Raw genomic sequence first — 55266 nt, 5'->3', positions numbered from 1 at the left:
ATCTTCGGCCAGCGCGATATCGGCTGACTCCTTTCGAATCATGAAACCGATCGAACTCTCGTTTGAATTCTTCCCGCCGAAGACGGCGGACGGCGTCGAAAAGCTGCGCGCAACCCGTGCGCAGCTGCTGCCGCTGAAGCCGAAATTCGTCTCCGTGACGTTCGGCGCCGGCGGCTCGACGCAGCAGGGCACGCTCGATACCGTGCTCGACATGCAGAAGGACGGCCTCGAGGCCGCGCCGCACCTGTCGTGCATCGGCTCGTCGCGCGACAGCCTGCGCGCGATCCTCGACCAGTACCGCTCACACGGCATCCGGCATATCGTCGCGCTGCGCGGCGACCTGCCGTCGGGGATGGGCGCGGTGGGCGAGCTGCGCTATGCGTCCGAGCTCGTCAGCTTCATCCGCGCCGAGCATGGCGACTGGTTCCACATCGAGGTCGCAGGCTACCCCGAGTACCACCCGCAATCGCGCTCGCCGAAGGCCGATCTCGAGAATTTCGCGCGCAAGGTGAAAGCCGGCGCGAATTCCGCGATCACGCAGTACTTCTTCAACGCCGACGCGTATTTCCGCTTCGTCGACGATGTGCGCAAGCTGGGCGTGGACGTGCCGATCGTGCCGGGCATCATGCCGATCACGAACTTCTCGCAGCTGATGCGCTTCTCCGAGATGTGCGGCGCCGAAGTGCCGCGCTGGATCGCGCGCCGGCTCGAGAGCTTCGGCGACGATCGCGACGCGATCCGCGCGTTCGGCGCGGATGTCGTCACCGATCTGTGCCGGCGCCTGATCGACGCGGGCGTGCCGGGGCTGCATTTCTACACGCTGAACGCAGCGACCGCGACGCGGACGATCTGCGAACGGCTCGCCGTGTAAGCGCCGCCGCGCGTTTTGCATGCGCAAAAGCCCCGCCGGTCTTGCCGGCGGGGCTTTTTTTCGATGCTTGCGTCAGCGCTGCGCCTGCATCAGCGGCGGGCGGCGGTCGAACCACGGCCGCGCCTGTTCGAGCTGTCGCGCGAGCCTGAGCAGCAGCGCGTCGTCGGTGTGGCGCGCGGCAAACTGCACGCCGATCGGCAGCCCGCGCGCGTTCCAGTAGAGCGGCACCGACATCGCCGGCTGACCGGTCAGGTTGAACAGCTCGGTGCAGCCGGCCCACGCGAACGCCTTCTCCGACGACTTCGCGAGCATTTCCTTCAGCAGCGGCTTCACCGGCAGCGCGGCGAGCAGCTTCATCTGCGCCGATTCGAACGGCGTCGGCTGCAGTTCGCCGATCTTCACCGGCGGCCCCGCGAGCGATGCGCACAGGATCGCGTCGTAGCGCGACACGAGGCCGGCCACCTGCACGGTCAGCTGGCGCTGCCATTCGAGCACGTCTGGCAGGCGCGTGCGCGCGAGGCGCCGGCCGACCACGGCCATCGCCCACGTCGCCGCTTCGAATTCGCCGCGCCGCGGCGCGCGGCCGGTCAGCGCGCGCGCACCGAGCACCATCTCCTCGGCGATCGTCGCCCACAGCGTGAGAAAGGTTTCGGCCGCGCGCGCGTAGTCGACGTGCAGCGTCGCCGGCTCGACATGGTGGCCGAGCGATTCGAGCAGCGCGGCCGCGTCGTCGAGCGCCGCGCGCGTGTCGTCGGCGAGCGCCGGCGCGAGCATCGGATCGACGACGAGGCCGATCCGCAGCGCGCCGGGCGGCGTATCGAGTTCGCCGAGGAACGTGCCGGGCGCGCCGTGCGGCAGCGTCTGGCCGGTCGTCACGTCGAGCAGCAGCGCGCTGTCGCGCACGCTGCGCGAGACCGCATGCTGGACGACGAGCTCGCCGTTCGACGGCTGGTCGACGAGCATCGGGTTGCGGCTCGGCTTCAGGCCGAACAGCCCGCAGCACGATGCCGGAATGCGGATCGAGCCGCCGCCGTCGGACGCATGCGCGAGCGGCACGATGCCGGCCGCGACGGCCGCCGCCGCACCGCCGCTCGAGCCGCCGGGCGTATGGTCGAGATTCCACGGGTTGCGGCATGCGCCGAACAGTTCGGGTTCCGTGTACGGCATCTGGCCGATCTCCGACGTGTTGGTCTTGCCGAACACGTTGAGGCCCGCAGCGCGGCTGCGCGCGATCACCGGCGAATCGTCGCCGGGCACGTAGTACCGGTAGTGCCGGCTGCCCATCGACAGCGGCAGCCCGGCGACCGCCGCACCGAGATCCTTGACGAGATACGGAACGCCCGCGAACGGCGCGCCGGCGCCGGGTTCGGGCGCGGAGGCCGCACGCTGGCGCGCGGCTTCGTAGTCCTGCAGCACGATCGCGTTGATCGCGCCATTGACCGCTTCGGCCTGGCCGATCGCGGCATCGAGCAGTTCGCGCGGGCTGGCCTTGCGGTCGCGCACGAGCGCGGCGAGGCCGATCGCGTCATGCGCGAGATAGTCCGAGTGCATCGCTGTCACCCCCGTTGTGACTCGTGGCGATGAAGGGAGAATAACGCGGGCCCGGCGCGATGGGCCCGCGGCGGGGCGTTTTTACAGGTGCTCGGCGAGGAACGTCAGCGTACGGCCGTGCGCGAGCGCCGCCGCGCGCTGGTTGTACGACGCGCGATCGGTGCAATTGAAGCCGTGCTCGGCGCCCGGATACACGTGGAACGATGCGTGGCCGCGGCCGGCGAACGCGGCCTTGACTTGATCGACGGCCGCGAGCGGGATCCCGTGGTCGTTTTCCGCGTAGTGGAACAGGATCGGCTGCGTGACCTTGCCGGCCAGGTCGAGCGCGTTCTGGATGCCGCCGCCGTAATAGGCGACCGCCGCGTCGAGCTTGCCGGCCGCGGCCGCACGGTACGCGAGCTGGCCGCCGAAGCAGTAGCCGATCGCGGCGAGCTTGCCGGCCACTTCGGGGCGCGCGCGCAACGCGTCGGCCGCCGCGCCGATGTCCACGACTGCGAGACCGACGTCGGTCTTTTTCAACAATTCGATGCCCTTGTCGCGATCCGCGCCTTCGTAGGTCAGCTCGACACGCGGCTGCGTGCGCCAGAACACGTCCGGCGCGAGCGCGACGTAGCCGTCGGCCGCGTACTGGTCGGCGACCGCGCGGATGTGCGAGTTCACGCCGAAGATCTCCTGGATGATGATGACGGCAGGGCCCTTGCCGCGCTTGGGCAGCGCGAGATAGCCGCCGAAGCTGTCGTTACCGGTCGGGATGTCGATCCATTGGGCAGTCACGTTTTGAACTCCTGGCGAACGGGGTGCGCCGCGCGCGCCCCGGGTGGAATAGGGCGGCCTAGTGTGCCACCAATCGTCTGGTGTTGCAGGGCACGCGCAACGTGCGCGCCTGCTGCGCGCGCCCGCTTCTCGCGCAGCGATCGTTTCGATCTCGATTATTCATTTTTCGGCGGCGAGCCGCTTCGATAGAGTCGATATGCCGGCTTTTACAAAGCGCTTTCGCGCATCGTCATCGAAGGATTCGTCATGCCTGCCCGTCCGTATTCCACACCCTTTTCCGAACGCTTCGGCCTGCGCCTGCCGCTCGTGCAGGCGCCGATGGTCGGCGCGACCACGGCCGCGATGGTCGCCGCCGCATCGAACGCCGGCGCGCTCGGCAGCCTCGGCGCCGGCGCGTTCGAGCCGGATCGTCTCGCGACCGAAGTCGCGGCGATCCGCGCGGCGACCGATCGCCCGTTCGCGGTCAACCTGTTCGTGCTGCCGGACGCCGCGCCCGATGCGGCGACCGTCGCGCGCGCACTCGCGGCGATCGACCCGCTGAACGCGACGCTCGGGCTGCCGCCGGGCGCCGCGCCCGCGCACTACGCGCCCGACTTCCGCGCACAGCTCGATGCGCTCGTGTCGCTGCGCGTGCCGGTCGCGAGCTTCACGTTCGGCGTGCTCGACGCGGCCGACGTCGCACGCCTGAAGGCCGCCGGCACCTATGTGATCGGCACCGCGACGCACGTGGCCGAAGGGCTCGCGTGGCAGGCGGCCGGCGCCGACGCGCTGTCCGCGCAGGGCGCCGAGGCGGGCGGTCATCGCGGCACGTTCATCGGCGCCGCCGAAGACGCGCTGATCGGCACGTTCGCGCTCGTGCCGCAGCTCGTCGACGCGACGGGCCTGCCCGTACTCGCCGCAGGCGGCATCATGGACGGCCGCGGGATCGCGGCCGCGCTCGCGCTCGGCGCACAGGGCGCGCAACTCGGCACCGCGTTCCTCACCTGCACGGAAAGCGCGATCGCGGCGGACTGGAAGGCACGCTTGCTGGCGAGCGCGGATACGTCGACGCAGGTCACGCGCGCGATCACCGGCCGCCATGCGCGCGGGTTGCGCAATACGCTGATGGCGCGGCTCGGCGAACGCGTGGCCGACGCCGCGCCGTACCCGGTGCAGAACGCGCTGACGCAGCCGCTGCGCCAGGCCGCCGCGCGCGCGAACGACGGCGACTACCTGTCGCTGTGGGCCGGGCAGGGCGCGCCGCTCGCACGGCGGCGCGGCGATGCGCCGACGACGTCGCAGCTCGTCGCTGCGCTCGACGCAGAATGGCGCGCGTCGGCGGCCTGAACGGGGCGTTTCATCGACCGCCTGAACCGTTCGTATCGAACGACGAAACGCGCGTGTTGTCACGCGCGTTTCATTCAATGATCACGGGCACAAAATACCGAATCGAAATGCCCCGGGAATCCTTTGAAGCGACCTTTCGGCGAGCTGCCGAAAATTAGCGGAAACCCTTATCCGGCGGGGCTCGCGGCGACTTTCGAGTCATCATTCCGAAGTGCGCATATCGGTAGTGTTACCACTACCCCAAAAAAGTCCCACAAATTAATTTGATCACCTACACTTGCGCGCAAGTACGGACGGGCGGTTGCTAAAAGCGGCTGTTTACACGTGCTTGAGGCCAAGTGCATGAACGATGCAACCGGCGAATCGTCCAGTGATTGCAAACACAGGGATGGCAGCGGGGCACCGGGCGATGGCGTTTATTGGGACCGAAACTGGAGACTTACATGAATATCAAAATGCAGAAGCTGTTGCCGATCACCGCAGCGGCGATGCTGTGCGTTGCAGCTGCAAGCAACGCTGCCGCCGATCAAGTCGTCAAGATCGGCCACGTCGCGCCCTTGACGGGCGGCATTGCACACCTGGGCAAGGACAACGAAAACGGTGCGCGTCTCGCAGTCGAGGAGATCAACGCGAAGGGTCTCACGGTCGGCGGCCAGAAAATCACGCTGCAACTCGACCCGCAGGATGACGCGGCCGACCCGCGGCAGGCCACGCAGGTTGCGCAGAAGCTCGTCGACGACAAGGTCGTCGCCGTCATCGGCCACCTGAACTCGGGCACGTCGATCCCGGCCTCGAAGATCTACAGCGATGCGGGCATCGTGCAGATCTCGCCGTCGGCGACCAACCCGGCCTACACGCAGCAAGGCTTCAAGACCACGTACCGCGTGGTGGCGACCGACGCGCAGCAGGGCCCCGCACTCGCGAACTACGCGCACTCGAAGGGCATCAAGAGCGTGGCGGTGGTCGACGATTCGACCGCATACGGCCAGGGTCTCGCGAACGAGTTCGAGAAGAAGGCGAAGGCGCTCGGCCTGAAGGTGATGTCGCACGACGCGACGAACGACAAGGCGGTCGACTTCCGTGCGATTCTGACCAAGATCAAGGGTGAGAATCCGGACGCGATCATGTACGGCGGCATGGACGCCACCGGCGGCCCGTTCGCGAAACAGGCGAAGCAGCTCGGCCTGCGCGCGAAGATCCTCGCGGGCGACGGCGTGTGCACGGAAAAGCTGGCCGACCTGGCCGGCGACGCGACCGACAACGTCGTGTGCTCGGAAGCCGGCGCTTCGCTCGAGAAGATGCCGGGCGGCGGCGCGTTCAAGGCGAAGTACGAGAAGCGCTTCGGCCAGCCGATCCAGATCTACGCACCGTTCACGTATGACGCCGTGTACATCGTCGCCGACGCGATGAAGCGCGCGAACTCGGCGGACCCGGCGAAGATTCTCGCGGCGATGCCGGCGACGAACTACACGGGCGTGATCGGCACGACGACCTTCGACTCGAAGGGCGACCTGCAGCACGGCGTGATCTCGCTGTACAACTACAAGGGCGGCAAGAAGTCGCTGCTCGACGAAGTGAAGATGTAACGCAACAGGCGGTCGACAGTAGGGGTGAAAGCGCGCATGCGGCAACGCATGCGCGCTTTCTTTTTGGCCGACGGGCGCGATGCCGTCAGATCTTCAGGTGCGCGAGCACCTTCGGCGCGACGGCCGCGACGAGCGCCGCGCACAGCGCGACGACCGACAGGCCGATCGTCAGGTTCGCGGCCTGGGCGACCGCGCCGATCACGACCGGGCCGAACAGCAGTCCGAAATACGCAAGCCCGGCCACATGCGCGAGCCCTTCGGCCGCGTGGATGCCCTTCACGCGCGCGGCGGCCGCGAACAGGACGGGCATCATGTTCGCGAGGCCGAGGCCCATCAGCGTGAAGCCGGTCAGCACGGTGACCGGATAGGGCAGCAGCAGCGCGCCGATCATCCCCGCGCACGCGAGCGACGCGCTCGCGAACACGAGCTGCGGCGCGCCGAAGCGGGCGCGCACGGCGTCGCCCGCGAAGCGCGCGATGGCCATCCCGCCCGAGAACGCCGCGTACGCGGCGCTTGCGAGCGCGGGGCTCGCCGCGACGACGTCGCGCATGTAGACCGTCGCCCAGTCGTACATCGCGCCTTCGGCGATCAGCGCGACGAGCGCGATGCCGCCGAGCATCCACAGCGCGGGCGAGCGCCAGCGGTTGCCGCCGCCGTGCGCGTGTTCGTGGTGCGGCACATGCGGCAGCACGGCCGGGCTCGCGGCCACGAGCACCGCGGCGCTCGCCGCCGCCGCGAGCGAGAGATGCACGGCCGGCGCCATGCCGGCCGACAGCAGCGCGCCGCCGGCCGCCGCGCCCGACATCCCGCCGATGCTGAACATCCCGTGCAGCGACGACATGATCGGCTTGCCGAGCGCGATCTCGACCGCGCTGGCCTCGGCGTTCATCGCGACGTCGAGCGTCGCCATCGAGAAGCCGAACAGCGCGAGCACGCCGAGCAGCATCCAGTAGTCGGGCACGACGAGGATCAGCGCCGCGCACGCGGACATCACGAGCCCGTCCGCGAGGCACGCGGTGCGCGAGCCGACGCGCGCGATCCAGCGCGCGATGGTCAGCATCGCTGCGATCGAGCCGCCGGCGACCGCGAACAGCGCGATCGACAGCAGCCCGGGGCTCAGCGCGAACTTGTCGCGCACGGTCGGCACGTGTACGCCCCACGACGCGTACATCATGCCGGCGACGAAGAACAGCGCCATCGACGCCGTGCGCGCACGCTGGCGGGCCGGGAGCGACAGCACGCGATGCGCGTCGGGCGGCGCGGCGAACGGGGACGACGATTCGGGGGAGGCGGATTCGGACACGGAAGGCTCGTCAAAGGATGCGCGGACGCACGCGGCGTCCGTTGGAATCGTCCGATTCTATCGAACCGCTTACGATCCTGCCGGGCGCTGCCCGTTCGGTGGATGATCCGGCGAACCGGCGAACCGGCGAACCGGCGAACCGGTCACGTCGCGGAAGCGCGCCGTCCGTCCGGTGCCTGGCGCCGTATCGGCCGTTCGGCCGATACGCGGCGCGCGGCGCCCGCGAGTAACATCGAAGCGCACGCGGCGTGCCCGAAGCGCCGCCCATCGACCGCAGGAGTCCTCTTGAACATCGATCCCGCCTTCGCCCTGCATCTGCTGCACCGCTGCGCGCTCGGCACGCTTGCCACCCATGCGCGCGATCCGCAGGGCTTCCCGTATCCGACGGTCGTCCCGTTTGCACCCGATGCAAGCCATCGGCCCGTGATTCTCGTGAGCGGCCTCGCCGAACACACGCGCAATCTCGCCGCCGATCCCCGCGCGGGCTTCCTCGTCGTCGATGCGCCCGACGGCGACGTGCTGAACGCCGAACGCGCGACGCTGCTCGGCCGCTTCGTGCCGCTCGGCGACGATCCGCACGTCACCGCGCGATACCTGCGCTACGAGCCGGACGCCGCGCGTTATCTCGCGCTCGGCGATTTCACGTTCCGGGCGCTCGATATCGAGCGGCTGCGCTATATCGGCGGCTTCGGGCGCATGGGCTGGGTCGACGGCACGCATCTCGATGCGCTGCCGCCGCTCGGGTTCGACGAGGAGCAGGCACTGTGGGACGCATATGATGCCGGCGATGCGCGCCGCGACGGGCTCGACCTGCTCGGCGTCGATCGCCACGGCGCCGACTGGCGGTGCGACGGCCGCCGCGTACGCACGCTGTTCGACGCGCCGCTGGCCGATGCCGGCGCGCTGCGCGACCGGCTGATCGCATGCGCGCGGGATGTGGCGTGACGTCGCGGATTGACGGTTTGTCCATTTGGCAAGTCGCACCATCCGATTTTCACAAACCTGTCGTCCTATGAAAGCTTTGATTTTTTGTATGCAGGGTAATTGCGTATATTGATAGATCTAATCGGCAATCGCTAATGTCCTAATCTCTGTGTAGGAACGTAAAAATTTGAGAAAAGGCCGCGGCCGGTCAAAATGACATGTGCGAATTACAATTGATCTCGGGATTTTCATGAATCTCGCTTCTATCAAATCTTTTTTGTGCTAATCTCTGCCTTCGAAAATCCGAGGCACATATATTTCATGAATGGTGAGCTGGCTGCAGACCGGCGCCATTAGTCAGATAGAAAGGGAAACTATGTCTTCTTACAAGGACCTGCTGGCCCAGCGGGAGAAGCTGGAGAAGCAAATCGAAGAAGCGAAGTCGCGTGAATACGCTGAAGTGCTGAATGACGTGAAGCAGAAAATTGCCGACTACGGCTTTTCGCTCGCCGAACTCGGCCTCAACCGCGCGAAGGCAGGTAAGGTTGGCCGTCCGCGCGCTGGCGTGGCCGCGAAATACCGCGATCCGGAAACGGGCGCGACGTGGTCGGGCCGCGGCAAGCCGCCGCGCTGGATCGCCGGCAAGAACCGCGAACAGTTTGCGATTTAAACGTCCGTTTAAGTCGTCTGCCTCAAAAGAGCCTCGTGTCCGTTCAGGAGCGCGGCTTTTTTGTTTCCCGACACTCGTCGGTGCGCTGGGATTTGTCATGAAAATGTAACAATTCGGCGTGAATGAAAATGCGACACGTTCGTATAAGCGATTGATTTGAATGAGAAATTTGTTGATATTGGCGAGTCTCGCGGGGCGCTTTTGATAGAATTGCGTATCGCACACCGATATCTCATATTTCATGTCCACGTTTTCCGGCGACGCGCAAAGCGCAGATAAGCACGCAGTTGCGCGCAAGAGCACGCTCGTCAGTATTGTGCTGAATGTCGTGCTTGCGACATTTCAGATCGTCGTCGGCACGATTGCGCATTCGCAGGCGTTGATTGCCGACGGTGTGCATTCGATTTCCGATTTGATCTCGGATTTCGTCGTGTTGGTTGCGAATCGGCATAGCGGCGCATCGCCGGACGCCGACCACAATTACGGACACAGCCGCTACGAGACGGTCGCGTCGCTGTTTCTCGGCGCTATCCTGATTGCGGTCGGAATCGGCATGCTCTGGCGCGCCGGCGACCGCCTCGTTAATCTCGAAAACATCCCGGCCGTGCATTTTTCCGCACTGGTCGTCGCGCTGACGGTGCTTGTGTCGAAAGAAGCGCTGTTTCGCTACATGCTGCGCGAGGCGCGGCGCGTGCGCTCGGCGATGCTCGTCGCGAACGCATGGCATGCGCGTTCGGACGCCGCGTCGTCGCTCGTCGTCGCGATCGGCATCGTCGGCAGCCTGGCCGGCGTGCGGCTGCTCGACCCGATCGCGGCGGCGATCGTCGGCTTCATGGTTGCGCGGATGGGCTGGACGTTCGGCTATGACGCGCTGCAGGATCTGTCCGACCGCGCGCTCGACACGGCCGACACGGCCGAGATCCGCGCGCTGCTCGAGGCGACGCCCGGCGTGCGCGACGTGCACGACCTGCGCACGCGCAAGATGGGCGATGCCGCGCTCGTCGACGCGCACATCCTCGTCGATCCGAAGATCTCCGTGTCCGAAGGGCATTACATCGCCGAGACCGCACGCGCACGCGTGCTGACCGACCCGCGCGTGCTCGACGCGCTGATCCATGTCGACCCCGAGAACGACGCGGCGCGCCGTCCCGCGCTCGCGCTGCCGCCGCGCGGTGAGATCGCGGCGCGGCTCGAAGCCGCGCTCGCGCAGCGCGGGCTGCGCGCGGCGGCGATCAACCTGCATTACCTGAGTACCGGGCTCGAGATCGATGTGACGCTCGCGAGCGATCCGGGCGACACCGATGCGGCGCTGGCCGGCCGGCTCGACGCCGACGCGCTCAAGCGCGAGTTCGGCGCGCGCCGGATCGACTTCACGCGCACGATGCCCACGCAGGCGTGACGCGATGCCTGCGAGCGCGGGCCGTCCGCACGGGGCCGCGCGTTACAGCGGCAGTTGCGTGTCGAACTTGATTTCGCGCAGCACGACGCTCGTGCGCACCTGCGACACGGCCGGGATCTTGAAGATGCGTTCGTGCAGGAACACGTCGTAGGCCTTGATGTCGGGCGCGACGATCTTGAGGATGTAATCGGCTTCGCCGGTCGTGCTGTAGCACTCGGTGACTTCCGGGCAGGTCGCGATCTCGCGCTCGAACTGCTCGACGCCGCCTTCGTTGTGGCGGGTCAGGTGCACGTGCGCGAGCGCGCACACGTGCAGGCCGAGCTTCTCGCGATCGAGCAGCGCCGTATAGCGCTGGATCACGCCCGACTGTTCCATGTCCTTGATGCGGCGCCAGCACGGCGTGCTCGACAGCCCGACCTGGTCGGAGATTTCCTGTACGGAACGGCGCGCGTCGAGCTGCAACAGGCGAAGGATTTTTTGCGAAAAGGAATCGAGCGTCACCTGCGCCTCCATGCGGCAGCTACAACACGCTGAATGTTAGAGGGCCGGGAAAGGAAAGGCAATCTGGCGTGGCGCTGTTGAGCGGGATTCGCTAATTTGCTCGCGGATCCGTGGGGTTTTGTCCCGTCCCCGCGTTTTCCGACCGATCGGTATCCGACACGGCGAGGCCCGCGAGCGCGGCTTGCTGCCGGCGCAGGTCGGCGAGCATGTTGCAGAACAGCGCGCCTTGCTCGATCGCGTCGTCGAGCGCGACGTGCGTATGCGGATGGTCGTCGAACCAGTGCTTCGGAAAGCGCGGCTTGATCGCCTTGCGGTACGGCAGGCCCGTCATCGCGAACGCGAGCGTCTTGATGTCGAGCGCCGACCACGAGAACGGGCAGCGCCCCGCGAAGCGCATCATGTACCAGAACATGAACGTGAAGTCGAAACCGGCCGGCATCGCGACGAACACGGGCTTGCCGGGCAGCGCCTCGACCCAGTCGACATATGCGACCAGCGCCGCCTCTGGCGCCTGCAGGTCGCGCCGGCACGCGGCCCACGCTTCGGGCTCCGTCTTCCACCATGCTTCCTGCACCGGATGCGCCTGTGCACCCGGCAGCGTCTCGAGGTTCGCCGAGAACGTCGCGATCAACTGCTTGTCCTCGGTATAGGCGGCCGATGCGAAGCTCAGCATCGAGTGCGGGCCCGGAATCGGGCCGTCGGCCTCGACGTCGGTGCTGACGTAGATTTCCTGGATGGCGGTCTGGTTCATCCGAATACCTTGTCGGACACGAACGGGTTCGTGCGGCGCTCGTCGCCGAACGTCGACACGGGGCCGTGGCCCGGCACGAACGTGACGTCGTCGCCGAGCGGCCACAGTTTTTCCTTGATCGAACGGACAAGGTCTTCATGATTGCCGCGCGGAAAATCGGTACGGCCGATCGAGCCTGCGAACAGTACGTCGCCGACGATCGCGACGCGATGCGCGCGGCTGAAGAACACGATATGACCGGGCGTGTGGCCCGGGCAGTGATAGACCTCGAGCGTTTCGTCGCCGAACCGCACGGTGTCGCCGTCGTTCAGCCAGCGATCCGGTTCGAAGGCTTCGGCGGCCGGAAAACCGAAGCGCTCGCTCTGCGTCGGCAGCTTCTCGATCCAGAAACGCTCTTCTTCCTGCGGCCCCTCGATCGGCACGCCGTAGTGCGTCGCGAGCGTCTTCGCGCCCGCGCAGTGATCGATGTGCCCGTGCGTGAGCAGCACCTTCTCGACCTGCACGTTCTGCCGCGAGACTTCCTGTTCGATCCGGTCGAGATCGCCGCCCGGATCGACGACGGCGGCGCGGCCCGTCTTCTCGCAGACGAGCAGCGAGCAGTTCTGCTGGAACGGCGTGACCGGGATGAGCGTGACTTTCATGGAGGCACCGGCGGCTAAAAGGAGGGATTGTACCGGTCGCGCGCGCTGCCTGCCGCCCATGCGGCGCACCGCGCGACGCGCGTCTACGGGCAATCCCGGAGCATGTCGATTGTTACCGCCATAGTGAGAATCAATGGTCCGGCCGGGCCGCTTTTCGAGATGGCGTTTTGATTTATGTATAATGCGCCCCATTGCGCGTGAGTTTCACGCAATTCGCTGGTGTTTCGACCCCGTTAAAAGAGGCGTCGAATTCACCGTCAAGCATCAGCCGCCGGGGAGTCCGGCGGTGTATCCAGCACCGAGCATTCGGTGCTCACGTCTTGTCCGGCCGGGTGCTGCGCGCCCGCCTGCGGCCCTGCTGTCGCGCCGCCGGATGAGGCCTGTGCCGCCGTTCCTGTGCGTTGGTCGTATCGACGCGCGCGAACGTGAAGCCATGTTCGATGGCGGCATGTGGGGTCTGGTCAGGCTGTTGGGGACAGGTTGCGCCAGACGTGAAAGCTAATCAGGACGGTTGCGGCATAGACGAAAGCCGCGCCCATGCTAGCCGCCTGCTCGCATTCGAGCGGGGCGTGCACGCATTTGCCGTCCGGGCCCGCGTATGTGCGCTGTGAAACAGCGTCGTGAAGGAGCGGCCCGAACCAGAAGGCGACACGTCGATGAACGTACGATTTCCGAGTCGATTCGGGACCATTGCATTATTTTTTGCGCTGACGGGCTGTGCGGTGCCACCCAGCCAGACCACCGGAAGCGCGAACCAGAAGAACGCGGTCGACAAGACGGCCGCTGCCGCGAAGGCGGACAACAACAAGCAGCAACTGAATTTCGATTCCGCACTGGCGTCGATGCCGGCCGCGGACAGCAAGGACGCGAAGAAGCCGTCGCTGGCGGACGCCGAGCCGATCGACGGCAAGGATGTGTCCGACTTCCGCCAGACGGGGCGCGCCTCTTGGTACGGGAGGGATTTCCACGGCCGCCGCACTGCGAACGGCGAGCGTTTCAACATGAACGCGCTCACCGCCGCGCATCGCACGCTGCCGCTGTCGTCGTACATCAAGGTGACGAATTCGTCGACCGGCAAGTGGGTCGTCGTGAAGGTCAACGATCGCGGGCCGTTCAAGCGCGGCCGTGTGCTCGACCTGTCGTACGCGGCCGCCAAGGTGATCGGCCTCGTGCACGCCGGCACGGGCCGCGTGAAGATCGAAGGGCTGTCGCCGCAGGAAGCGCGCGACGCGCGCGACGAAATGCTCGCGTCGGTCTCGGCGAAGTAACGCGGCGGATCGTCCGCTCATGCACAAAGGGCTGCCTTCCGGCAGCCCTTTGTCGTTTCCGCGCGGCGCGCTCGCGCGTCAACCTTCCTTCAGCGCGAGCGCGCGCGCATACAGCGTGTTGCGCGACGCGCCCGTCAGCGCGGCCGCGAGCTTGGCCGCGCTCTTCACCGGCACTTCTTCCAGCAGCAGCCTGAGCAGCGCATCGTGCGCGGTGTCGTCGGCTTCGCCGCTCGCCGCCGGCGCGCCTTCGACGACCAGCACGAATTCGCCGCGCTGCCGGTTCGCATCGCCGGCGAGCCAGGTCTGTCCTTCGGCCAGGGTGCCCTGGAACAGTTGCTCGTGTAGCTTGGTGAGTTCGCGCGCGATCAGCAGCCGGCGCGCGGGGCCGAACGCGTCGGCGAGCGCGGCGACGGTTTCGGCGATCCGGTGCGGTGCTTCGTAGAACACCAGCGCATACGGGTGCGATACCAGCGCCTGCAGCGCGGTCGCGCGCTGTTTGGCCTTCGGCGGCAGGAAGCCCGCGAACGTGAACGCGCCGGCCCAGCCGCCAGCCACGCTCAGCGCGGTCACGGCCGCGCTCGCGCCCGGCAGTGGGATCACCGCGAAGCCGGCCTCGCGCACCGCGTCGACGAGCCGCGCGCCGGGGTCCGAGATGCCGGGGGTGCCGGCGTCCGATACGTATGCCACGCGTTCGCCGGCGCGCAGCAGTTCGATCACGCGCTGCGCGGCTTCGCGTTCGTTGTGCTCGTGCGCGGCGACGAGCGGCTTCGAGATCCCGTAGCGGGCGAGCAGCTGGCCCGTGTTGCGGGTGTCTTCGGCCGCGATGCGGTCGACGAGGCCGAGCACGTGCAGCGCGCGCAGCGTGATGTCGGCGGTGTTGCCGATCGGCGTGGCGACCACGTAGAGCGCGGCGCTCGGGTAGTGCTGCGTATGCGCGAGTTCGAGGAGGGCAGTCATGGCAGGCAATGCGCGCAATCGCGGCGCAGGCGGAACAAGGACGGCATTGTGCCACGCGGCGCCGGCGCGGCCGGATGGCGTGCGCGGTTTGCCGCGCGCGGGCGACAACTTTTCCGGTGCGGCGCGATCCAAACCGGTCGGCGCGGCATTCGAGCAGCGTGCACGGCAGTTTCTCGAACGCCGCGGCCTTGTGTGCGTGGCGGCGAACGTGACGATGCGCGGCGGCGAGCTCGATCTCGTGATGCGCGAGCCCGACGGCATGCTCGTGTTCGTCGAAGTGCGGGCGCGGCGCAGTGTCCGGCATGGCGGCGCGGCCGCGAGCGTCGGCTGGCGCAAGCGGCGGCGCCTGGTCGCCGCGGCGCTCCAGTTCTGGGCGCGGCACGGTGCCGGTGCTGCATGCCGTTTCGACGTCGTCGCGTTCGAGGCCGGGCGGCTCGCGTGGCTGCGCGACGCATTTCGTACCGACGATGCGTAGCGGCGAGCTGTGACGAGATGTAAAGAGTTCTTGCCGGACCGCTGGAGAGGGTGCCGGAGTACGGTAAACTCGCCGCACCCACGATGTCGCGCGATGCGTGCCACGCGCCCAGTTCACCAGGAATCGATGTCAGTCGAACGTATTCAGCAACAATTTCGCGACAGCGCCGCGCTTCATGCCGAAGCGGCCGACGCGCTGTCGTTGCCGATCGCAGCCGCGGTCGACGCGATGTTCGCCGCGCTGGCGAACGGCAACAAGATCGTCGCGTGCGGCGACGGCCCGTCGGCCGCCGCCGCACACTATCTCGCGGTGTCGCTCGTCGGCGGCTTCGAGCGCGAGCGTCCGGGCCTGCCCGCGATCGCGCTGGCCACCGATGCGTCGCAGGCTGGCCTCGCGGGCGCGGCGGCGGGGCAACTGTTCGCGCAACAGGTGCGCGTGCTCGGCCAGACCGGCGACATCCTGCTGGTGCTCGACCCGACCGGCGCATCGCCGCGCGTGCTGGCGGCGATCGACGAAGCGCACGCGCGCGAGATGACCGTCGTCGCGCTGACGGGCGGCAACGGCCACGCGGTCGCGGCCGCGCTGTCCGACACCGATATTCCGATCAGTGTGCCCGCCGTTCGCGCGGCGCGCATCCACGAAGTCCATCTGCTGACCATCCACTGCCTGTGCGACGGCATCGACGCGATGCTGCTGGGTGAGGATTGAACGAAGGAGAGCCGTCGATGAATCAAAGCCGCGTCAAACAGACGCTCGTCAGAACCACGTTGCTCGCCGCGCTGACGGCGGGCCTCGCCGTGTCGCTGCAGGGCTGTGTGCTCGGGGTCGTGGGTGCAGCTGCCGGCGGCGGCGCGCTGATCGCGACCGATCGCCGTACGCTCGGTGCGCAGACGGAAGATCGCGAGATCCAGGTCAAGGCGCTTTCGCAGATCAACAACGGGCTGCCCGACCAGTCGCACGTGAACGTGACGGTGTTCAACCGCCGCGTGCTGCTGACGGGCGAAGTGCCGAACAATGCGTCGAAGCAGCGCGCCGAGGAAATCGTGCGCGGCATCAACAACGTGAACGGTATCGTGAACGAGCTGTCTGTCGAGCCGGCGGCGTCGCTGTCGTCGCGTGCGAACGACTCGTACCTCGAAGGGCGCGTGAAGTCCGAGCTGATCGCGACGAAGGGCATTTCGGCGAACTACTACAAGGTCGTCAGCGAGCGCGGCAACCTTTACCTGATGGGTCTCGTGACGGTCGACGAAGGCAATCGCGGCGCCGAGGCCGCGAGCCAGGTGCCGGGCGTCGAGAAGGTCGTGAAGGTGTTCCAGTACGTCAAGCCGCAGGACGCGCAGGCGCTGCAGGCCGCGTCGCCCGCGAGCGGCACAACCGGCACGCAGGCTGCCGCCGCGCCGGCGGACACCGCGACGGTCGGCGCGGTGCCCGACGCGTCGGTGCAGTCCACGCCGCTGCAGCCGCCCGCGCCGATCTCGAATTCGTCGAACGTGCACCCGGGCAACCCGAAGGCACCGCCGCAATGAAGATCGTGCAGATGAAGCAGTGGATGGTGCAGGGCGCCGCAGCCGCGGCGCTCGTGGCCGGCACGCTGGGCGCCGCGCACGCGGACGTCGGCGACGGCCTGAAGGTGGCGCGCGGCAATGCGTGCATGGGCTGCCACGCGGTCGACCGCAAGCTGGTCGGCCCGTCGTTCAAGGATATCGCTGCCCGCTACAAGTCCGATCCGCAGGCCGTGGCGAAGCTGCAGAAGAAGGTGAAGGAAGGCGGCTCCGGCGTCTGGGGTGCAATACCGATGCCTGCGCACCCGCGGATGAGCGATGCCGACGTCCGTTCGGTGGTCGAATGGGTGCTGGCTGGCGCGCCGTCAAAGTGACGCTTCGGGGCTACGCGAAACCCCTATTGCCAAGCGCGGAAATGCGTGTGTATGATGGTCGACTGTTGGGGCGGTAGCTCAGCTGGGAGAGCGTCGCGTTCGCAATGCGAAGGTCGGGAGTTCGATCCTCCTCCGCTCCACCAACGGAATTCGAAGGGCCCGATCGCAAGATCGGGCCTTTTTGTTTTTGGCTGCCCCGGCGACCGTGGGCGACGCGCGCGTACCGCTTTCGACGTGACGCGACGACGGGCCGCGATCAGGTCGCCAGCCCATGGATAAACCTGAACGCCGGCACCGACAGCGCTGCGAACGCCGCCGTGATGACCGCGAGAATTGCCGTTCTCTTGCGCAGCAGCGCGAAGATGACGAACGACAGCGCGTAGAACGCACAGGTCAGCAGGATGATCCACCAGAACGTCGCATACCCCGCGCCGCCTTCGAAGTTCGACACGTTGCGCGTCATCCTGGGCGCGACATAGCCGGCGACGGTCATGCTCGCGGGCAGGCACAGCACCGAATACAGAACGAAGAGGATGACCTGTCGCGGCGTCGGGTCGGGAGACGTCATGGCGAGCGTTTCTTTTTGAGTGACGGGGGCGCTGAACCGTTCGCCGCGCGGGCAGGTTCAGGCAGCCGGCAGGATGCGGCTGTTTTCGGCGTTTGGCAACCGCCGATGCGACGCGGTATGCGGTCCGGATCGCGGTCGCCGCCCACCGTCCGCCGCCTGCCCTCCCGTCACCCCCGCCCGAAACTCGGCCGCTTCGGATCGTAAGTCCACCCCGGCACGAGATAGCGCATCGCGACCGCGTCATCACGCGCGGTGCCGCCCACCTCGTTGTACAGCGCATGCGCGGCCTCGACCTGCGCCATGTCGAGCTCGATCCCGAGCCCCGGCCGCTCCGGCACGGCCACCTTGCCGCCGACGATCGCGAGCGGCTCGCGCGTGAGCCGCGCGTCGCCTTCCTGCCAGATCCAATGTGTGTCGATCGCGGTGATCGAGCCGGGCGCGGCCGCCGCCGCATGCGTGAACATCGCGAGCGACACGTCGAAGTGGTTGTTCGAGTGCGAGCCCCACGTGAGCCCCCAGTCGCGGCACAGCTGCGCGAGCCGCACCGAGCCCTGCATCGTCCAGAAATGCGGATCGGCGAGCGGGATGTCGACCGCCTGCAGCCGCACCGCGTGATCCATCTGCCGCCAGTCGGTCGCGATCATGTTGGTCGCGGTCGGGATGCCGGTCGCGCGGCGGAATTCGGCCATCACCTCGCGGCCCGAATAACCGCCTTCCGGCCCGCACGGATCCTCCGCGTACGCGAGCAGGTGGCCTTGCCCGCGGCACAGCGCGACGGCTTCGTCGAGCGACCATGCGCCGTTTGGGTCGAGCGTCGTGCGTGAGTCCGGGAAACGCGCCTTGATCGCCGCGATCGCTTCCATTTCGTCGGCGCCGGCCATCACGCCGCCCTTCAGCTTGAAGTCGACGAAGCCGTAGCGCTCGACCGCGGCCTCGGCCTGCCGCGCGATCGCGGCCGGCGTGAGCGCCGCTTCGTTGCGCAGCCGGAACCACGCGTCCGATGCGTGCGTCTCGTCGCGATACGGCAGATCGGTGCGGCGCCGGTCGCCGATGTAGAACAGATACGCGAGCATCGGCACCGCGTCGCGCTGCTGGCCTTCGCCGAGCAGCGCCGCGACCGGCACGTCGAGATGCTGGCCGAGCAGGTCGAGCAGCGCGGCCTCGATCGCGGTGATCACGTTGTCGAGCCGCAGGTTGATCTCGTGCGGCTGGCGCAGCACGGCTGCTTCGCCGGCCGACGTCACCTCGTGCCGGATCGTCCGGCCCGCACTCGCGCCCGCGCCGGACAGCGCCGCGCGCACTGCGTTGAGCGTCGCCTGGTAGCGTCCGATCGACTGGTCGACCACGAGATCCGTCATGCGCTCGAGCGCGTGGCGGATCCCTTCGCCGCCCGGCACTTCGCCGACGCCGGTATGCCCGCTGCTGTCGTCGAGGATCACGAGGTTGCGCGTGAAGCAGGGTGCGTGTGCGCCGCACAGGTTGAGCAGCATGCTGTCGCGGCCGGCGACGGGAATCACCTGCATGCGCGTGACGCGCGGGGTGCCGGCACGGCGGGATTCGGACATCGGTTCGCTCCTGGTTCCGGTGGCGCGCGGGCCGCCGGACGCGCCGGCGCGGCCCGCGCCGTTCAATGAAGCTCGACGCGGCGGATCTCGCCGACGACGAACAGGTAGCAGATCACGGCGACGAGCGCGTGCGCGACGACATAGACGAGCGCACCGTTGAACGAGCCGCTGCGGTCGACGATATAGCCGATTGCGATCGGCGTCGTGATGCTCGACAGATTGCCGCACGTGTTGAGCAGCGCGCCGCTCAGCCCCGCGATCTGGCGCGGCGCGGTGTCCGCGTTGACGGCCCAGCCGAGCGCGCCGAGCCCCTTGCCGAAGAACGACAGCGCCATGAACAGCACGACGAGCACGTGCGAATCGGTGTAGTTGCAGACGATCATCGACATCGACAGCAGCATGCCGAACACGATCGGCACCTTGCGCGCGACCGACAGCGACCGGCCCTGCTTGAGCAGCGCGTCGGATACGACGCCGCCGAGAATCCCGCCGAGGAACCCGCACACGGCGGGGATCGACGCGACGAGCCCCGCGTTGAGGATCGACATCCCGCGCGCCTGCACGAGATAGACCGGAAACCACGTGATGAAGAAATAGGTGAGCGCGTTGATGCAGTACTGCGCGACGTACACGCCGATCAGCATCCGGCTCTTCAGCAGCGCCTTCACGTGACGCATCGACGGGCCGCCGCCGTGCGCGCCCGTCGCCTGGTCGATGTTGACGAGCGCGCCGCCTTCGGCGAGGTAGTCGAGTTCCGCGCGGTTGATGTTCGGGTGGTCCTTCGGGTCGTACATCGTGCGGTTCCACACCGCGACGAACGCGAAGCCGAGCACGCCCATCACCGCGAACACCGACTGCCAGCCGAACGCGTGCACGAGCCAGCCCATCAGCGGCGCGAACACGACGGTCGCCGCGTACTGCGCGGCGTTGAAGATCGCCGACGCGGTGCCGCGCTCGGCGGCCGGGAACCACGCGGACACGATCCGGCTGTTGGCCGGAAACGACGGCGCCTCGGCCGCGCCGACCAGGAAGCGCAGCCCGAACAGCAGCGCGAACGCGGCCGCGCCGCCGAAGAAGCCGATCGCGCCCTGCAGCAGCGTGAACAGCGACCAGAAGAAGATGCTGAACGCATAGACGATGCGTGACCCGTAGCGGTCGAGCAGCCAGCCGCCCGGCAGTTGCGCGACCACGTACGACCAGCCGAACGCGGAGAAGATGAAGCCGATCTGCACGTGGCTCAGGTGCAGCGCGCGGGCGAGGCTTGGGCCGGCGATCGCGATCGCCGCGCGATCCGCGTAGTTGATCGTCGTGACTGCGAACAGGACGGCCAGCACGAGCCAGCGCACGCGTGTGCGCCGGGCCGTTGCCGACGCGGACGCCGGCAGCGCTTGAAGCGGATTCATGACTGTCTCCTCCGAAAGGCGGAAGGTTGCCGTCGTGCGGCAGGCGCATCGGGTGCGCGCGTTATGTGTTCAGGCGCCGCCGATCGGGCGCCGGACGCCGATGCAGGCAGGGCGTCCGGGCCATTCTGTCATGTCGATATTTGCGCTTTCATGCCAATTGCTGACTTGATCGATTCAGCATTTGAATCGATGGTCGCGACGCGGCCTGCGGCGGTGCGCGGTCATTTTTTACCCGGATGATATTGACATTCAATTTATACCCGGATAAAAATAACGCCATTCCGATTCCTGCCTGCGGGCGACCACGATGACAACCTCCACGCTCCTTCCTTCGTACACGGCCTTCGACGGCCACCGGCGGCTCGCGTCGGGCCCGCTCGCGACGGTTGCGCTCGCGGTCCGGCAGGCTGCCGGCGACACAATGTCCGGCGCGATCCTGATCTTCGACGATGCGACGGGCCGCTCGATCGACCTCGACCTGCGCGGCACGGCGGACGATATCCGCGCGCGCTACGCGCCGCCGCCGGGCGACGCGCCCGGTGTCGCCGCCGGCGAGCCGGTCGCCGCCGGCGAGCAGCGCGGCCGCGGCCGGCCGAAGCTCGGCGTCGTGTCGCGCGAGGTCACGCTGCTGCCGCGTCACTGGGAATGGCTCGGCGCGCAGCCGGGCGGTGCGTCCGTCGCGCTGCGCAAGCTCGTCGAGGACGCGCGGCGCACGCATGCGGAGGCCGACCGGCGCCGCGACGCGCAGGCGCGCGCGTACCACTTCATGTCGGCGATGGCGGGCGACCTGCCCGGTTTCGAGGAGGCCGCGCGGGCGCTGTACGCGAACGACGCGATACGGCTGGCCGAGCTGGTCGCCGGATGGCCGGACGACTTACGCGACCATGCGCTCGCGCTGGCGCGCGGCGACCTGCCGCCGTCCACCGAAGACTGCTGACGGAACGCGCGACGAGATGACCGCATTCGACCTGAACCACGGCGCGATCGCGCCGGTCGCCGACGAAGTCGATCTCGTCGATCTGCGCGTGACCGGCGACATCCCACGCGAACTCGACGGCACGCTGCTGCGCAACGGCCCGAATCCGCCGGGCGGCCGCTTCGAAGGGAACGACGTGCTGTCGTGGTGGCCGGAAGCCGCGATGCTGCACGCGATCGCGTTCGAACGCGGCCGCGCGGCCATCTACCGGAACCGCTGGGCGCGCACGCGCCGCTGGGCCGCCGTGCATGCGCCCGCGCAGGCGCCGCATCTGCCCGATACCAATCCGAACGTGAACGTGCTGCAGCACGCCGGCGAATTGCTCGCGCTGGCGGAGGGCGGCGCGCCGTTCGCGATCACCGCCGCGCTCGATTCGCTCGGCGTGCCGGAGCGGCATGCGGGTTTCGATGGCGGGATGACCGCGCATCCGAAGGTCGATCCGGAAACGGGCGAACTGATCGCGTTTCGTGCGGACTGGCGTGCGCCGTGGCTGCGCTACGGCGTCGTCGACGCGCAGGGCGTGCAGCGCGTCGACCTCGCGCTCGACGTGCCCGCGCCGTCGATGATGCACGACCTCGCGATCACGGAAACCCGCAGCCTGCTGCTCGACCTGAACGTCGGCTACGACTTCTCGATGCTGCAAGAGGGCCACCGGATGCCGCTGCGCTGGCACGACGACCGGGCCGCGCGCATCGGCGTGATCGCGCGCCACGGCGGCGACGTGCGCTGGTTCGGCATCGAGCCGTGCTTCATCCAGCACGTCGTGAACGCGTACGACTGCGACGAATCGTGCATCGTGCTCGATGCGGTGCGCTATCCGTGGTACCTGCGGCTCGACGCGCGCACGGGCCGCTTTGCCGACAACCCGGTCGGCGAGCTGTGGCGCTACGTGATCGATACGGCGAACGGGCTGATCGACGAAGGGCCGCTCGCCGACGGCGGCATCGAGCTGCCACGCATCAACGAAAGCCGGACCGGGCGCCGCTACCGCTATTTGTATGCGGCCGAGCAGCCGAACAATACGGAAATGCGCGGCGTGATGCGCTTCGACCACGTGCGCGGCACGACGACGCGCTACGCGGTGCCGGCCGGTGACCAGAACGGCGAGCCCGTGTTCGTGCCGCGCCCGGGCGGCGTCGACGAGGACGACGGCTGGCTGCTGGTGATGGTCTACCGCGCGGCGACGGATACGAGCGACGTCGTGATCCTCGATGCGCGCGCGATCGATGCCGGGCCGGTCGCGACCGTGCACCTGCCGCGCCGCGTGCCGGCCGGCTTCCACGGCGCGTGGGTGCCGCGCGTGCGCTGAGCGGCCGTGCGCGTCACTGCGCGCGCAGCGCGTCGACGATCTTCAGCCGCGCGGCGCGCATCGCCGGCAGGAACCCGCCGACGAGCCCCATCACGAGCGAGAACAGCAGCGTCTTCACGACGATCGCGGGCGTCAGCACGAAACGGAACGACAAGTCCGCGAAAGTCTGGAAGTTGGTCGTCGAGAACGACGCGAACTGCATCAGCGACGCGCACGCGAGCCCCGCGACGCCGCCGACGAAGCCGAGCAGCAGCGCTTCCAGCAGGAACGCGGCGAGCACGCTCATGCGCTTGAAGCCGAGCGCGCGCAGCGTGCCGATCTCGGCGACGCGGTTCGCGACCGACGCATACATCGTGATCATCGCGCCGATCATTGCGGCGATCGAGAAGATCGTCGACAGCGTGATGCCGAGGATGTTGATGAACTTCGACAGCGCCTTCGACTGGTCGCCGTAGAAGGTCTGCTCGCGCTTCGCCTCGTCGGTCAGCCGCGGGTCGACGTCGATGTCGGCCTTGAAGCGCGCGAAGCCGTCGGCGCTCGGGATGCGCAGCACCATCGACGAGTAGCTCGTGCGCCGGAACGACTGCATCAGCTGGTCGACGTCGCCCCAGATCTCCGAATCGAAGCCGCTGCCGCCCGCGTCGAAGATGCCGACGATGGTCCAGTCGCGCTGCGCGAAATGCAGGCTGTCGCCGAGCTGCGTGCTGCTGAAGCCTTTCGCGATCGCGCTGCCGACGATGATTTCCGACGAGCCGGGCACGAACATACGGCCGGCCGCCAGCTTCACATGCGGCCGCAGCGCGAGGCCGGACGGCGACACGCCGCGGATCACGACGTTCGACGGCTTGCCGCTCGACGTCTTCACGAGCGAGATCAGCACGACGGCTTCCTTCGACACGAGCGGCCGGCCGTCGGGGCCGAGCGCGACGGCCGGGTGCATCTCGAGCGCGTTGGCCTGCTGGTGGTCGATCGAACTCTGGATTTCGGTCTCGGCGCCCTTGCGGATCACCACGGCGTTGTCGGGTTCGCCGGTCGACACGAGCGTCTGCGTGAGCCCCGCGTCGAGCATCTGCACCGCCGCGAACACGAAGATCACGAGCGCCATCCCGCCCGCGGTGAGCGCGGTGGTGAGCCGCCTGGTCCACAGGTTGCGCGCGATGTAGGTGAGCGGGATCGTCATGCGCGTGTCTACCCGATCGCCCGCAGGCCTTCGACGACGCGCACGCGCGCCGCCTGCCAGGCCGGCACGATCGCGGCCGCGACGCCGACCGCGACCGAGCACGCGGCCTGCAGCACGACCGTCTCGGCCGACACCCTGAACACCGGGAAGATGCTGCCCGCCGCCTGCTTGAACAGGCTCGCGGCGGGCGGCGTCGCGAGGATCCCGAGCCCGCCGCCGGCCACCGCGATCACGACCGATTCGCCGAACACGATCAGCGCGAGGAAGCCGGGGCCGAAGCCGAGCGCCTTCAGCGTCGCGTATTCGGCCGTGCGTTCGCGCGCGCTCATCGCCATCGCGTTGGCCATCACGGCCATGATGATCAGGATCACCACGTACGACACCAGGCGGATAGCCGCGATGATCTGGTTCGACATCGCGACGAAGCCGAGCTGGAACGCCTGCTCGGTCTCGGTCAGCGTCTCGGCGAGCGAGTTCTTGAACACCGCGTCGACGTTGCGCGCGATCGTCGCGCCGTCGTCGGGGTTCGCGACGCCGAGCACGAATACGCCGACCTGGTCGGCCTGTTTCGGCGTGCGCTGCCGCACCGTCTCGTTCAGGTAGTCCCAGTGGAACACCAGCTGGCGCGTGATCGTCGAATCGTCGCGGCCGTCGAGGATCCCGCGCACGACGAAGTCCCACGTGCCGGGATAGATCGTGCCCTTCAGCGGGATCACGTCGCCGATCCTGAAGCCGAACTGCGTCGCGAGCTGGCGCCCGACCAGGCAGCCGCGGCGGTCGCGGTTATAGTCGGCGCGCTGCTGCGCCGGGATGATGAATTCCGGATACAGGTCGAGATAGTTCTCCGACACCGCGAAGCTCGCGAAGAAGTTCTTCGGGTCGCGGTAGATGCCGCCGAACCAGTTCGAGCGGACCACCGCCGTCACGCCTTCGATGCCGCGTATCCGGTTCTCGTAGCTGACCGGCAGCGGAAACACGAGCGAGATCGCATTGCGCGTGACGAGCCGTCCGCTGGACGCGGCGGCCGCGCCCGCGTACCACGCGTCGACGACCGTGTGCAGCAGCCCGAACGCCAGCACCGCGATGGTCAGCCCGAGCACGGTCAGCAGCGTGCGCAGCCGGTGCCGCAGCGCGTTGCGCGCGATCAGCTTCAGCACGTACATCGCGCGCGCTCCCGCAGCCGGTCAGCCGGCGTACCCATCGATCAGCTCCCCTTTTTCCAGATGCACGACCGACCGCGCGGCGCCGGCCGCGTGCGCGTCGTGGGTCACCATGATGATCGTCTTGCCGAGCTCGGCGTTCATCCGCTGCAGCATCGCGAGCACGTCGGTGGCCGACACGCGGTCGAGGTCGCCGGTCGGCTCGTCGGCGACGATCAGCACGGGATCGGTGATCAGCGCGCGCGCGATCGCGACGCGCTGCTGCTGGCCGCCCGACAGCTCGGACGGGTAATGGGTCATCCGGTCGCCGAGGTTCACCATGTCGAGCACGAGCTCGACGCGCTCGCGCCGCTCGCGGCGCGACAGGTGCGTGAGCATCAGCGGCAGCTCGACGTTCTCGAACGCGGTGAGCACGGGCATCAGGTTGTAGAACTGAAAGATGAAGCCGACGTTCGCCGCGCGCCATTCGGCCAGCTGCGCCTCCGCGAGCTGCGAGATGTCGAGGCCGCCCACGCGCAGCTCGCCGCTGTCTGGCCGGTCGATACCGGCCACCAGGTTCAGCAGCGTGCTCTTGCCGGAACCCGACGGCCCCATCAGCGCGACGAAGTCGCCTTCGCCGATATCGAGCGTGATGTCGGTCAGCACGGGCACGATCTGGCTGCCGCGCCGGTACGACTTCGCGACGTGGCTGATCTCGACGAGGGGCGGCGGCGTGTCGTTCACGCTGGCGCTACTTCTTCGCGACGGCCACTTTCGCGCCGTCCTTCAGCTTCGCGCCCGGCGCGAGCACGACCGTATCGCCGGGTTTCACGCCGCGGATCGCGACGAGCTCGCCGATTCGAATGCCGGTGGTCACGGCCGCTGCGCGCACGGTGTCGTCCTTCACGACGAACACGACCGGCCTGCCGTCGCGCTCGACGACCGCGCTCGCCTGTACGGCCGTCACGGGCTGCCGGTCCTGCGCCGACACGGGTTTCGACAGGAACGCGATCTTCGCGCTCATGTCGGGCAGCACGCGGTCGTCGCGGTCGACGAAGCGCACCTTCACGAGCACGGTGGCCTTCGAGCGGTCGACGGTCGGCACGATGCGCGACACGCGGCCCGCGAAGCGCAGGTCGGGCAGCGCGTCGAGCTGAATCTCGCACGGCTGCTCGGCGCGGATCTTCGCGATGTTCGATTCGGCGACGTCGGCCTCGACTTCGAGCGTGTCCATGTCGGCGATCGTCACGACCGCGCCCTTGCTGTCCGATGCGGACGAGAACGGCGTGATGTTGTCGCCGACGTTCGCATGCTTCGCGAGCACGATGCCGTCGAACGGCGCGCGGATCACCGTCTGGTCGACCGCAACCTGCGCGGCTTGCGCATTGGCGTCGGCGGACGCGATCGCGGCCTCGCCGCTGCTGAGCGACGCGCGCGCCTTGTTCACGCGGGCCGTGTCGATGTCGAGCTGCGCGGCCGGCACGGCGCCCTTCGGCGCGAGCACCGCGGTGCGGCGCAACGCGATTGCGGCGTCCTTCAGCTCGGCCTGCTGCACGCCGAGGTTCGCGCGGGCGACCTTCGCTTGCGCGAGCGCCTGTGCCAGCGACGCCTCGACGTCGCGGCTTTCGAGGCGCGCGATGATCTCGTCCTTCTTCACGCGCGTGCCCTCGAGCACGCCGAGCCATTCGACGCGCCCCTGGCCCTTCGACGCGACCGCGGCCTTGCGCTGCGGCACGACGTAGCCGGTCGCATTGAGCTGCGTGTCGTTCTGGTACGGGTAGGCGGACGTGACGGATGTGGTTTCGACCGTCGTCCGGCCGGTGAGCGCGACGCCGGCGACGATCGCGACGATGACGAGCGCGGCGGCGACCGCATAGCGGACCCACCGGCGCCGCCGTGGCACCGGCGCGATCGGACGCCGGTCGATTTTCAGTTTGTCCAGATTGTGATCGGGCAATTTGAGCGCCTCGCGACGGCGGCGGTCTGGTGACCGGCCGCGATCCGGTTTCCGGGGAAAGGGACGGATGGACGCCCAGTATAGCGTCGCGGGGCAGCGCGCGAGAGCCGGTTTGCCGGGCCGCCGCGGCCGCCGGCGGACGGGCCGCGCGATGCCGGATAGGCATGCCGGGGCGGCCGGAAACCGGCGTCGTCGGGGAAAACCCGCGAGGCGCAAGCTGTGTGTCAACTTGCCGCGAAGGCGGCGCGTTATGGAGCCAGTACGTCAGTCTTTGTCGCGGCGAAACGGCGCAAGCCGGCCGCCCGGCGGCGACCGGAAACCCCGGCGCGACTGGCGTTCCGATGCGAATGCCTCGCATCTCTTACCGGTACGTTTGACTTTTTCTCCGCTAAAGGAAGAACAATGAAGAAGACGCTCGCTTCGATCATGACCGCAGCATTCGCACTCGCATCGGTTTCGGCATTCGCACAGGCGTCCGCGCCGGCAGCTGACGCGATGGCTCCCGCTTCGGCACCGATGAAGAAGGATCACAGCAAGCCGAAACACCAGCTGAAGAGCCACGGTTCGGCGAAGGGCAAGGCGAAGGCCGCCGCCGCTTCGGCTGCTGGCACGAACGACAAGGGCACGCAGAACTAAGCGATTCGCCCGGGGCCGGTGCTGCCGGCCACCCGTCGAAAAACCCCGCATGCTTCGGCATGCGGGGTTTTGTTTTTCAGGCGTCGCCGGGGCTGGCCGGCGGCGCCGGCGCGCGCATCTCGTCGACCACCGAACGCATGCGCCGCCAGTGCGAGCCTTCCCAGAACACGCGCCGGCAGACGTCGCACGCGGCAAAGCGCCGGTGCCGCTGCCGGACCCCGTCCGGCACGCGCGGCGCGGCGGCCTCCTCGTCGAGCGGATGCAGCGGCGCATTGCAGCGCAGGCACAGCCGGAACGGCCGCATGTGCGGCGCGAGATCGAGCCGTTCGAACAGTTCGCGCAACTGGTCGGCCGGCTGCACCGCGTGCAGGTAGCAGCCTCGCGCAACCGCGCGCCGCTTGAGCAGCTCGCGGTCGCGGGTCAGCACGACCCGGCCCTCGCGGCCGGCGAGCGCCGCGAGCTCGTCGTCGCGGTAGTGGTTGTCGTAGCAGGTATCGAAGCCCGCGAGGCGCAGCAGTTGCGCGAGGCCGCCGAGATGCGCGTCGGCGACGAAGCGCCATTGTTCCGGTTGCGGCGCGGTTGCACCGTTGGCTGCCGGCTGCGCGCGCTCCGGAAAGGCCTCGACACGGTCGCCGTCGTCGAGCGGCCGGTCGAGCGCGGCCGGCGCGTCGTTCACGCGGAGCCGGCCGATTTCGGTATGCGGGACGCCAAGCGCCTCGATCGCATGCTTCACCGTCGCATCGCGCGCACACGCGTGCCCGAACGCGCGGTCGCGCTGCGCGCGCGGGAGAAAGGCGTTCAGTTCGCCGTGGAAGCGGAAGGTTGCGGTCGCCATCCGTGCAGTATCGCACCGCGCCCGGCCGGCGGCAGGCGCTGCAGACGGCCGGCATCTGTGTTTAACTCGCGGCTTCACGGAGCGAAGGAGCGGGCAATGGATCTCGGGTTTATCGGGCTGGGCGAAATGGGGCAGGCGATCGCGACGAACCTGCTGAAGGCGGGGCATACGGTGCGGGTCTGGAATCGGTCGCGCGAGCGGGCCGAGCCGCTCGCGGCATTCGGCGCGCAGATCGTCGACACGCCGGCCGACGCATTTCGCGGCGACGCCGTGTTCTCGATGCTCGGCGACGACGCGGCCGCGCGCGCCGTGTTCGACGACGCGCTGCTCGCACAGGCGCCGCGCGGCCTGATCCACGTGAACATGGCGACGGTGTCGGTTGCGCTCGCCGAATCGCTCGCGCATGCGCACGCGTCGCGCGGCATCGATTACGTCGCCGCGCCGGTGATGGGGCGGCCCGACGTCGCGGCCGCCGCGCGCCTGACGATCATGGCGGGCGGCCCGGCCGAGGCGATCGACCGCGTGCAGCCGTTGTTCGACGCGATCGGCCAGAAGACCTGGCGGTTCGGTTCGCTGCCGCAGCACGCGAACGTCGCGAAGATCGCGGCGAACTTCACGCTTGCGTCGGCGATCGAGACGCTCGGCGAAGCGTCCGCACTGCTGGGCGCACACGGCGTCGCGATGCGCGACTTCCTCGACGTGATCACGAGCAGCGTGTTTCCGGGGCCCGTCTACGAAGGCTACGGCTCGATGATCGCCGAGCGGCGTTACGAGCCCGCGCGCTTCAAGGCGCGCCTCGGGCTGAAGGACGTCCGGCTCGCGCTGGAGGCCGGCGACGCCACGTCGGTGCCGCTGCCGGTGGCGAGCGTCGTGCGCGACAGCCTGCTCGATGCGCTCGCGCACGGCGGCGGCGAGCAGGATTTCGCGGTGCTCGGCGAGGTCGCGCTGCGCCGCGCGGGCCGCTGATCCCGGGCGCGACAGAAGCGCGGCGCGCACGGCATAATCAGCGTTTCGTCTTTCTACTTTCTTTCACGCAGAGGCGGGCATGAACTTGCATACGTGGTGGCTTTTCGTGGCGACGGTGTTCGTCGTGTCGGCGATTCCGGGCCCGAACATGCTGCTCGTGATGACGCATGGCGCGCGGCACGGGCTGCGGCGCTCGTCGGCGACGATGGCCGGCTGCCTGAGCGCGCTGGTGCTGATGCTGTCGGTGTCGGCGGCGGGCCTCGGCGTGTTTCTCGAAGCGTGGCCGGCGATGTTCAACGCGCTGCGCTTCGCGGGCGCGGCCTACCTGATCTATCTCGGCGTGAAGGCGTGGCGCGCGCGCGTCGACGAAGCGCCGTTGGCCGCCGACGTCGAAACCGTGTCGCGCCAGGCTGCGGCGGCGTCGCGCTGGGTGCTGTTCCGCAACGGCTTCCTGGTCGCGGGCAGCAACCCGAAGGCGATCCTGTTCGCGGCCGCGCTGCTGCCGCAGTTCATCAACGCGGCCGAGCCGACGCTGCCGCAGTTCGGCATCCTCGTCGTCACGTTCGCGGTGATCGAGGTGAGCTGGTATCTCGTTTATGCATCGTTCGGCACGCGCATCGGCGCGACGCTGAAGAGTCAGAGCGTCGCGAAGATCTTCAACCGGCTGACGGGCGGGTTGTTCGTCGGCTTCGGCGCGATGATGGCGCTGGTCCGTCACTGATTCCGGACTGATTCAGGCGCGCCGAACGCCCCGCTCCTCGCAAGAGGGCGGGGCGTTCGTCTTTTTGCGTCCGCTTCACGTTCGCTCATGCACGCGGGCGAGTCGACGCCGCCACGCCGGACAGGCGTCCGGCCGAGAGGCCGAATGCGGTGGCCGCGCCGGCGAACGCGAACCCGACGCCGCACACCGCACTCCATCCGCCCGATGACCACGCGCTGGCCGAGGTGCTGGACGGGGAGATTGGGAAGGGGTCAGAAGCCAGCGAAGCGATTTAGAGTCGGCATTCGAGGGAAAATCCTTATTTTCTCTACGGAAATGTTGCATTGCGGAAACCGATTCGCTATAGTGGCACCTGTCTCCTCCATGTCTCCTCTGATATGGATTCAGCCCGCCTCTTAGGCGGGCTTTTTTTTGCCTGCGATTTTGCCGCGGCGTTCCAGTCGTCGTCCGTCGCCGGGCTCAGAACTTGTACGTCATCCCGACGTAGCTGATGATCGGGTCGGCCTTCAGGTCAGATTTCGACTCGGCCAGCACCGAACCGTCGGCCGCCTTGATCGTCACCGTCGACGTCGTCTTCAGCGGGATGTACGTCACCGACGCGATCAGCCCGAAATGCTCGGTCATGTTGTACTGCAGGCCCGCGTTGAACACCGGCTGCCATGACGACGACGCCTTCGCCTCCACCGATGTCGTACCCGGCTTGCCCGCGCCCGCCGCGAGAATCGCGCCGAGGTTGTCCTGCGTCTGCTTGATGAAGTTCGTGTTGAGCTGCAGGTCGCTGAACCAGTTGTACGACACGCCAAGGCCGAGGAACGGCCGGAACTTCGCGGTCGCCTGCCCGAAGTAGTACTGCAGCAGCACGGCCGGGCTCCACTGCCGCACGCTCTTCACGATCGGGTTGACCGACGCCAGCCCGATGTTCTGCGTGCCGAGCGCGCCGGCAGGGCCGGGCGGCTTGATCGTGCCCTGGCCCGACACCTTGAACACCGGCGGCACGCCGGCCACCGACGTGACCGCGATGTGGTCGGTCAGGAAGTGGCTGATCGTCAGGCCGACGGTGTCGGCGCCGCTCGTGCGCAACCCGGTGCCCGGCGACGTGAACGACGGCGGCAGCCGCAGCGGCGTGTTGATCGGTGTCGGCGCGACGTTGGTCGTCATCGGCGTGCTGCTCTGCTGCGGCATCACGTGGAACCAGCCCAGCGTGACGACGTTGCTGCCGGCGCTCTGCGCGTGCGCCGCGAGCGGCGCCAGTGCGGCGGCGCCGGCCGCCGCGCAGAGAAGGGTTTTCTTCATCACGGCTTCCCCCGCTTACTGGACGAACGCGCCGATCGTGAAATACGGCGTCGATCCCGCGTTATCGAGGAAACCGAACACGCCACCCGAGAAGATGAACTTGCCGGTCGGCGACGTGCTGCCCGAACCCGTGTGGGTCGTCGTGACCGTGCCAGGCACCTTCTGCGTGTAGTCGAGGTCGAGCACTCTCGTGAGCGACGCCTGGGACGGCTGGAACGGATCGAGCAGCGTCGCCTGGGTGTTGATCAGCGCGGTGGTCCGGTAGTTGAACTCGCTGTCGACGCCGATGTACTCGCCGTTCTGCGAGCCGGCCGCGATCGCCGTCTGCGGCGCGAGGATCGAGATGCTCGATTCGTCGTCGGCGGTGAGGCCCGGCACGCCGTTGCTGTCGGGTGTCGGGTTCGGGTTCGCGACACCCGTGCGCACGAGGATCGGCACGAGCTGGTTGCGCAGCTTGCCGACGATCATGAAGCCCTTGCCCTGCGGCGTGGCCGACAGCGTCGGCTTCAACTGGCTCCGGTAGTTGTTCGACTGGAACGCGCCGCTGCCGTCCGCGGCCGGCACGAAGTTCGTGCCCTGCTGCGTGCATGCGCCGCCGGCGAACTGGCCGGTCGTGTCGCACTTGGTCCACGAGCCGTCCGCGTTGATCGTCACCTTCGCGTCGATCGACGCGGGCGCGAAGTTCTGCGACGGCACCTCGCCGAAGCCGACATGGCTGTACGTGCCCGCCACGTTCGCGAGGTTGGTCTCGATCGACGAGAAGCCGATGAACGGGTAGTACGGGAATTTCGTGTCGGGCACCGCGGCCTGGCCGAGCACGCCGCCGAACTGGATTTCCTTGCCGGGAATCGTGCCGCCGGCGACGCCGAAGCCGACGAAGATCCGCGCCGGGCGCGACGGATCGAGGCTCGCGCCGTTCAGGCGGAACGCGCACTGGTTCAGCTTGTTGGTCGGCAGCAGCGTTTCCTGCGTGAGCGTGCCGCTGTCGACGGTGCCCGCGCGGGTCGGCGTGACGGTGCCGGTCGTGCGCGGTACCGCCGATTCGACATACGTGACCTGCCACGTCATCTTGGTCGTGTCGAGCTGGACCTTGGCGAGTTCGCCGCTGCCCGCGCCGCCGGTAAACACGGTGCTGTAGTCGAGCGACGCGGGACAGAGCCGGTCTTCGACGAGCGGGGGCGGGTTGTCGCTGCCGCCGCCGCAGGCGGAAAGAAGGGGGGCGGCAAAGGCCGCCGCCAGAATGAGGTTGCGCTTCATGTTGCTCCTCCAGATTTGTCTTGTGTGGCGGCCAGCTCCCTGTCGGCCGCTTCTGTTGCTTGTGCTCGTCCTGCGTGCGCGGTGCCGCGCGCTTCGTCCGTCGCGCGGCGGCGGGCGGGCCGCCGCCGCGTCCTCGATCGCTACTTGCTGATCTGCGCGCCCACGCCGAAGTACGGTGTCGACGACGTCGTCGAGTTCGCCGACGTCGACGTGACGCCGCCGTTCACCGTGCCCTGCACGAGTGCCGCGTACAGCCCGCCCGTCGCGATCACCACGCCCGATGCGGACGGGTAGGTCGCGCCGCTCGGCGGCGTCGTCTTCGCGTTCAGCAGGCCCGGCGTCGCCTGGCCGTAGTCGAGCGTGAAGCCGTCTTCCTCGGCCTGCGTGGTTGGGTTGATGAACGATGCGTTGCTGCCGCGGATCAGGGCGGCCGTGTACTTGAAGTTCGAGTCCGCGCCCGCGTAGCCGCCGTCGATCGAGCCCGACGTGATCGCCGTCGCCGCGCCGAGCACCGCGATGCCCGATTCGTCGTCGACCTGCGCGTCGAGGTGCAGCGGCGGCGTACCGAGGTTCACGTTGCCCGTGCGCACGATCACCGGCACCGTCGCGCCGTTGAGCTGGCCGATCACCATGTGCGCGGTCGCCGACTTGCCGGTCGCGCCGACGATCGGCAGTTGCGTTTGCGGCAGCGTCTGCGGCGCCTTCGTGCTGTCGAAGTAGCCGCCGTTCGCGCTCGTCTTCCACGGATCGCCGGTCGTCTGGCAGCCGCCCGAACCGGTCGACGTGCACGCGCCGTTCGCATCGAACGTCTCGCTCGAGTTCGATCCCTTCGTCGCGTAGTTGCCCGACGGCACGAGGTGGTAGATCAGCGCGTTGTACGTGCCCGGCAGCTTCGACAGGTCGGTCGTCGTGTTCGCGAAGCCGAGGAACGGATAGAAATCGAAGTGGCGGTTCGGCACCTGGCCGACGTTCTGCACGACGCCCGGGATGATCGTCAGCCCGTCGTACTGGATCGTCGCGCCGGGAATACCGCCGCCCGCGACGCCCATCCCGACGAGCAGCATCGGCGGGTTCGCCTGGTTGAAGTCGGCGGCCGTCGAATAGGTCGAGCGGTCCGGCGCGGGGCCCGTGCCCGGCGTGAGGACGAACGCGCAGCGCGTCTGCTCGGCGGTCGGCAGCGTGCCGGTCGGCGGGTGGATGACCTTGCCGGTGATCGTCGTGCCGACGCGGCTGGGCGTGACGGTGCCCGTCTTCAGCGGAATCGGCGATTCGAGCCACTTGAGCGTGTACGTCATCGCGACTGCGTCGATGTTGACGCTGACGATCTCGCCGCTACCGGCACCGCCGAGATACGTGTTCTTCACGATGTCGGCGTTGGCCGGACACAGCGAACCGTTGACGGGCTGCGACGGCGGCGGCCCTTGCGTGCCGCAGCTCGATCCGGAACATTGGGGCGCATTGATCGGCGCGAGCGCGCCGCCGGAATCCCCCCCACCACATGCAACCAGGAAAGGGGCAATGGCAAAGGCCGTTGCCACCCCCTTCGATAAGGCGTGCGACATGCCGCTGTCTCCAATCGTTTAATTGTGCGAGCTAATGTCGCCGCCTTGATTTTTGCTGTCAATTGATGAACCCGTCTAAAAAAGGCGATTGAAACGGACGTCGTGTTTTAAATCCTTGTCCGACACGGCATTCAGTAAGAATTAAAACATGCGAGGGGCTGGCAAAAGCTGCCGGAGTGGGGGATGTGCCACGCGCGGAAGGCTGTCGAAGAACCTTCCCGCGCACAGCGGCAGTGTTTAAAGCGGTGGTATCCGGTTTATCCCTATTCGGGATTGACTGGAGAAATAAGGGGGAGTTAATTCGCTGGTAATCGCGCAATGGAAAGCTTGTAAATATTTGTAAATGCGCGAACAGGATTTTATTTATTGCGTGATGCGGGTAAATAAAAAGCCGGCCAGCGGCCGGCTTTGCATCGCACGAGAGGATGGTCAGCGCGTGAGGCCCGCATCCTCGGCCGCGTCGATGTTGAGGTTCATGCACTGGATCGCGGCACCCGACGCACCCTTGCCGAGGTTGTCGAGGCGCGCGACCGTGACGAAGCGCTCTTCGTTGCCGAACACGAACAGGTCGACACGGTTCGTGTCGTTGTTCGCCTGCACGTCGAAGAAGCCGCCGTCGAGGTTCGCGTCCGCGTTGAATGGCGCGACGCGCACGAATGCTTCGTCCGCGTAGTATTCGGCGAACACGCGTTGCACGTCTTGCGGCGTCGCACGCTTCGCGAGCTGTTCGGGCGTGAAGTAGGTCGTCACTGCGAGACCCTTCAGGAACGGGCCGACGATCGGCGTGAAGATCGGCGGGTTCGCGAGGCCCGTGTGCGCGGCCATTTCCGGCAGGTGCTTGTGCGTGAGGCCGAGCGCATACGGGCGCGGGCTCGCGAGCTTGCCGCCCGGCGCCGCGTTCTCGTAGTCGGCGATCATCGACTTGCCGCCGCCGCTGTAGCCGGTGATCGAGTAGCTGTGCGCGGCGAACGTCGGCGCGACGATGCCCGCATCGACGAGCGGACGCATCGCGAGCACGAAGGCCGATGCGTGGCAGCCCGGCACCGCGATGCGCTTCGACGTGCGAATCTTCTCGCGCTGCGCGCGGGTCAGTTCGGGCAGGCCGTAGGCCCAGTCGGCGCTCGTGCGGAACGCGGTGCTCGCGTCGATCAGCGTCGTGTTCGGGTTCTCGACGAGCGAGGCCGATTCGCGCGACGCGACGTCCGGCAGGCACAGGAACGTGATGTCCGACGCGTTGATCAGGCGGCGGCGCTCGTCGACGTCCTTGCGCTTCGCTTCATCGATGCGCAGGATCTCGATATCGTTGCGCGCCGACAGGTATTCGAAGATCTTGAGGCCGGTCGTGCCTTCCTGGCCGTCGACAAAAACTTTGGTGCTCATTTCGCTCTCACTGGATGAAACGGGGGCCCGCGCCCGGAGATCGCCATTTTAAGACGTCATCCGGCGCGCCTGCACCGCGCGGGGCGAAAAAAGACGGCCGGCGGGCCGTCTTGTGTCCCTTTGACGCCCGCCGGCGCGGGCGCCCGGGGCCGGCTCAGCGGCTGCCGGCAACCCAGCGTGCCGTCGCTTCGGCGATGCGCCGGCCAAATACCTTCCCGGTCTCGAGGTCGCCCGGCGCCGGGCCCTCGTCGGGCGTCGCATCCGCCGGCGACTGCGCGAGCAGGCCCGTGGAGCCGCCGAGGTAGTTGATGTCGTTGCGCGTGGCCGCCTTCGAGTTGGCCGGCATCAGGCTCGTGCCGACCCACACCATCCCATGCTGCATCGACAGCGTGACGAAATATTGGATCGTCGAGAACTTGTCGCCGTTCATCGTCGCGGAGTTCGTAAAGCCCGCGGCGATCTTGTCTTTCCACTTCTGCGTGAACCACGCTTTCGACGTTGCGTCGGCAAACTGCTTGAACTGTGCCGATGGGCCGCCCATGTAGGTCGGCGCGCCGAAGACGATCGCGTCGGCCGCGTCGAGGGCGGCCCAGCCCGCGTCGTCGAGGTCGCCGACGGCGATCAGGCGTACGGTCGCGCCGGCGTCCTGCGCGCCCGCGTGAACGGCCTCGGCCAGTTTCTGCGTGTGACCGTAGCCGCTGTGATAGACGATGACGATGTTCGACATGAAGCGTTCTCCGGAAAGGGACGGGAACGGCGGCCGCAGCGGCCTGCCGCGTCACGCGTCGCCGGCGGGCGGCGCGACCGATGCGCGGCGTGTGGGGCCGCGACCGGTGACGACGAGTCTAGCAAGCCGAAATGACGGGAAAACGCGCGCATGCGGCGCACTGAAATTCGCGTCGGCCGGCAATCGCGGCCCGGCGTCCGTCACTGCCCGTAGCTAACCGTGAATTGCGCGCTGCCGATCGCGAGCGTGCCGATCTCATGCTCGAACATCGGTGCGGGTCGGCCCTGCGCGATGCGCAGGTCGTTGCCCTTCAGCGCGTAGACGGTGATCACGTAGCGGTGCGGCTTGCCGGGCGGCGGGCACGGGCCGCCGTAGCCGTCGATCCCGAAGTCGTTGCGCGCCTCGATCGCGCCGATGCGCCGCAGGAAGCCGGACGCGCTCGCGTCGGTGGGCAGGCTCGTGACCGTGGCCGGGATGCCTGCCACGGCCCAGTGCCACCAGCCGCGCCCGGGTGCGTCGGGATCGAAGATCGTGACCGCGTAGCTGCGCGTGCCGGGCGGCGGGTTGTGCCAGGCGAGCTGCGGCGAGCGGTTCGCGCCCTTGCAGTCGCCGCGGTCGAACACGTTCGCGGCGCGGACGCGCCCGCCGGGCGTCAGGTCGTCGCTCGACATGGTGAACGGGTCTTCCGCATGAACGGGCAGCGCCGCGAAGACGGCGGTGCAAACGAGGAGAGCGATGAACGGAGACGGGCGACCCGATGGCGCAGGCGGAGTGATCCGGCGATCCACACGCATATGGCGCTTCTCCCGTCACGTGGGCCGGGCCGATGCTCCCGGCGTTGTTGGCGTTGTGCGTTGCCCGCGTCGCTGATGGCGGCGATGGATCAAGTCTAGCATTAGGGTTCGATGAGCGATGCACACCGCGACCCGCGGTCGCGACCGGTTCTTGCGCGGAACGACGGACGAAAAAAAGCCGCCTGCGGTGAAGCAGGCGGCTTGTTCAGCCAGTGCGCCGGCATGCATGCCGGCGCGCTGTTACTCCTGGGCGCCCGTCGCGCCGCCGTGCGCGGCCGACCACTCGGCCGGCGCGTGCAGGAATTTCTCGACTTCGTCGAGCGTCTTCGTCTCGAAGTAGCCCGATGCCTTCGCGACGCGCAGCACGTCCCACCACGTCGCCAGCGCGTGCAGGTCGACGTCGATGTCCTTCAGGACCGACACGCTTTCCTTGAAGATGTCGTAGTGGAACAGCACGAAGCAGTGGTTCACCGTCGCGCCCGCGGTACGCAGCGCATTGACGAAGTTGATCTTGCTGCGGCTGTCGGTCGTCAGGTCTTCCACCAGCAGCACGCGCGAGCCTTCTTCCAGATGGCCTTCGATCTGCGCGTTGCGGCCGAAACCCTTCGGCTTCTTGCGCACGTACTGCATCGGCACCATCATCCGGTCCGCGATCCATGCCGCGAACGGGATGCCGGCCGTCTCGCCGCCCGCCACCGCGTCGATCTGCTCGAAGCCGATGTCGCGCGTGATCGTCGTTTCCGCCATTTCCATCAGCGCACGGCGCACGCGCGGATACGAGATCAGCTTGCGGCAGTCGATATAGACGGGGCTTGCCCAGCCGGACGTGAAGATGAACGGTTTTTCGGCGTTGAAGTGCACCGCCTGCACTTCGAGCAGGATTTTGGCGGTCGTATCCGAGATCGACTGACGATCGTAGCCTGTCATGGGCATTCCTTGGGTGATGAGCGAGGAGCGGGCGCGGGCCCGGTGGCGCAGCACGGGAACCCGGCCGGGGGCCGGGGGCGCGATCGGAAGGCCGATCGCATCGCTGCGCGCGTAGCCGGCTATTTTACCCGATTCAGGCCGGTTTTCGGCGGAATTCGCGCAGGTTCGCGATGCCGCCCACCACCGGCGAAACAAGCGGGGGCGGATCGCCCCGGTGCGATGCCGGGGATGCGGCGCTGCACCAACATGTGTCATGCGCGGGGTGTACACTAGGCGACCCTTAGAAATCGTTCAGTACTTTGTACTTTCCTCTTGCCACCCGCCAAGGTTCGATGGCGTGCCGACCCGGCGCGTCGCGTGCCGTCTCGCAGTCGACCATCCCCTCGATTCAAGCAGACGCGGCCGAAGGTGCTGTGTACTGAACCGTCAAAATTTCGCATGTCTCTCGCAGGTCAATCATGGACGAACAACTGAAGCAGGCCGCTCTCGCTTATCACCTGAACCCGAAACCCGGCAAGATTTCGGTCACCCCGACCAAGCCGCTGTCGAACCAGCTCGATCTGTCGCTCGCGTATTCGCCGGGCGTCGCCGCCGCGTGCGAGGCGATCCACGCCGATCCGCTCGACGCGCAGAAGTACACGTCGCGCGGCAATCTCGTCGGCGTCATCACGAACGGCACGGCCGTGCTCGGTCTCGGCAACATCGGCCCGCTCGCCGCGAAGCCGGTGATGGAAGGCAAGGGCTGCCTCTTCAAGAAATTCGCGGGCATCGACGTGTTCGACATCGAGCTGTCGGAGTCCGACCCCGACAAGCTCGTCGAGGCGATCGCGATGCTCGAGCCGACGCTCGGCGGCATCAACCTCGAGGACATCAAGGCGCCGGAATGCTTCTACATCGAGCAGAAGCTGCGCGAGCGCATGAAGATCCCCGTCTTCCACGACGACCAGCACGGCACCGCGATCATCGCGTCGGCCGCGATCCTGAACGGCCTGAAGGTCGTCGGCAAGAAGCTGTCCGAAGTGAAGCTCGTGTGCTCGGGCGCCGGCGCCGCGGCCATCGCGTGTCTGGACCTGCTGGTGAACCTCGGCCTGACGAAGTCGAACATCCTCGTCGCCGATTCGAAGGGCGTGATCTACGAAGGGCGCGGCAATCTCGATCCGTCGAAGCAGCGCTATGCGGCCACGACCGACGCGCGCACGCTCGCCGATGCGATCGTCGGCGCGGACGTGTTCCTCGGCTGCTCGAGCGCCGGCGTGCTGAAGCAGGACATGGTCAAGACGATGGGCGACCGGCCGCTGATCCTGGCGCTCGCGAATCCGGAACCGGAAATCCGCCCGGAAGACGCGAAGGCCGTGCGCCCGGACGCGATCGTCGCAACCGGCCGTTCGGACTATCCGAACCAGGTCAACAACGTGCTGTGCTTCCCGTTCATCTTCCGCGGCGCGCTCGACGTCGGCGCGACGACGATCACGGAAGAAATGAAGCTCGCGTGCGTGCGCGCGATCGCCGAGCTGGCCCAGGAAACCGACCAGAGCGAGGAAGTCGCGAAGGCGTATGAAGGCCACTCGCTCGAATTCGGGCCGGAATACCTGATTCCGAAGCCGTTCGACCCGCGCCTGATCATCAAGATTGCGCCGGCCGTCGCGCAGGCCGCGATGGATTCGGGCGTCGCGACGCGTCCGATCCAGGACATGGACGCGTACCGCGAGCAGCTCGGCGCGACCGTCTACCGCACCGGCATGGTGATGCGCCCGGTGTTCGCGACCGCGAAGAAGAAGCAGGCCCGCATCGTGTTCGCCGAGGGCGAGGACGAGCGCGTGCTGCGTGCCGCGCAGTTCGTGCTGCAGGAAAAGATCGCGCAGCCGATCATCGTCGGCCGTCCGTCGGTCATCGAGATGCGCCTGCAGAAGATCGGCTCGAAGCTGAAGGCCGGTGTCGATTTCGAGATCGTCAATCCGGAAGACGACACGCGCTACCACCGCTACTGGCAGGCGTACCACGACATCGCTGCGCGCGACGGCGTGACGCCGGAAGTCGCGAAGGCCGCGATGCGCAAGTTCAACACGCTGATCGGCGCGATGCTTGTGCATCTGGGCGACGCGGACGGGATGATCTGCGGGATGATCGACACGTTCCACAGCCACCTGAAGTTCATCGAGCAGGTGCTGGGCCGTGCGAAGGGCGCCGAGCACTTCGCGGCGATGAACCTGCTGATGCTGCCGGGCCGCAACCTGTTCCTGTGCGACACGTACGTGAACGAGCAGCCGAGCGCCGAACAGCTCGCCGACATGACGATCCAGGCGGCGGCCGAGATCGAGCGCTTCGGTATCACGCCGAAGGCCGCGCTGCTGTCGAACTCGAACTTCGGCAGCGCGCCGTCGTCGTCGTCGCGCCGGATGGCCGAGGCTCGCAAGCTGATCGTCGAACGTGCGCCGAACCTGGAAGTCGACGGCGAAATGCACGGCGACGCGGCGCTGTCGGAAGTGATCCGCAAGCAGGCCTTCCCGGGCACGACGCTGTCGGGTGAAGCGAACCTGCTGATCATGCCGAACGTCGAAGCCGCGAACATCGCGTACAACCTGCTGAAGATGGTCGGCGGCGAAGGCGTGACGGTCGGCCCGTTCCTGCTCGGCGCCGCGCAGCCGGTCCACATCCTGACGCCGGCCGCGACCGTGCGCCGGATCATCAACATGACGGCCGTTGCCGCCGCGAACGTGAACACGAAGTAAGTTCGCGGCCGTGTGTGCCGCGCTTCCGGCGCGGCGCAATGAAAAACGCCACGGAACCTGCGTTCCGTGGCGTTTTTTTTATCGTGATCCGCTGCCGGCGCGGGCAGGTGTCCGAACCGCGAACGCCCGCCGCGCGCCGTTACGCGACCTGCTGGTGCGACTGGCCGCCGGCCGGCGAACGCCACTTCGCGAGCAGCGTGTTCCACTTCTGGCGTACCGCGCGCAGGTTGTTCTCCTTCACGTGGCCGTAGCCGCGGATGCCGTCCGGCAGCGCCGCGAGCTCGAGTGCGAGCGGGCGGTTGGCCGTGTTCAGCCTGCCAAGCACTTCGCCGATCAGCGCTTCGTACTCGCCGATCAGCGCGCGCTCGGTGCGGCGTTCCTCGGTACGACCGAACGGGTCGAGCCCCGTGCCGCGCAGGAACTTCGCCTTCGCGAGCAGCCGGAATGCCGACATCATCCACGGGCCGTACGCCTTTTTCACGAGATGGCCGTGCGCGTCCGTCTTCGCGAACAGCGGCGGCGCGAGGTGGAATTTCAGCTTCCAGTCGCCTTCGAACTGCGCGGACAGGCGCGCGAGGAACGCGGGGTCGGACTGCAACCGCGCGACCTCGTATTCGTCCTTATACGCCATCAGCTTGAACAGGTTGCGCGCGACCGCTTCGGTCAGTTGCTCCTGCACCGTATCGCCGTCCGCCAGCGCGCGCTCGGCCGCGCGCACCTTGTCGACGAATGCCGCGTAGCGCGATGCGTACGCGGCGTTCTGGTACGCGGTGAGGAATTCCACGCGCTTTGCGATCAGCGCGTCGACCGCCTTCTTCGTGTGCAGCGCGATCACCGTGGCGCCTTGCGCGGGGCGCGCATCGCCGGCCGCTGCCTGCTTTACGCTTGCCAGGTCGTACGCGGCGCGCCGGCCCCAGTCGAAGGCCGCGCGGTTCTTCTCGACCGACACGGCGTTCAGTTCGATCGCGCGTTCGAGCGATGCGAGCGTGAGCGGCAGCCAACCCTTCTGCCACGCGTAGCCGAGCACGAACGGGTTCGTGTAGATCGCGTCGCCGAGCAGCGCGACCGCGAAGCGGTTCGCGTCGATGAAATCGACGGCAACGCCTGCCGCCGCGCGGATGTCATTCTCCGCGGACAGGCCGGGGAACGCCCAGTTCGGGTTCTTGATGAACTCGGCGGTCGGCGTCTGCGCGCTGTTGACGACCACGCGCGTCGCGTCGTGCCGCATCCGCGACGTGCACTCGTCGCCGGCCGTGACGATCGCGTCGCAGCCGATCACGAGGTCGGCTTCGCCCATCGCGATCCGCGTCGCGTGGATGTCGGTCGGCGCGTGCGAGATCTGCACGTGGCTCATCACGGCGCCGCCCTTCTGCGCGAGGCCCGTGACGTCGAGCACGGTCACGCCCTTGTTCTCCAGGTGCGCGGCCATTCCGAGCAGCGCGCCGATCGTGACGACACCCGTGCCGCCGACGCCCGTGACGAGCACGCCGTACGCGCGGTCGATGTCCGGCAGCGTCGGTTCCGGGATCGGCGGCAGTGCGCTGCCGTCGACCGAAACCGCCTTCGGCTTCTTCAACTGGCCGCCCTCGACCGTGACGAAGCTCGGGCAGAAGCCCTTCAAGCACGAGAAGTCCTTGTTGCAGCTCGATTGATTGATCTGGCGCTTCGTGCCGAACTCGGTTTCCAGCGGCTCGACCGACAGGCAGTTCGACTGCACCGAGCAGTCGCCGCAGCCTTCGCACACCGCTTCGTTGATCACGACGCGCTTCGCCGGGTCCGGATAGGTGCCGCGCTTGCGGCGGCGGCGCTTCTCGGTTGCGCAGGTCTGGTCATAGATCAGGATCGTCGTGCCGGCGATCTCGCGCAGCTCGCGCTGCACGTCGTCGAGCTGGTCGCGGTGATGGATCGTCACGCCCGGCGCGAGCTGCGTCTTCTGGCTGTCGTACTTCTCCGGCTCGTCGGTGACGATCACGATCTTCTTCGCGCCTTCGGACGCGAGCTGGTGCGTGATCTGCGGCACCGTCAGCACGCCGTCGACAGGCTGGCCGCCCGTCATCGCGACCGCGTCGTTGTAGAGGATCTTGTATGTGATGTTCGCTTTCGACGAGATCGCCGCGCGCACCGCGAGCAGGCCCGAGTGGAAATAGGTGCCGTCGCCGAGGTTCGCGAACACGTGCTTCTCGTCCGTGAACGGCGCCTGGCCGATCCACGGCACGCCTTCGCCGCCCATCTGGCTGAAGGTGCTCGTGCTGCGGTCCATCCACACGGTCATGTAGTGGCAGCCGATGCCGGCGATCGCGCGCGAGCCTTCCGGCACGTTGGTCGACGTGTTGTGCGGGCAGCCCGAGCAGAACCACGGCTTGCGCTCGGTCTGCACGTGCGGCTTCGCGAGCGCCATTTCCTTCGCGTTGATCACCGCGAGCCGCGCGGCGATGCGCGCGCGCACGTCGGACGGCAGTTCGAACTTCTCGAGGCGCGTCGCGATCGCCTTCGCGATGATCGCGGGCGACAGTTCGTAGTGCGCGGGCAGCAGCCAGTTGCCCATCGGCACCGACCATTCGCCGCCGGCGCCGTCCTTCTCGTCGAACTTGCCGAACACGCGCGGCCGTTGCGCGTCGGGCCAGTTGTACAGCTCTTCCTTGATCGCGTATTCGAGGATCTGGCGCTTTTCCTCGACGACGAGAATTTCGTCGAGGCCGCGCGCGAATGCCTGCGCGCCCTGCGCTTCGAGCGGCCACACGCAGCCGACCTTGTAGAGCCGGATGCCGATCCGCGAGCAGGTTTCGTCGTCGAGGCCGAGGTCGGTCAGCGCCTGGCGCACGTCGAGGTACGCCTTGCCGCCGGTCATGATCCCGAAGCGCGCGCCCGGCGAATCGATCTCGATCCGGTCGAGCTTGTTCGCGCGCACATAGGCGAGCGCCGCGTACCACTTGTAGTCGAGCAGCCGCGCTTCCTGCACGAGCGGCGGGTCGGGCCAGCGGATGTTCAGGCCGCCGTCCGGCATGATGAAGTCGGTCGGCAGCACGATCTCGGTGCGATGCGGGTCGATGTCGACCGACGCCGACGATTCGACCACGTCCGTCACGCACTTGAGCGCGACCCACAGGCCCGAGTAGCGGCTCATTGCCCAGCCGTGCAGGCCGAAATCGAGATATTCCTGCACGTTGGACGGGAACAGCACCGGCAGCCCGCAGGCCTTGAAGATGTGTTCGGACTGGTGCGCGAGCGTCGACGATTTCGCCGCGTGGTCGTCGCCGGCGAGCACCAGCACGCCGCCGTGCTGCGACGAGCCGGCCGAGTTCGCGTGCTTGAACACGTCGCCGGTGCGGTCGACGCCCGGGCCCTTGCCGTACCACATGCCGAACACGCCGTCGTGCTTCGCGCCGGGGTACAGGTTCACCTGCTGCGAGCCCCACACGGCGGTGGCGGCGAGATCTTCGTTGATGCCGGGCTGGAAGACGATCTGGTGGGCCGCCAGATACTGCTTGGCCTTCCAGAGCGACAGATCGAGGCCGCCGAGCGGAGAGCCGCGATAGCCGGAGATGAAGCCGGCCGTATTGAGACCGGCGGCGCGGTCGCGTTCCTGCTGGAGCATCGGCAGGCGCACGAGGGCCTGGATGCCGCTCATGTACGCGCGGCCGCGCTCCAGTGTGTATTTGTCATCAAGCGTGACGGACTTCAGCGCGGCTTCTAGCGACGCGCGTTGGCCTGCGTCTAGCGGGGCATTCATTAACAGTCTCCTCCACCCAGTTTGGGATCACCAAAACTCGACTGCTCCGGCGTCTTGTGAACGCGTCGACAGTGGCCGGCATATTGGCCGGTTTTAAGCGATGGTAGCACTGGGGCAAACCCGCCGCCCACCGGCCGGAATGCGGCGGCGCACCAGGGAAAAGGGCTGGATCATGCGTTACATCATGTAAATGCATGTAAAGCTGGCCCCATCTGCGGGCAAATGCCGTTAATCTTGTCGGCCTGCCGGAGGTGCCCGGCCGCGTTGGTTCGTTTCGACGCAATCGGGGAGGCGCCGGCAGTTTTACAGGAGGTGCAATGAACACACGTCATATCCAGAGTTTCCTGATCGTGTCCGCCGCGTTTTTCGCGATGACCGGCCCGGTGCGCGCGCAAGGCGCGAGCGCACTGGCGGCAGCCGGCGTGCAGATGCGTCAGATCGTGCCGGCCCAGGATGCCGTCGCGCAGCCGGCGGCCGAGCGCGTCGTCGAATCGAAGGCGAACGCGCGTTGATCCGGTCGCGCGGCCTGCGGGCCGCGCCGGAAATGCCAAAAAGGGCGGGAATCGTCGGATTCCCGCCCTTTTTCTTTGTGCCGCCGGATCGTGCGGCCGGCCCGGTTGCCCCGGGCCGCCGCGCGCCGGACGCGTCAGGCCTTGTCCTGCACGACGCCGCGGCGGATCTGGTCGAGCTCGATCGATTCGAACAGCGCCTTGAAGTTGCCTTCGCCGAAGCCCTGGTTGCCCTTGCGCTGGATGATCTCGAAGAAGATCGGCCCGATCTGGTTCTCGGTGAAGATCTGCAGCAGCAAGTCGTCGCGCGCGCCGTCGATCAGGATCTTGCGCTTCTTCAGTTCGTCCAGCGATTCGCCGTGATTCGGCACGCGGCGGTCGACCAGCTCGTAATACGTGTCGATCGTGTCGAGCAGCTTCACTTCCTTGCCGCGCAGCCCGTCGACCGCGCCGTAGATGTCGTTCGTGCCGAGCGCGATGTGCTGGATGCCTTCGCCGTGGTACGCGTCGAGGTATTCCTGGATCTGGCCGGCCGTGTCCGAGCCTTCCTCGTTGATCGGGATACGGATCTTGCCGCACGGCGACGTCATCGCCTTCGATTTCACGCCCGTCACCTTGCCTTCGATGTCGAAGTAGCGCACTTCGCGGAAGTTGAACAGGCGTTCGTAGAACTCGGCCCATTCCTGCATGCGGCCGCGATGCACGTTGTGCGTCAGGTGGTCGATGTAGGTGAGGCCGTGGCCGGCCGGGTTCGGGTTCGCGCCTGCGATCGGCTCGAAATCGACGTCATAGATGCTGATGTCGCCGATCGAGCCCGGCTGCGCGCCGTTCTTGCCGCGCCAGCGATCGACGAAGTAGATCAGCGAATCGCCGATGCCCTTGATCGCCGGGATGTTCAGCTCCATCGGGCCAGTCTTGTTGTCGAAGCCCCATGCGCCGAGTTCGAGCGCGTGCTTGTATGCCTTCGCGGCGTCCTGCACGCGGAATGCGATCGCGCAGATCGACGGGCCGTGCAGGCGCGCGAAGCGTTGCGCGAACGAATCGGGTTCGGCGTTGATGATGAAGTTGATGTCGCCCTGGCGGTAGACCGTCACGTCCTTGTGGCGGTGGCGCGCGATCGCGGTGAAACCCATCCGTTCGAACAGTTGTCCGAGCGCTTTCGGGTCCGGTGCCGTGTATTCGATGAATTCGAAGCCGTCGGTGCCGACGGGGTTGTCCCAGTTGGGGATCTGCATGTCGTGTCTCCTGTGCGGGGCGATCGGCCGGGGCGACGTGTGCGCGCCCGGCCCGGTTCGATGTCGAAGGCGGCGCACGCGCCGGCGTGCGCAACGAATCGGTACGTGCGACAAAGTGTAGCGGGCGGCCACGAGCGGAAACTTGCGAACTTAATCGTCCGTGCCTACGATGGCGCAATTTCCAATCTCTAAATAATCATTGGAGGGCAGAAGATGGCGCAAGCCGAATTGGATGCCATCGACCGGCGGATCCTCGCGATTCTTCAGGAGAACGGGCGCCTGTCGAACCAGGAGATCGCCGAGCGCGTGAACCTGTCGCCGAGCCCGTGCCTGCGGCGGATCCGGCGGCTCGAGGAGATCGGCGTGATCACCGGCTATGTCGCGCTGCTGGATCCGCAGAAGCTGGGGCTCGACCTGCTCGCATACGTGAGCGTGCGGCTCGAGAAGCGCGGCGGCCTGGCGCCGGTCCGGGCCGACGAGACGCCGGCGCGCGCGGGCGCGACCCACGCGGAGCTGTTTCGCGCGGCCGTGCAGACCTGGCCGGAAGTGGTCGCGTGCCACGCGATGACGGGAGACATGGATTACCTGCTGCGCGTGCAGGTCGAGGACATGGCGCATTTCTCCCGCTTCGTGCAGGAGCATCTGCTGCATCACCCGTCGGTCATCGACGTGAAGACGAGCTTTTCGCTCGAATGCTTCAAGGAGACGACGGCGTTGCCGATTCGTTCGGTGCGCTAGCGCGCCCGGCGGCGGGAGGAGGAGGGAAAAAAGGGGGCCGGGGGGGGGGGGGGGGGGGGGGGGGGGCCCGGGGCCGGGGGCGCCGCCGCGCCGGGGGGGGCGGGGGGGCGTCACACCGGGGGGCGGGGCCCCCCGGGGCGCCGCCCCCGGCCGGCCGATATTACGCCGTCAGCGCGGCGGGCATCAGCGATTCGATGAACTTCGACGTGCGGTGCGCCTGGCGCTTGAGCGCGTAGTCGAACACCGCCGCCTGTTCCTGCAGCATCTCGGCGATGATCGTCGAGTGGTCGGCCGGCGGCAGCGACAGGTACGCGTCGGCTTCGCCGTACGCGTACTCGATGCGCATCCCGGATTTCTTCGCGATGTGCATCATCGTCGCGTTACGCGACAGGCAGTGCATGTACAGCATCGTCACGTGCGTGTTGCGGCTGCGGATCGCCGCGCGCTCGAACAGCTTCGAGCCGACGCCGTGGCCGCGTGCGCTTTCGAGCACCGACACGCCGAACTCGGCCGTGCGCTTGTCGCCCTCGGCCGGCAGGTAGGCCAGGTGGCCGACGCCGATCAGTTCGAGTTCGTGGTCGAACACGCCGAACACGGTGTCGCGACCGAAGTCGATCGTGCGGACATAGTTCTCGATCACGTGGTCGGGCACCATCTGGCCGAAGCGCAGCAGGCGGTCCTCTTCGTCGAGCGAGAGAAAGTGGGTGAGCATCTGCTCACGGTCTTTGGAAGCCAGTTCCCTGACGAGAACCGGCGCACTACCGGCGGTGCCGACGACATCGGCATTGCCGTTCAATTGCGTGTTCATCGTGGGTTCCTCAATATGTGACCGTACAGCGGGTTGTGCAACGCAACAGCATTTTACCCGACCGCCGGCCCCCGGATTGGGGAAAACCCGTATTTAACCTTATTTATGCTGGAGGATGAATTCTAAATCTGCTTAGTTAATCCTATATCTATTTGATTTTTAACGGATTTAAAATTCATCATATGAAATGCGCGGCGGGCCGTCGCAGTGTGCCCGTCCTGCAACGCTTGCTGCTGTGCGGCAATCAGGCCGCCGTCGACAGCCCGCGTTCGATCAGGTCGATCACCTGCTCGGCGAAGTCTCGGTAGCCGAGACGGCCGCCCGGCTTCAGCCACGTGAACGTCCAGTTGATCATCCCGAACACCATCATCGTCACGGATGTCTGGTTTTCCTTCGAGATGCGGTCAGGGTACGCGCGCGCGAGCTGCCGCGTGAACGCTGCGACGATATCGCGCTGGCGGTCGAGTACGATCTCGCGCTGCGCGTCCTCGAGATACTTCACGTCGTTGAGCAGCGCGACGTGACGGCTGTGCGACGTCTCGTATTCGGAGAGGAACGCGCGCACGAGCTCCGCGAACGCGTCGCGCTCGCTGAGGCCGCGCCGCTGGCTCGCCCCTTCGACCTCGGCGATGATCAGCATCAGCCGCTTCGTGTAGCGGTCGAGCAGGTCGAACAGGATCGCTTCCTTGCTCTCGTAATAGTGATAAAGGCGTGCCTTCGACGTGCCGCTCGCGGTCGCGAGATCGGACATCGACGTGCTCGGGTAGCTCGTCTGCGCGAATTTCTCGGCGGCGAGATCGAGGATCTGTTCGCGCTGGGATTCGTGGTCGGGCGCTCGGGTACGGGCCATGGTCGAATGCGAAAGATTAGCGGTGCGCGATGGCCGTGCGGGCCGCGCGCACCTGCGTGGAAGAGAGGGCGGCGGGTGCGTCGTCCTGCAACTCGAGCCGGCCGGCCGCCGCGAGTTCGCGACAGCGCCACCAGGCGATCGAGTCGCTGACGAACAGGCCGCCGCGGTCGGCGTCGGCCATGATGCCGCCGACGAGGCGCCGCGCGGGCAGCCAGTCGGTTTCCGCGCGCGCGACGATCAGCGCGTCGAGATCGGCATAGTAGCCGCTCTTGATCGTGTTGCTGACCCAATAGCGAAGTTCGGCGTTCAGGTGCTTCGCTTCCTGCCATTCGAGTGCGAGGCGACCGATGCGCAGCACCGAGATCGGCGCGGCCACCGGCCGTTTCCGCGCCAGTTCCGCGGGCGAGAACATCCCGGTCGTGCATGCCTGGTCGGTGCGCGACAGCAATGCGCGTTGCGCCGAGTCGAGATCGGCGGCCGACAGCCGCACTTCGTTCAGGCGCTGCGGGACATTGCGCAGGTGATAGGCGACGCGGCGCAGCAGCAGCTTGTCGCCGACGCTCGGCGCGTGCCAGACGACCACCTGGCCCGCATCCATTGCGAGCTGGTCGAGGCGCGCGAATTCGCCTTCGATTTCCGCGTTCCAGTCGGGGATCTGGTCGCCGAGCACGCGCTCCCAGAAGGCGGCACGCGTGTCGGGCGTCTCGTCGGCGCCCTTGAGCGGCCCGACGCCGAGATCGTCGAGCAATCCGACGACGCGCTCGTCGCGTCCGGCTTGCGCGAGTGCCTCGCTCAGCGACGCGGCGGCGGTGCCGCCCTGAATCACATGAATGGTACTCATCGGCCTGTCGTCAACAAAAGAAAGCCGCCGGCCGGGCGGACGTTGCGATGTCCAGCCGGCCGGCGGCCCCTAGTGTAAGCGAGATGTGTGACGGCGAGAAACCGTCCGGCGCCGCGACGCGATGCCGCTCAACGCTCGTCGAAGCTCACGACGACCTTGTCGCTGATTGGGTGGCACTGGCACGTGAGCACGAAACCGTCCTTCACTTCGTGCGCCTCGAGCGTGTAGTTCTTCTCCATCCGCACTTCGCCCTCGATCACCTTCGCGCGGCACGTGCAGCACACGCCGCCCTTGCACGCGTACGGCAGCGCGAGGCCCGCGCGCAGGCCGACATCGAGCAGGCTCACGCCTTCGTACGGCAGGCGCAGCTTGCGCTTCTTGCCGTCGAGCACGATTTCCAGGTCGGCGGCCGGCGTCTGGTCGGTGATCTCCACGACCGGCGCGCCGGCCTGCGGCAGCGGCGTGCCGAAGCGCTCGACATGCACCTTCGCCTGCGGCACGCCGGCCGCCTTCAGCGCCGCTTCGGCTGCGTCCATCATCGGCGCGGGGCCGCAGACGAACGCCTCGTCGATCGCGTCGGCCGGCATCAGCGTAGTAAGGAATTCCGCGCATTTCGCCTGGTCGAGCACGCCGTTGAACAGTTCGACGTCCTGCTGGTCGTCCGACAGCACGTGATAGAGGACGAAGCGGTTCATGTAGCGGTTCTTCAGGTCCTCGAGCTCCTCCGCGAACATGATCGCGTCGACGCTGCGGTTGCCGTAGATCAGCGTGAACGTGCTGCGCGGCTCGAGTTCGAGCGTCGTCTTCACGATCGCGAGCACGGGCGTGATCCCCGAGCCGCCGGAAAACGCGACGTACTGCTTGCCATGGTCGGCATTCAGGTGCGTGAAGAAGCGGCCGTCCGGCGTCATCACGTCGATCGTATGGCCCGGCTTCAGCGTATCGAACGCGAAGTTCGAGAAGCGGCCACCGCGCACGCGCTTGATGCCGATGCGCAGTTCGCCGTCGCGGTCGTAGTCCGTCGTGCCGACGCAGATCGAATACGAGCGGCGCGTCTCCTCGCCGTCGATGTGGGTCTTCAGCGTGACGAACTGGCCCTGCGTGAAGCGGTAAGCGTCGCGCAGCTCGGGCGGCACGTCGAACGAGACGGTGACGGCGTCGGCGGTCTCGGGCCGCACGTCGCGGATACGCAGCGGATGAAATTGCGGGGTCGTCGACCCCCGCCGGGCCGCCTCGCGCGACGGATCTGCTTCCGGGGGATGGGGGAGCTGCGCCCCCCCAAGCGAATGAAGAGAGCGTGGGGGCTGTTTCATTTCAGTAGGGTTTGAAGTAGTCGAAGGGTTCGCGGCAGTCGACGCAGCGATACAGCGCCTTGCAGGCTGTGGACGCGAATTGCGCGAGACGCTCGGTGCGGGCGGAGCCGCAGCGCGGGCAGGCGGGCGCCGCGACGGGCCGCGGCACGAAACGCACGACGTTTTCCCGCGGCGCGGCGCTGCCGCACTGGCCGACCGGCGGCGCGATGCCGTACGCGCGCAGCTTGTCGCGCGCTTCCTGCGTGATCCAGTCGGTCGTCCACGCGGGCGCGAGCACCGTTTCGATTCGGTGCGGCGGGAGGCCGGCGGCCTGCAGTGCGGCGGCGACGTCCTCGGCGATCTGCGACATGGCCGGGCAGCCCGAATAGGTCGGCGTGATCACGACTTCGAGCAGGCCGTCGTCCGCACGGCGGACGTCGCGTAGGATGCCGAGCTCGCGGATCGACACGACCGGGATCTCGGGGTCGGGCACGGCTTCCAGCACGTCCCATGCGCGGGCGAGCAGCGGATCGTCGTGACGCGCGGCGGGCGCGGCGTCGGCGGGGGCGGCGGTCTGGACGGACATCGTCGGGCTCCGTGGCGTTGGCCGGTTACCAGGTCGCGCCGGGGTGCTGGCGCGCGAGGCTCTGCATTTCCGCGAGCAGGTAGCCCATGTGCTCCGAGTGCTCGCCCTGCTTGCCGGTCGTCACATGCTTCACGGGCGCCGGCAGCGTGAGCGTCGCCTCGGCGAGCGCATCGTCCACGTCCGCGCGCCATGCGGCTTCGATCGCGGCCGGTGCCGGGCCGATGCCCGGTGCGGCGATCGCGTCGTCGATCGCATCGGCTGCGAAGAATTCGCGCGTGTACGGGGTCAGGTAGTCGAGCGCATCCTGCGCGCGACGGTGCGATTCGTCGGTGCCGTCGCCGAGGCGAATGAGCCATTCGCGCGCGTGTTGCACGTGATAGCGGGTTTCCTTCACCGATTTCGCGGCGATCGCGGCGAGTTGCGTGTCGGTCGACGTTTCCAGCGCGGTCCATACGTGCAGCATCAGCGCCGCGTAGAGGAAGTTGCGCACGATCGTCACCGCGTAGTCCTTGTCGGCGTGCGCGGTGCCGGAGACCGGGCCGTAGTGCGGCAGTTCGGCGAGCGTGAAGTTCGCGAACTCGCGCTCGGTACGGAAGTACGCGTAGTCGTCCTCGGTCTTCGTCGCGCCGGTGAGCTGGCGCTCGAGTTCGGCGGCGTGCGTATACAGCATGCGCGCCTGGCCGATGAGGTCGAGGCTCATGTTGGTGAGCGCGATGTCTTCCTCGAGGATCGGGCCGTGGCCGCACCATTCGGCGTTGCGCTGACCCAGGATCAGCGCGTTGTCCGCGAGGCGCAGCACGTAGGAGAGGTGTTCGGGCGTGATCGTCATGGCGCGGGCGTTACATGTGGTTGACTTCGTCGGGCAGCGTGTAGAACGTCGGATGACGGTAGATCTTGTCGCCCGCCGGCTCGAACAGTTCGGCCTTCTCGTTCGGATCCGATGCGGTGATCGCCGACGACGGCACCACCCAGATGCTCACGCCTTCCTGGCGGCGCGTGTAGACGTCGCGCGCCATGCGCAGCGCCATCGACGCGTCGGCGGCATGCAGGCTGCCGCAATGCTTGTGGTCGAGGCCTTGCTTGCTGCGCACGAACACTTCCCAGATCGGCCATTCCTTGTTCATCACTTTCTCCTGATTCCTGAATTCGATGGTGCCGCTCAGGCGGCGTGCTGTTCGGCGCGGGCGCGGCGCTTCGCTTCGTGCGCGAGCGCGGCTTCGCGCACCCATGCACCGTCCTCGTGCGCTTTCACGCGGGTCGCGAGGCGTTCCTTGTTGCACGGGCCGTCGCCGTTGACCACGCGCCAGAATTCGTCCCAGTCGATCGCGCCGTAGTCGTGGTGGCCGCGCGCGTCGTTCCACTTCAGATCGGGATCGGGCAGCGTGACGCCGAGCACCTTCGCCTGGTCGACTGTCGCGTCGACGAACCTCTGCCGCAGGTCGTCGTTCGAGATCCGCTTGATGCCCCATTTTGCGGACTGGCTGCTGTGGACCGAATCGGCGTCGCTCGGGCCGAACATCATCAGCACCGGCCACCACCAGCGGTTCACGGCCTGCTGGACCATCGCGCGCTGCGCGTCGCTGCCCTTCATCATCGACAGCAGCGCGTCGAAACCCTGGCGCTGGTGGAACGACTCCTCCTTGCACACACGGATCATCGCGCGCGCGTACGGGCCGTACGTGCAGCGGCACAGCGGGATCTGGTTCATGATCGCGGCGCCGTCGACGAGCCAGCCGATCACGCCGACGTCCGCCCAGGTCGGCGTCGGGTAGTTGAAGATGCTCGAGTATTTCGCCTTGCCTGCGTGCAGCGCGTCGATCAGCGAATCGCGCGACACGCCGAGCGTTTCGGCGGCGCTATAAAGATAGAGGCCGTGGCCGGCTTCGTCCTGGACCTTCGCGAGCAGGATCGCCTTGCGCTTCAGGCTCGGCGCGCGCGAGATCCAGTTGCCTTCCGGCAGCATGCCGACGACTTCCGAATGCGCGTGCTGCGAGATCTGGCGAACCAGCGTCTTGCGATAGGCGTCGGGCATCCAGTCTTGCGGTTCGATCTTGCCGTCCGCGGCCATCACCGCATCGAACCGTGCTTGCTCGGGCGACTCGGCTGCGGCGTCGAGCGGCGCGACGTTGCCGGGGATGTCGAGGGATTGCGTGTACATGGCGAGATTCTCGTCCGGTTGAATGTGTGCGCAGTATAAACCAACCGACCGGTCGGTTAATAAATTTCTTGCGGATTTGCGGCGAGATTCGGGTAAACGAGGGACGTCGGGGCGCGACCAGGCGGCGCAAACGTGGACCGCCGCATGAGACTTGCGTCTTCTGCGGCACAATGCCCGCTTTCCGATGAGGATTTTGCCGATGTCATTCCGAAGCAGTTTCGCCGCGGCCGTGCTGGGCGCGGCCGTTTTCGTGTCGCCGTTCGCGGCTTCGGCCGCGCCGGCAGGATGGGTGGCCGCGTGGGCGACCGCGTTGCAGCCGATTCCCGACCTTGCCGCGCCGCCGCCGCTCTATCGCGCACCCGACGTGGCCGGGCGGACCGTGCGCCAGATCGTCTACCCGACGGTGTCGGGACGGGCAGCGCGGATTCGCGTCAGCAATGCATACGGTCACGCACCGCTGGTCGTCGAGGCGGCGAGCCTCGCACGTGCCGGCGACGGCGCCGCGCTCGCCGGCGGCGCGGCCGTGCCGGTCAGGTTCGGCGGCAAGGCGTCGGTGGCGCTCGCGCCGGGGCAGGAAGTCGAAAGCGATCCGGTGGCGATCGACGTGACGGCCGGACAGCCGTATGCCATCAGTCTGCAGATGGGACCGAACCAGCGGATGACGGTTTGGCACCGCGTGTCAAACCAGTTCAACTATGTCTCTGCGCCGGGCAATCACGTGAACGATCCGGCCGCCGCCGCGTTCCGTACCCGTTTTACCCAATATGCATGGGTGACCGAGTTGGCCGTCGAGGTTGGTTCCGCGCGAGCCAGCGTGGCCGCGATCGGCGATTCGATCACCGACGGACTGCGTTCGAGCGTGAACCGGAACCGCCGCTGGCCGGACGCGCTGGCGCGTCGGCTGACTGCGTCGGGTGCCGATTCGATCGGCGTCGTGAATCTGGGCATCAGCGGGAACCGGCTGCTTAGCGATTCCGCGTGCTACGGCACGTCGCTGGCGTCGCGGTTCGAGCGCGATGCGCTGTCGCGCTCGGGCGTGAAGGCCGCGGTCGTGCTGATCGGGATCAACGACATCAACTTCGCGGCGATGCCGCCGCACGCGGGGCTCGATTGCGACCATCCGCACACGCAGGTCACGGCCGCGTCGCTGATCGACGGCTATCGTCGGCTGATCGACGCGGCACACCGCCAGGGCGTGAAGGTCTTCGTCGCGACGCTCACGCCGGCCGGGTTGCCGGCCGGGCGCGAGGCGATCCGGCTCGAGGTGAACCGGTGGATCCGGAGTGGTGGAGGGTTCGACGGCGTGATCGACTTCGACGCGGTGTTGCGCGATCCGGCGCGCCCGAGCGTGCTGCAGCGTCGATACGACAGCGGCGACGGCATCCATCCAAGCGATACGGGCTACACGGCAATGGCCGACGCGGTGCCGGTCGAGCAGTTGCAGGCTGCCGTGGGCGGCAAGTGACGCGCTTCTACATATAGAGGAAGCGTTGCCGGTGGCCCGGACGCCAATAGCAACACCCGGCCCATTCTGTTCAAAGCCACCGTGCGCGCGAGCGCACGGAGGCTTTTTCAAAATAATTTCACAAAGGGGCTTGCGGAGACGGCGGCGGGTGCATAGAATCACGCCTCTTTCGCGCTAACGGCAACGCGGCGCGGGAGAGGGGAAGCGAAGTCGGTGGTGTGCAGCGGGTTGGGCGCACGGCTGGCGCAGGAAGATGG

General features: G+C 67.5%; 53 protein-coding genes and 1 tRNA gene (1 of these 54 only partly in view). 22 read left to right on the top strand and 32 right to left on the bottom strand.

Features of this window, described 5'->3' with window-relative positions; translation table 11 throughout:
- On the top strand, positions 1 to 27 hold the 3' portion of the coding sequence (locus tag ACNQQL_RS28230) for a phage holin family protein (RefSeq protein WP_011882923.1). Its footprint begins 327 nt before the window's first position; only the last 27 of its 354 coding nucleotides appear in the window; its start codon lies beyond the left edge, outside the window; it ends in the stop codon at positions 25 to 27.
- A 13-nt stretch (positions 28 to 40) separates the two neighbouring features.
- On the top strand, positions 41 to 871 hold the full coding sequence (gene metF / locus ACNQQL_RS28225; RefSeq protein WP_072443130.1) for a methylenetetrahydrofolate reductase [NAD(P)H]: 831 nt from the start codon (positions 41 to 43) through the stop codon (positions 869 to 871).
- Between the two features lie 72 nt (positions 872 to 943).
- On the opposite strand, the gene ACNQQL_RS28220 is transcribed toward metF, so the two are convergent.
- Entirely contained in the window at positions 944 to 2422 is a 1479-nt protein-coding gene (locus tag ACNQQL_RS28220; protein ID WP_347067310.1) for an amidase, read from the bottom strand.
- Between the two features lie 81 nt (positions 2423 to 2503).
- The gene (locus tag ACNQQL_RS28215; RefSeq protein ID WP_347067290.1) at positions 2504 to 3196 is read right to left on the bottom strand and encodes a dienelactone hydrolase family protein; all 693 of its coding nucleotides are present in this window, start codon (positions 3194 to 3196) and stop codon (positions 2504 to 2506) included.
- Positions 3197 to 3442: 246 nt separating this feature from the next.
- Here ACNQQL_RS28215 and ACNQQL_RS28210 point away from each other — a divergent pair, with 246 nt between their 5' ends.
- Positions 3443 to 4522 (top strand): NAD(P)H-dependent flavin oxidoreductase, encoded by a 1080-nt coding sequence (locus ACNQQL_RS28210; RefSeq protein WP_347067287.1) that lies wholly within the window; start codon positions 3443 to 3445, stop codon positions 4520 to 4522.
- A 443-nt stretch (positions 4523 to 4965) separates the two neighbouring features.
- The gene (locus ACNQQL_RS28205) at positions 4966 to 6108 is read left to right on the top strand and encodes a branched-chain amino acid ABC transporter substrate-binding protein (protein WP_034183922.1); all 1143 of its coding nucleotides are present in this window, start codon (positions 4966 to 4968) and stop codon (positions 6106 to 6108) included.
- Between the two features lie 85 nt (positions 6109 to 6193).
- Here ACNQQL_RS28205 and ACNQQL_RS28200 read toward each other — a convergent pair whose 3' ends face one another.
- Positions 6194 to 7411: an MFS transporter gene (locus tag ACNQQL_RS28200; RefSeq protein WP_347067284.1), complete on the bottom strand. Its 1218-nt coding sequence runs from the start codon at positions 7409 to 7411 to the stop codon at positions 6194 to 6196.
- A gap of 285 nt (positions 7412 to 7696) precedes the next feature.
- Here ACNQQL_RS28200 and ACNQQL_RS28195 point away from each other — a divergent pair, with 285 nt between their 5' ends.
- The 3 genes from ACNQQL_RS28195 (at position 7697) to ACNQQL_RS28185 (ending at position 10404) form a co-directional block, all read left to right on the top strand.
- The gene (locus ACNQQL_RS28195) at positions 7697 to 8356 is read left to right on the top strand and encodes a HugZ family protein (RefSeq protein WP_347067282.1); all 660 of its coding nucleotides are present in this window, start codon (positions 7697 to 7699) and stop codon (positions 8354 to 8356) included.
- Between the two features lie 355 nt (positions 8357 to 8711).
- Complete coding sequence (locus ACNQQL_RS28190) at positions 8712 to 9005, top strand: H-NS family nucleoid-associated regulatory protein (protein ID WP_034183924.1); 294 nt, start codon at positions 8712 to 8714, stop codon at positions 9003 to 9005.
- Between the two features lie 241 nt (positions 9006 to 9246).
- Positions 9247 to 10404: a cation diffusion facilitator family transporter gene (locus ACNQQL_RS28185; protein WP_347067280.1), complete on the top strand. Its 1158-nt coding sequence runs from the start codon at positions 9247 to 9249 to the stop codon at positions 10402 to 10404.
- A 42-nt stretch (positions 10405 to 10446) separates the two neighbouring features.
- Here ACNQQL_RS28185 and ACNQQL_RS28180 read toward each other — a convergent pair whose 3' ends face one another.
- From ACNQQL_RS28180 to ACNQQL_RS28170, 3 genes are all read right to left on the bottom strand, one after another.
- The gene (locus ACNQQL_RS28180) at positions 10447 to 10917 is read right to left on the bottom strand and encodes an Lrp/AsnC family transcriptional regulator (protein WP_006477376.1); all 471 of its coding nucleotides are present in this window, start codon (positions 10915 to 10917) and stop codon (positions 10447 to 10449) included.
- A 79-nt stretch (positions 10918 to 10996) separates the two neighbouring features.
- Positions 10997 to 11656, bottom strand: coding sequence for an exonuclease (locus ACNQQL_RS28175; protein WP_034183926.1), 660 nt, complete (start codon positions 11654 to 11656; stop codon positions 10997 to 10999).
- Positions 11653 to 12297, bottom strand: coding sequence for an MBL fold metallo-hydrolase (locus tag ACNQQL_RS28170; RefSeq protein WP_347067278.1), 645 nt, complete (start codon positions 12295 to 12297; stop codon positions 11653 to 11655). The genes ACNQQL_RS28175 and ACNQQL_RS28170 overlap by 4 nt, the downstream gene beginning before the upstream one ends.
- Positions 12298 to 12953: 656 nt before the next feature.
- On the opposite strand from ACNQQL_RS28170, the gene ACNQQL_RS28165 reads away from it, so the two are divergent.
- Positions 12954 to 13565: a septal ring lytic transglycosylase RlpA family protein gene (locus ACNQQL_RS28165; protein WP_072443142.1), complete on the top strand. Its 612-nt coding sequence runs from the start codon at positions 12954 to 12956 to the stop codon at positions 13563 to 13565.
- 78 nt (positions 13566 to 13643) lie between these two features.
- Here the strand turns inward: ACNQQL_RS28165 and rsmI are convergent, their stop codons facing one another.
- The gene (gene rsmI, locus ACNQQL_RS28160; protein ID WP_347067275.1) at positions 13644 to 14522 is read right to left on the bottom strand and encodes a 16S rRNA (cytidine(1402)-2'-O)-methyltransferase; all 879 of its coding nucleotides are present in this window, start codon (positions 14520 to 14522) and stop codon (positions 13644 to 13646) included.
- Positions 14523 to 14568: 46 nt separating this feature from the next.
- On the opposite strand from rsmI, the gene ACNQQL_RS28155 reads away from it, so the two are divergent.
- The 5 genes from ACNQQL_RS28155 (at position 14569) to ACNQQL_RS28135 (ending at position 17016) form a co-directional block, all read left to right on the top strand.
- Positions 14569 to 14997 carry a YraN family protein gene (locus tag ACNQQL_RS28155; RefSeq protein ID WP_347067308.1) on the top strand — a complete coding sequence of 143 codons (429 nt, stop codon included), beginning with the start codon at positions 14569 to 14571 and terminating at the stop codon, positions 14995 to 14997.
- 126 nt (positions 14998 to 15123) lie between these two features.
- On the top strand, positions 15124 to 15705 hold the full coding sequence (locus ACNQQL_RS28150; protein ID WP_347067273.1) for an SIS domain-containing protein: 582 nt from the start codon (positions 15124 to 15126) through the stop codon (positions 15703 to 15705).
- A gap of 17 nt (positions 15706 to 15722) precedes the next feature.
- Complete coding sequence (locus tag ACNQQL_RS28145) at positions 15723 to 16523, top strand: BON domain-containing protein (protein ID WP_347067271.1); 801 nt, start codon at positions 15723 to 15725, stop codon at positions 16521 to 16523.
- Positions 16520 to 16873, top strand: a complete 354-nt coding sequence (locus tag ACNQQL_RS28140; protein WP_072443150.1) for a c-type cytochrome — start codon at positions 16520 to 16522, stop codon at positions 16871 to 16873. Before ACNQQL_RS28145 ends, ACNQQL_RS28140 begins: the two co-directional genes overlap by 4 nt.
- Positions 16874 to 16940: 67 nt before the next feature.
- Positions 16941 to 17016, top strand: a tRNA-Ala gene (locus tag ACNQQL_RS28135).
- Between the two features lie 113 nt (positions 17017 to 17129).
- On the opposite strand, the gene ACNQQL_RS28130 is transcribed toward ACNQQL_RS28135, so the two are convergent.
- The 3 genes from ACNQQL_RS28130 to ACNQQL_RS28120 all read right to left on the bottom strand — a co-directional run bounded on the left by ACNQQL_RS28130 (position 17130) and on the right by ACNQQL_RS28120 (position 20409).
- Entirely contained in the window at positions 17130 to 17441 is a 312-nt protein-coding gene (locus ACNQQL_RS28130) for a hypothetical protein (RefSeq protein ID WP_347067269.1), read from the bottom strand.
- A gap of 167 nt (positions 17442 to 17608) precedes the next feature.
- Positions 17609 to 19006, bottom strand: coding sequence for an enolase C-terminal domain-like protein (locus ACNQQL_RS28125; RefSeq protein ID WP_347067267.1), 1398 nt, complete (start codon positions 19004 to 19006; stop codon positions 17609 to 17611).
- A gap of 62 nt (positions 19007 to 19068) precedes the next feature.
- Complete coding sequence (locus tag ACNQQL_RS28120; protein WP_072443159.1) at positions 19069 to 20409, bottom strand: MFS transporter; 1341 nt, start codon at positions 20407 to 20409, stop codon at positions 19069 to 19071.
- Between the two features lie 307 nt (positions 20410 to 20716).
- Between ACNQQL_RS28120 and ACNQQL_RS28115 the strand changes: the two genes are divergently transcribed.
- Both ACNQQL_RS28115 and ACNQQL_RS28110 read left to right on the top strand, forming a co-directional pair.
- Positions 20717 to 21346 carry a DUF2239 family protein gene (locus ACNQQL_RS28115; RefSeq protein WP_347067265.1) on the top strand — a complete coding sequence of 210 codons (630 nt, stop codon included), beginning with the start codon at positions 20717 to 20719 and terminating at the stop codon, positions 21344 to 21346.
- Between the two features lie 16 nt (positions 21347 to 21362).
- Positions 21363 to 22694: a carotenoid oxygenase family protein gene (locus tag ACNQQL_RS28110; RefSeq protein WP_347067263.1), complete on the top strand. Its 1332-nt coding sequence runs from the start codon at positions 21363 to 21365 to the stop codon at positions 22692 to 22694.
- Between the two features lie 13 nt (positions 22695 to 22707).
- On the opposite strand, the gene ACNQQL_RS28105 is transcribed toward ACNQQL_RS28110, so the two are convergent.
- Genes ACNQQL_RS28105 through ACNQQL_RS28090 form a run of 4 tightly spaced genes read right to left on the bottom strand, consistent with a single transcriptional unit; the run spans position 22708 to position 26970 of the window.
- Entirely contained in the window at positions 22708 to 23874 is a 1167-nt protein-coding gene (locus tag ACNQQL_RS28105) for an ABC transporter permease (RefSeq protein ID WP_347067261.1), read from the bottom strand.
- 8 nt (positions 23875 to 23882) lie between these two features.
- Positions 23883 to 25037: an ABC transporter permease gene (locus ACNQQL_RS28100; protein ID WP_175964124.1), complete on the bottom strand. Its 1155-nt coding sequence runs from the start codon at positions 25035 to 25037 to the stop codon at positions 23883 to 23885.
- A gap of 21 nt (positions 25038 to 25058) precedes the next feature.
- Positions 25059 to 25757, bottom strand: a complete 699-nt coding sequence (locus tag ACNQQL_RS28095) for an ABC transporter ATP-binding protein (RefSeq protein WP_347067258.1) — start codon at positions 25755 to 25757, stop codon at positions 25059 to 25061.
- A 7-nt stretch (positions 25758 to 25764) separates the two neighbouring features.
- Positions 25765 to 26970, bottom strand: a complete 1206-nt coding sequence (locus ACNQQL_RS28090) for an efflux RND transporter periplasmic adaptor subunit (protein ID WP_347067256.1) — start codon at positions 26968 to 26970, stop codon at positions 25765 to 25767.
- Positions 26971 to 27372: 402 nt separating this feature from the next.
- On the opposite strand from ACNQQL_RS28090, the gene ACNQQL_RS28085 reads away from it, so the two are divergent.
- Positions 27373 to 27606 (top strand): hypothetical protein, encoded by a 234-nt coding sequence (locus ACNQQL_RS28085; RefSeq protein WP_072443178.1) that lies wholly within the window; start codon positions 27373 to 27375, stop codon positions 27604 to 27606.
- Between the two features lie 76 nt (positions 27607 to 27682).
- Here the strand turns inward: ACNQQL_RS28085 and ACNQQL_RS28080 are convergent, their stop codons facing one another.
- Positions 27683 to 28441: a Mut7-C RNAse domain-containing protein gene (locus tag ACNQQL_RS28080; RefSeq protein WP_347067254.1), complete on the bottom strand. Its 759-nt coding sequence runs from the start codon at positions 28439 to 28441 to the stop codon at positions 27683 to 27685.
- On the opposite strand from ACNQQL_RS28080, the gene ACNQQL_RS28075 reads away from it, so the two are divergent.
- Positions 28331 to 29407, top strand: a complete 1077-nt coding sequence (locus tag ACNQQL_RS28075; RefSeq protein WP_347067252.1) for an NAD(P)-dependent oxidoreductase — start codon at positions 28331 to 28333, stop codon at positions 29405 to 29407. The genes ACNQQL_RS28080 and ACNQQL_RS28075 overlap by 111 nt on opposite strands.
- A 79-nt stretch (positions 29408 to 29486) precedes the next feature.
- Positions 29487 to 30128 carry a LysE family translocator gene (locus ACNQQL_RS28070; RefSeq protein ID WP_347067250.1) on the top strand — a complete coding sequence of 214 codons (642 nt, stop codon included), beginning with the start codon at positions 29487 to 29489 and terminating at the stop codon, positions 30126 to 30128.
- A 459-nt stretch (positions 30129 to 30587) separates the two neighbouring features.
- On the opposite strand, the gene ACNQQL_RS28065 is transcribed toward ACNQQL_RS28070, so the two are convergent.
- From ACNQQL_RS28065 to ACNQQL_RS28035, 7 genes are all read right to left on the bottom strand, one after another.
- Positions 30588 to 31421, bottom strand: a complete 834-nt coding sequence (locus ACNQQL_RS28065; protein ID WP_034183948.1) for an OmpW/AlkL family protein — start codon at positions 31419 to 31421, stop codon at positions 30588 to 30590.
- 15 nt (positions 31422 to 31436) lie between these two features.
- Positions 31437 to 32678: a DUF2957 domain-containing protein gene (locus tag ACNQQL_RS28060; protein ID WP_347067247.1), complete on the bottom strand. Its 1242-nt coding sequence runs from the start codon at positions 32676 to 32678 to the stop codon at positions 31437 to 31439.
- A gap of 140 nt (positions 32679 to 32818) precedes the next feature.
- Positions 32819 to 34240, bottom strand: coding sequence for a DUF2957 domain-containing protein (locus ACNQQL_RS28055; protein ID WP_347067245.1), 1422 nt, complete (start codon positions 34238 to 34240; stop codon positions 32819 to 32821).
- Between the two features lie 429 nt (positions 34241 to 34669).
- On the bottom strand, positions 34670 to 35620 hold the full coding sequence (gene argC, locus ACNQQL_RS28050) for an N-acetyl-gamma-glutamyl-phosphate reductase (RefSeq protein ID WP_347067243.1): 951 nt from the start codon (positions 35618 to 35620) through the stop codon (positions 34670 to 34672).
- Between the two features lie 154 nt (positions 35621 to 35774).
- Positions 35775 to 36347 carry a flavodoxin family protein gene (locus ACNQQL_RS28045; protein WP_347067241.1) on the bottom strand — a complete coding sequence of 191 codons (573 nt, stop codon included), beginning with the start codon at positions 36345 to 36347 and terminating at the stop codon, positions 35775 to 35777.
- Between the two features lie 200 nt (positions 36348 to 36547).
- Positions 36548 to 37141 carry a YbhB/YbcL family Raf kinase inhibitor-like protein gene (locus ACNQQL_RS28040; RefSeq protein ID WP_347067239.1) on the bottom strand — a complete coding sequence of 198 codons (594 nt, stop codon included), beginning with the start codon at positions 37139 to 37141 and terminating at the stop codon, positions 36548 to 36550.
- A gap of 240 nt (positions 37142 to 37381) precedes the next feature.
- Positions 37382 to 38068, bottom strand: a complete 687-nt coding sequence (locus ACNQQL_RS28035; RefSeq protein ID WP_034183954.1) for an orotate phosphoribosyltransferase — start codon at positions 38066 to 38068, stop codon at positions 37382 to 37384.
- Between the two features lie 458 nt (positions 38069 to 38526).
- Here ACNQQL_RS28035 and ACNQQL_RS28030 point away from each other — a divergent pair, with 458 nt between their 5' ends.
- Positions 38527 to 40797 (top strand): NADP-dependent malic enzyme, encoded by a 2271-nt coding sequence (locus tag ACNQQL_RS28030; RefSeq protein ID WP_034183955.1) that lies wholly within the window; start codon positions 38527 to 38529, stop codon positions 40795 to 40797.
- A 139-nt stretch (positions 40798 to 40936) separates the two neighbouring features.
- Here the strand turns inward: ACNQQL_RS28030 and ACNQQL_RS28025 are convergent, their stop codons facing one another.
- Positions 40937 to 44527: an indolepyruvate ferredoxin oxidoreductase family protein gene (locus ACNQQL_RS28025; protein WP_347067236.1), complete on the bottom strand. Its 3591-nt coding sequence runs from the start codon at positions 44525 to 44527 to the stop codon at positions 40937 to 40939.
- 317 nt (positions 44528 to 44844) lie between these two features.
- Here ACNQQL_RS28025 and ACNQQL_RS28020 point away from each other — a divergent pair, with 317 nt between their 5' ends.
- The gene (locus ACNQQL_RS28020) at positions 44845 to 45039 is read left to right on the top strand and encodes a hypothetical protein (RefSeq protein WP_072443204.1); all 195 of its coding nucleotides are present in this window, start codon (positions 44845 to 44847) and stop codon (positions 45037 to 45039) included.
- A 134-nt stretch (positions 45040 to 45173) separates the two neighbouring features.
- Here the strand turns inward: ACNQQL_RS28020 and hppD are convergent, their stop codons facing one another.
- A complete protein-coding gene (gene hppD / locus ACNQQL_RS28015; RefSeq protein WP_174382530.1) occupies positions 45174 to 46271 on the bottom strand; it encodes a 4-hydroxyphenylpyruvate dioxygenase in 1098 nt (365 codons plus the stop codon).
- A 213-nt stretch (positions 46272 to 46484) separates the two neighbouring features.
- Between hppD and ACNQQL_RS28010 the strand changes: the two genes are divergently transcribed.
- Positions 46485 to 47009, top strand: coding sequence for an Lrp/AsnC family transcriptional regulator (locus ACNQQL_RS28010; RefSeq protein ID WP_347067233.1), 525 nt, complete (start codon positions 46485 to 46487; stop codon positions 47007 to 47009).
- A 160-nt stretch (positions 47010 to 47169) separates the two neighbouring features.
- On the opposite strand, the gene ACNQQL_RS28005 is transcribed toward ACNQQL_RS28010, so the two are convergent.
- The 8 genes from ACNQQL_RS28005 to paaA form a co-directional block, all read right to left on the bottom strand.
- Positions 47170 to 47817 carry a GNAT family N-acetyltransferase gene (locus ACNQQL_RS28005; protein WP_204425447.1) on the bottom strand — a complete coding sequence of 216 codons (648 nt, stop codon included), beginning with the start codon at positions 47815 to 47817 and terminating at the stop codon, positions 47170 to 47172.
- A 244-nt stretch (positions 47818 to 48061) separates the two neighbouring features.
- The gene (locus ACNQQL_RS28000) at positions 48062 to 48667 is read right to left on the bottom strand and encodes a TetR/AcrR family transcriptional regulator (protein ID WP_027783292.1); all 606 of its coding nucleotides are present in this window, start codon (positions 48665 to 48667) and stop codon (positions 48062 to 48064) included.
- A gap of 16 nt (positions 48668 to 48683) precedes the next feature.
- Positions 48684 to 49508 (bottom strand): DUF1835 domain-containing protein, encoded by an 825-nt coding sequence (locus ACNQQL_RS27995; RefSeq protein ID WP_347067230.1) that lies wholly within the window; start codon positions 49506 to 49508, stop codon positions 48684 to 48686.
- A 128-nt stretch (positions 49509 to 49636) separates the two neighbouring features.
- Positions 49637 to 50701, bottom strand: a complete 1065-nt coding sequence (paaE, locus tag ACNQQL_RS27990; protein ID WP_204426331.1) for a 1,2-phenylacetyl-CoA epoxidase subunit PaaE — start codon at positions 50699 to 50701, stop codon at positions 49637 to 49639.
- A gap of 121 nt (positions 50702 to 50822) precedes the next feature.
- Complete coding sequence (paaD, locus tag ACNQQL_RS27985; RefSeq protein ID WP_175948699.1) at positions 50823 to 51386, bottom strand: 1,2-phenylacetyl-CoA epoxidase subunit PaaD; 564 nt, start codon at positions 51384 to 51386, stop codon at positions 50823 to 50825.
- Positions 51387 to 51411: 25 nt separating this feature from the next.
- A complete protein-coding gene (gene paaC / locus ACNQQL_RS27980) occupies positions 51412 to 52215 on the bottom strand; it encodes a 1,2-phenylacetyl-CoA epoxidase subunit PaaC (RefSeq protein WP_347067227.1) in 804 nt (267 codons plus the stop codon).
- Positions 52216 to 52225: 10 nt separating this feature from the next.
- Entirely contained in the window at positions 52226 to 52510 is a 285-nt protein-coding gene (gene paaB / locus ACNQQL_RS27975) for a 1,2-phenylacetyl-CoA epoxidase subunit PaaB (protein WP_010092957.1), read from the bottom strand.
- A 35-nt stretch (positions 52511 to 52545) separates the two neighbouring features.
- Positions 52546 to 53544 (bottom strand): 1,2-phenylacetyl-CoA epoxidase subunit PaaA, encoded by a 999-nt coding sequence (gene paaA / locus ACNQQL_RS27970; RefSeq protein WP_347067223.1) that lies wholly within the window; start codon positions 53542 to 53544, stop codon positions 52546 to 52548.
- A 199-nt stretch (positions 53545 to 53743) separates the two neighbouring features.
- Here paaA and ACNQQL_RS27965 point away from each other — a divergent pair, with 199 nt between their 5' ends.
- Positions 53744 to 55009, top strand: coding sequence for an SGNH/GDSL hydrolase family protein (locus tag ACNQQL_RS27965; RefSeq protein ID WP_347067221.1), 1266 nt, complete (start codon positions 53744 to 53746; stop codon positions 55007 to 55009).
- Positions 55010 to 55266: the final 257 nt, after the last annotated feature.

The organism is Burkholderia sp. LFS061, from assembly GCF_047978125.1.
GTDB lineage: Bacteria > Pseudomonadota > Gammaproteobacteria > Burkholderiales > Burkholderiaceae > Burkholderia > Burkholderia pyrrocinia_C.
This window is presented reverse-complemented; position numbering and strand designations above follow the sequence as displayed.

Excerpts from the sequence above, each read along its gene's own strand:
- metF (WP_072443130.1), top strand. The coding sequence starts at position 41 with ATGAAACCGATCGAACTCTCGTTTGAATTCTTCCCGCCGAAGACGGCG.
- ACNQQL_RS28220 (WP_347067310.1), bottom strand. The coding sequence starts at position 2,422 with ATGCACTCGGACTATCTCGCGCATGACGCGATCGGCCTCGCCGCGCTC.
- ACNQQL_RS28210 (WP_347067287.1), top strand. The coding sequence starts at position 3,443 with ATGCCTGCCCGTCCGTATTCCACACCCTTTTCCGAACGCTTCGGCCTG.
- ACNQQL_RS28205 (WP_034183922.1), top strand. The coding sequence starts at position 4,966 with ATGAATATCAAAATGCAGAAGCTGTTGCCGATCACCGCAGCGGCGATG.
- ACNQQL_RS28190 (WP_034183924.1), top strand. The coding sequence starts at position 8,712 with ATGTCTTCTTACAAGGACCTGCTGGCCCAGCGGGAGAAGCTGGAGAAG.
- ACNQQL_RS28185 (WP_347067280.1), top strand. The coding sequence starts at position 9,247 with ATGTCCACGTTTTCCGGCGACGCGCAAAGCGCAGATAAGCACGCAGTT.
- ACNQQL_RS28180 (WP_006477376.1), bottom strand. The coding sequence starts at position 10,917 with ATGGAGGCGCAGGTGACGCTCGATTCCTTTTCGCAAAAAATCCTTCGC.
- ACNQQL_RS28175 (WP_034183926.1), bottom strand. The coding sequence starts at position 11,656 with ATGAACCAGACCGCCATCCAGGAAATCTACGTCAGCACCGACGTCGAG.
- ACNQQL_RS28170 (WP_347067278.1), bottom strand. The coding sequence starts at position 12,297 with ATGAAAGTCACGCTCATCCCGGTCACGCCGTTCCAGCAGAACTGCTCG.
- ACNQQL_RS28165 (WP_072443142.1), top strand. The coding sequence starts at position 12,954 with ATGAACGTACGATTTCCGAGTCGATTCGGGACCATTGCATTATTTTTT.
- rsmI (WP_347067275.1), bottom strand. The coding sequence starts at position 14,522 with ATGACTGCCCTCCTCGAACTCGCGCATACGCAGCACTACCCGAGCGCC.
- ACNQQL_RS28150 (WP_347067273.1), top strand. The coding sequence starts at position 15,124 with ATGTCAGTCGAACGTATTCAGCAACAATTTCGCGACAGCGCCGCGCTT.
- ACNQQL_RS28145 (WP_347067271.1), top strand. The coding sequence starts at position 15,723 with ATGAATCAAAGCCGCGTCAAACAGACGCTCGTCAGAACCACGTTGCTC.
- ACNQQL_RS28140 (WP_072443150.1), top strand. The coding sequence starts at position 16,520 with ATGAAGATCGTGCAGATGAAGCAGTGGATGGTGCAGGGCGCCGCAGCC.
- ACNQQL_RS28130 (WP_347067269.1), bottom strand. The coding sequence starts at position 17,441 with ATGACGTCTCCCGACCCGACGCCGCGACAGGTCATCCTCTTCGTTCTG.
- ACNQQL_RS28125 (WP_347067267.1), bottom strand. The coding sequence starts at position 19,006 with ATGTCCGAATCCCGCCGTGCCGGCACCCCGCGCGTCACGCGCATGCAG.
- ACNQQL_RS28120 (WP_072443159.1), bottom strand. The coding sequence starts at position 20,409 with ATGAATCCGCTTCAAGCGCTGCCGGCGTCCGCGTCGGCAACGGCCCGG.
- ACNQQL_RS28115 (WP_347067265.1), top strand. The coding sequence starts at position 20,717 with ATGACAACCTCCACGCTCCTTCCTTCGTACACGGCCTTCGACGGCCAC.
- ACNQQL_RS28110 (WP_347067263.1), top strand. The coding sequence starts at position 21,363 with ATGACCGCATTCGACCTGAACCACGGCGCGATCGCGCCGGTCGCCGAC.
- ACNQQL_RS28105 (WP_347067261.1), bottom strand. The coding sequence starts at position 23,874 with ATGACGATCCCGCTCACCTACATCGCGCGCAACCTGTGGACCAGGCGG.
- ACNQQL_RS28100 (WP_175964124.1), bottom strand. The coding sequence starts at position 25,037 with ATGTACGTGCTGAAGCTGATCGCGCGCAACGCGCTGCGGCACCGGCTG.
- ACNQQL_RS28085 (WP_072443178.1), top strand. The coding sequence starts at position 27,373 with ATGAAGAAGACGCTCGCTTCGATCATGACCGCAGCATTCGCACTCGCA.
- ACNQQL_RS28075 (WP_347067252.1), top strand. The coding sequence starts at position 28,331 with ATGCTTCACCGTCGCATCGCGCGCACACGCGTGCCCGAACGCGCGGTC.
- ACNQQL_RS28080 (WP_347067254.1), bottom strand. The coding sequence starts at position 28,441 with ATGGCGACCGCAACCTTCCGCTTCCACGGCGAACTGAACGCCTTTCTC.
- ACNQQL_RS28070 (WP_347067250.1), top strand. The coding sequence starts at position 29,487 with ATGAACTTGCATACGTGGTGGCTTTTCGTGGCGACGGTGTTCGTCGTG.
- ACNQQL_RS28065 (WP_034183948.1), bottom strand. The coding sequence starts at position 31,421 with ATGAAGAAAACCCTTCTCTGCGCGGCGGCCGGCGCCGCCGCACTGGCG.
- ACNQQL_RS28060 (WP_347067247.1), bottom strand. The coding sequence starts at position 32,678 with ATGAAGCGCAACCTCATTCTGGCGGCGGCCTTTGCCGCCCCCCTTCTT.
- ACNQQL_RS28055 (WP_347067245.1), bottom strand. The coding sequence starts at position 34,240 with ATGTCGCACGCCTTATCGAAGGGGGTGGCAACGGCCTTTGCCATTGCC.
- argC (WP_347067243.1), bottom strand. The coding sequence starts at position 35,620 with ATGAGCACCAAAGTTTTTGTCGACGGCCAGGAAGGCACGACCGGCCTC.
- ACNQQL_RS28045 (WP_347067241.1), bottom strand. The coding sequence starts at position 36,347 with ATGTCGAACATCGTCATCGTCTATCACAGCGGCTACGGTCACACGCAG.
- ACNQQL_RS28040 (WP_347067239.1), bottom strand. The coding sequence starts at position 37,141 with ATGCGTGTGGATCGCCGGATCACTCCGCCTGCGCCATCGGGTCGCCCG.
- ACNQQL_RS28035 (WP_034183954.1), bottom strand. The coding sequence starts at position 38,068 with ATGACAGGCTACGATCGTCAGTCGATCTCGGATACGACCGCCAAAATC.
- ACNQQL_RS28030 (WP_034183955.1), top strand. The coding sequence starts at position 38,527 with ATGGACGAACAACTGAAGCAGGCCGCTCTCGCTTATCACCTGAACCCG.
- ACNQQL_RS28025 (WP_347067236.1), bottom strand. The coding sequence starts at position 44,527 with ATGAATGCCCCGCTAGACGCAGGCCAACGCGCGTCGCTAGAAGCCGCG.
- ACNQQL_RS28020 (WP_072443204.1), top strand. The coding sequence starts at position 44,845 with ATGAACACACGTCATATCCAGAGTTTCCTGATCGTGTCCGCCGCGTTT.
- hppD (WP_174382530.1), bottom strand. The coding sequence starts at position 46,271 with ATGCAGATCCCCAACTGGGACAACCCCGTCGGCACCGACGGCTTCGAA.
- ACNQQL_RS28010 (WP_347067233.1), top strand. The coding sequence starts at position 46,485 with ATGGCGCAAGCCGAATTGGATGCCATCGACCGGCGGATCCTCGCGATT.
- ACNQQL_RS28005 (WP_204425447.1), bottom strand. The coding sequence starts at position 47,817 with ATGAACACGCAATTGAACGGCAATGCCGATGTCGTCGGCACCGCCGGT.
- ACNQQL_RS28000 (WP_027783292.1), bottom strand. The coding sequence starts at position 48,667 with ATGGCCCGTACCCGAGCGCCCGACCACGAATCCCAGCGCGAACAGATC.
- ACNQQL_RS27995 (WP_347067230.1), bottom strand. The coding sequence starts at position 49,508 with ATGAGTACCATTCATGTGATTCAGGGCGGCACCGCCGCCGCGTCGCTG.
- paaD (WP_175948699.1), bottom strand. The coding sequence starts at position 51,386 with ATGTCCGTCCAGACCGCCGCCCCCGCCGACGCCGCGCCCGCCGCGCGT.
- paaC (WP_347067227.1), bottom strand. The coding sequence starts at position 52,215 with ATGACGATCACGCCCGAACACCTCTCCTACGTGCTGCGCCTCGCGGAC.
- paaB (WP_010092957.1), bottom strand. The coding sequence starts at position 52,510 with ATGAACAAGGAATGGCCGATCTGGGAAGTGTTCGTGCGCAGCAAGCAA.
- paaA (WP_347067223.1), bottom strand. The coding sequence starts at position 53,544 with ATGTACACGCAATCCCTCGACATCCCCGGCAACGTCGCGCCGCTCGAC.
- ACNQQL_RS27965 (WP_347067221.1), top strand. The coding sequence starts at position 53,744 with ATGTCATTCCGAAGCAGTTTCGCCGCGGCCGTGCTGGGCGCGGCCGTT.